Genomic DNA, 46,776 nt, shown 5'->3' with positions numbered 1-46,776 from the left:
CTAGGCAAATTAGGGGCGTCCATGTACTGACGAAGGGAAGGCGGGGGCTTTCGGCGGGCGCTGTTTGAGTGGCGACCCGCAACGCGGGGCGACGCGAGTTGGCCCGACGCCCGCCTGGACGAGGCAGACCCGGGCAGTCGGATAGCGCAGCTAGCCGACCGCTGGACGTGCCGGACTGCACAGCACCGCCCGCCCTGCGGCGTCTTTATAGAATTAACCGCCGCCCACACAGCAACGCACCGTCCAACCTCATCATTCAAGCCTGTACAAGCAGCTCAAATTCACAGATCAAATCTAAAAACGGCTCAAAAAAATCGACTGAAACGCGTCCAGTGTCCTAAACACTTGAACCAAGAATACTCTAGTCGCCGGCCTTGATTTCATAGGGCAGAGCTTGCAGCTCGATGGCTGGGCCATCGGCCTGGCCTAGCCTGAATGCCGCCGAGCCCAGGTCGGAAAGCTGGATTTCAAGCAGTAAATGCATTTTGCCGTTCGCCGCCGCGTTATCGTCGCCGGCTGCATTGATTACCCTGCCACATGGATTGTCAGGGTGAAGAGAGTCGTAGATATCCAAACCAGGCAGTCCGGACGCTGCTGTAGTGGAGGGAGTCGACGCCAGTCCGTATGCCATGCGACGCTTGACCGTGCCGCGATAGTGGCTACGGGCAACCACTTCCTGGCCTGGATAGCAGCCTTTGCTGAAGCTGACCCCATCTATAAGATCAAGATTCAGTGTTTGTGGGATAAATACATCCTGTGTGGCCGCCACTACCCAGGGCAGGCCCGCAGCGATATCGCCCGCCTGCCAGAAGGCATTGCCCGGCCCTTGGGCGGATTCCTCCAGCCCCATTGCACTGCCATCGGCTGCCTGTTGAGTTGCGGCGCCTGCCGCCGGCAAGCCTGAAGAAGTGTCGTGTGCGACGTACCACCAGCGGTCAATACCCGAATCGGCGCAGGGAGCCGCTATCCATGCTCCTGTTGCCGCATGCACCACCGACCAGGCGGCGGGATGGGCGGGCAGGCTATCCAGATCACTTGCAAACGCCTGGGGCCGGCTGGCCGCCGCTTCATCGGTATTCGATGAAACGGCCGCGACACCGCGGGATATGGCTATCCCACAGGCTCTCAGCGTTGTCCGGCGCAGCTTGGCTTTGGCGCGTAACACATACATGGACAGGCGTTTAATGAGTGCGTCGGCAATATCTGCCTTGACCAGGGCATGCACGATGGGACTTTCCGCCGTGCCGGCATGCCAAAGCACCAGTGTGCCCAACAAACGCCCTTTGGGCGTGCAATAACCGGCCAGGCGGGCTGTATTTTCGGGAAGGTTGGCCACATCCTGTGTAAGTTGGCTGTGGAGAAAACTGAGCGCATCGGCTCCGGCGATTTCGATGAGGGCCAGATCATCCAAAGCTGTGGCGAAAAGTAAAGAATCTTTCATGGGTGCAACAGTACTCGCAACAAGAGACACAAATTAGCGTAGCGATTATCATAGCGGGCTTATTGAAACGCCGCTCGGATAACATTCAAATGTTTAGGGCTTAATGGCGGGTCGCCAAGCGATGAAGCATGCACTTACCAGGCTCCCGCAGCGACTCGGCTACACTCCGAATAATGAAAAAATTTCGCTCGCTTCTCGTGTACCTGCTCGTGCTGTGCCTGCTGTTTGCCGCGGCGGCTGCAGCGGCGGCGTGGTTCTGGGCCAACAGCCCGGTCACCCTCAAGGCCGATCGCATCGATTATCTGGTCGAGGTTGGCAGCCGCCCCAGGGCGGTTGCCAAATCCATGTTGAAATCCGGAATAAACATCAATGAAAATGCTTTTGTGGCGCTGGCCCGTTTAAGCGGCCAGGACAAATTGATCAAAGCGGGGGCCTATGAAGCCATGCAGGGCGATACTCCCTGGACTTTGCTGGACCGCATGGCGAACGGCGAAATGACTCAAACCCACATCACGCTGGTAGAGGGCTGGACCTACCGGCGTATACGTCAGGCGCTGCATGACAACCCCCAAATCAAGCAGACGCTGGATGGCGTTTCGGATGCCGAGATCTTGAAACGCCTGGGCGCAAGCGAAAGCAGCCCCGAAGGCCTGTTTTACCCCGACACGTATGTTTTTGTGCCTGATTCCAGCGATTTTGATATTTTGCGCCGCGCCTATCATGCGGGCCAGCAGCAACTCGCGTCCATATGGGACGAGCGTGACGCCGGCTTACCGATAAAGACGCCTTACGAGGCCTTGATACTGGCGTCGATCATCGAAAAAGAAACCGGTCATGGCGCCGATCGCAACCGTATTGCAGGAGTGTTCGTCAACCGCCTGCGGCTCAATATGCCTTTGCAGACCGATCCTGCCGTTATTTATGGCATGGGGACGTCTTACCAGGGGAAAATTCGCAAAAGCGACCTGACGGCCGATACGCCCTGGAATACGTATACGCGTACAGGCTTGCCCCCCACGCCCATAGCAAGCCCGGGGCGGGCGTCGCTATTGGCGGCAGTCCACCCCGAGGCTAATAAATTCTTGTATTTTGTCTCGCGCGGCGACGGCACCAGCGAATTTTCCGAGGATTTGTCGGCGCATAATCGCGCTGTGTCCAAGTACATTCTGGGAACCAATCACTGATGCAGATTCAGCGCGGTTGTTTTATTACTCTCGAAGGCCTTGATGGCGCAGGCAAAAGCACCCACGTGCAATGGCTGGCCGAGGAACTCAGGCGCCGCGGCTTGCCGGTCATTTCGACCCGTGAACCCGGCGGAACCGAACTGGGCGAGCAATTGCGGCAAATGGTACTGGGCCAGGCCATGCACCTCAAGACGGAGACCTTGCTGATGTTCGCAGCTCGCTGCGAGCATCTGCAAACTGTCATCAAACCCGCACTGGCAGGCGGGCAATGGGTGGTATGCGATCGATTTACCGATGCCAGTTATGCCTACCAGGGTGGCGGACGCGAGCTTGGAGGGGCCATGATCGAGTCGCTCGAACAGTGGGTGCATCCTGATTTGCAGCCGGACCGCACCTGGCTGTTCGACGTTCCTTTGGCGGTTGCCCGCGAACGCCTGGCGCATACGCGCGAACTGGATCGATTCGAACAGGAAGGCGCCGCCTTTTTTGAACGTACCCGACACGCCTACCACGAGCGTGCAAGACAGTACCCGGAACGCTTTCGGGTGGTCGATTCGACCCGCCCCATCGATGTCGTCCGGCACGACCTGTCGCAGCAGCTCGAAGCTCTGATCCAAATACATCAGGCCTCTTGCGAGCCGGAGCAGGGGGTTTGAGGCCATGAGCGAAATCCCGCGATTTTTGCCCTGGCAGGAAAAAGTGGCCCAATCATGGCTGAGCCAGCGCGAGCGTTTCGCGCACGCCTGGCTTCTGCATGGCCTGGCGGGAATCGGCAAGCAGCAATTTGCTCTGGCTGCGGCGGCAAGCCTGCTGTGCGAAGCACCGGTTCAGGGCCTGGCGTGCGGGCATTGCGCTGCGTGCCAGTGGCTGGCCAGCGGCAATCATCCCGATTTGCGTCGTATCCGGCCCGACGCCGTTGCACTCGAAGAAGGCGCGGAAGCTGTCGACGAAGAAGATACCGGCACAGCGTCAGCCAAGAAAGCGCCGTCCAAAGAAATACGGGTCGATCAATTGCGGGCGCTGAACCACTGGTTCAATACCGCCACGCATCGCGGCGGATGGCGTGTCGCGGTAGTGTATCCAGCCCAGGCGCTCAACGGCATCTCGGCAAACGCCTTGTTGAAGGTACTGGAAGAACCCCCCGACTATACGGTATTTTTGCTGGTGGCCGATGCACCGGACCGCTTGCTGCCTACGCTTGTGTCCCGGTGCCGGCGTCTGCCCTTGGCCATTCCTTCCGCGGCCGATAGCCAGGAGTGGCTGCTGGCGCAGGGCCTTGCCAGTCCGGATTCATGGCTGGCCGCGGCCGGAGGCGCTCCTTTGTCGGCCCTGAAGCTGGCGCGCAGCGGATCGGCCGCCTGTCCCGAATGGCTGGCGGAACTGCTGGGCTCTCTTGCCCAGGCCCAGGTGCCTGACATAGGGCGTTTTGCAGACATGCTCGAAAAAGAGCCGCCCGGCGTATGGATTGATGCGTTGCAGCGCCTGTTCCTGGATTTGTCGCTGGCCGCATCGGGCGTGCCGGTTCGTTATTTTCCGGGGCTCCAGAAAAAGATACAAATTACCGCTGAGCGCGCGTCCATAGCGAATCTGAGCGATACTGGCAAATGGCTGGTTCAGCAGCGCGCGGTGGCCAGCCATCCCTTGAACGCCAAATTGCTGGTCCACAGTATGCTGCAACGCGTTGCGCTGGCTTGTCGTCCGGTTTCGTAGCTGGCGCCGGCCGGGGTCATTTCTTCATCATTCAGTAAAATGCCCGTGGTGCCGCCACGCTGGCGGCAAGCCGCAGCAATGCAAAGATTTATTACCGAAACCTGCCATGTACGTTGATTCTCATTGTCATCTGAATTTTCCCGATCTCGCCAAAAATCTGCCCGATATATTAGGCCGCATGGCGCATAATCGCGTCAGCCACGCATTGGTGGTCAGCGTGAATCTTTCTGATTGGCCTGGGATCATGGATTTGGTGGCGCCATACCCGTATTTGTATGCTTCGGTCGGGGTGCATCCCGACTATGAAGACACGCCCGAACCCACGGTCGATGAACTGGTGCGCCTGGCTCAAGCGCCCAAAGTGGTGGCGATCGGTGAAACCGGGCTGGATTATTTTCGCCTGACCGAGCCCCTGGAATGGCAACGCGATCGTTTCAGGACACATATCCGGGCCAGCAGGCAAAGCGGTCTGCCCTTGATCATTCATACCCGATCGGCAAGCGCCGATACTTTGCGTATCATGAAGGAAGAGGGTGCGGACGAATATGGCGGTGTAATGCACTGTTTTACCGAGTCCTGGGAGGTGGCCCAGGCCGCCATGGACATGAATTTTTATATTTCCCTGTCGGGCATCGTGACATTCAAAAATGCGGGCGACCTGCACGATTTGGCCAGGAAATTGCCTTTGGATCGTTTGCTGATTGAAACCGATTCGCCGTATCTTGCACCGGTTCCCCATCGCGGCAAGCTCAACGACCCGTCCAAGGTGGTTCATGTCGCTGAAAAAATAGCTGATTTGCGGGGCATCCCGGTTTCAGCTATTGCAGAACATTCAACTTCTAATTTTTTTAATCTTTTCAATAAGATAAAAAATTAATTTAAAGTAATTTATTTAAAATAAATTATTAGATGAATTACATCATATATTATTCGTAATAAGCTGATATGAAACAAAAAATTACTTTCCAATCAAAGCAAATCGTAGGCTCAGGCCTGGCCCTGGCTTGCCTGGTCTTCTGCGTGGCTGCTTACGCCGCGAACCCTGCTGTCTGGTGGAACGACATCAGCAATGACCGTGCGGCCGATGTTCAAACCCTGCTGGCTCAGGGAGCCGATCCCAATGAGGCCAACACCCAAGGACAGCCGGCGATCATGCAGGCAATTCGCGACGGCGCCTGGCATGTGTACGATATATTGGCTGGCGATAGAAAAACGGCAATCGACGCGGTCAACTCCAATAATGAAACCCCGCTGATGTATCTGGCCATAGCGGGGCAGACAAAAAGGGCTGAAGCGTTGATCAATCGTGGCGCGAAAGTGAATCGCCTGGGCTGGACCCCTTTGCAGTACGCCGCCTCCAAGGGGCACCTGGACACCGTCAAGATGCTGATCGCGCACAAAGCCATTGTCGACGCGCCCGCTCCCGACGGCACCACCGCCCTGATGATGGCCGCCTTCTCGGGCAGCCAGCCGGTAGTGCAGGCTTTGCTTGATGCGGGAGCCGAGGTCACTACCCAAAACCTCGACCACCATGATGCGGCGGATTGGGCTCATTTGAGAAAACACGATGACCTGGCCAAGCAGCTTGCCGCCCTGATCAAAAAGACACAAGATCAGCGGGCCATCCAGCACGCCAAAAATCAGGCGCAGGAAGCGGCTTCAGAAGCATCCGGCGCCGGCACGAATGCAACGGTTCCTGCCGCGGGAGGCATGCCAGAAGCGGAAACCGCTCAACCCGGCGCCGCCGTACCGGCTGCTTCAAATGGAGCGGCGACGGGCAAGCCAGCGGACAATTCGTCGTCGCGGTATTTCAATCCGGCCGATATCGATCCCAACGCGTCACATTGATCGAAGGCAAGTGGGTGAAAAGCGGACGGTGTCGATGCACTTCTGACCGGCGCATCGACACCATGAAGCAAAATTTCCCGTGCCTTGCACGGGCTCGGCCTGCATTTAGTTCTGGGCAGGCATATATTCCGGCTTCAAAATGCCTTGCAGGGCCGCGTACGGTATCAGCAGTTCCGGCTGTCCTGCGGAATATGGAGCGATTTGGTATGAATCGTATTTCACGACCAGGCCCTGGTCGGTAAAGGCAAAATTCTCGCTCGGCTGAAATGGCCAGATCCGCGCGTAGGTAGCGGGATCGCGCCGGGCATCGGGATTGTCAGCCAGCCACCGGCTGTGCGCTTCTTTCAAGGCCGAAACATAGGCAGCCTGCTGGCCGGCTTGCAGAATTTCATCCAGCCCCAGTACCAGATGCCTGCTGTTATCCCAGTTCAGAAATTGCGTGGCTGAGATTCCATGCGCCGCGCCGGTGAGATACTGCCATGTATTCAATTCTATGACCGTCAGGTATTTGTTTCGATACCTGGCCTTGGCCGCCAACAGCGTCGAATCGCGTGGGGCCGCCGTTTTCCAGAAATAATCCTGATAGCCGGCAACGGTATCGTAAGGATGAATGCGGGTGGTGCTGACCCCGGTCATTACCGCCAGGGCATGGTCGACAAGTTCGGTCAGCTTGGGAACCCCCGGGAATACCAGGGAATCCAGTTTGAGCGTTGGGCATTCTCCTTTGCACCCAGGCTTTGTGTGCTCCCATTTGATGGGCTGCGTAAAAAGCCCGTCCTTGCTGGTCTGGGCGGCGATCTGATCGGCGGGTATCAGCGAGATATTGCCGCTTGGCCCGCTGGCGCAAGCGGCCAGCAGAGTAAGAACGGCAAAGGCCGGGCCCAGCCGCATGGTGCGTGTGACGAGTTTCATTGTTTAACGGTTTGAGTGTCCTGGCCAAGCGGCACTTTACGTGCCGGCTCATCAAAAGCCGCGGCGGGTGCAGGATTGACGAGGGCGATGTTGCCCATTTTGTGGTCGTTGGGGCTTGTCCGGCAGAAAAGATCAATCATGTTCATCCTTTAATTGGGTGCTGTGTCAATCGGGCTGTCCCGGTGCACTTATGTGTAATGCACATCCGGTGCGGCCAGCGCCTGTTCGACGGAGGGCCGCAACTCTTGCGGCGTAGTGCTTGAGCCGAAGCGCCGCAGTACTTGCCCGTCGCGGCCGAGCAGAAACTTGGTGAAATTCCATTTGATGCCGCGGGTTCCCAGGACTCCCGCTTTCTCGTTTTTGAGCCAGATGAAAAAGGGATGGGCTTGAGGGCCGTTGACGTCAATTTTTTGAAATAGGGGAAAGCTTACCCCATAGGTGCTCGAGCAAAAGGATTGAATCTGGTCGGCATTGCCCGGTTCTTGATGGCCGAACTGGTTGCAGGGAAATCCCAGCACCACAAAACCGCGGTCCTTGTAATCGCGGTACAAGGCTTCAAGCCCTTCGTATTGAGGCGTAAAGCCGCATTCCGATGCCACGTTCACGGCCAGTACAATTTGATTCCGGAAGCGGGAGAAATCGATGATTTCGCCCGTCAGGGAAGGTGCCGAAAACACATGAATCGATGTCATAAGTGAACGTCGAACGAACCAGTGGTTGACTGGCTTACACTTTAACAGGGAGCGGGCATGCGCCGCAAACTTGCCGATCAGGCACCTGCGGTCAGCGGAGCGGGCAAGCGGCCATGGCGCGCCGTACCCCAAATTACCAGCACCAGCGCGCTGGCGGAAATCAGCGCCGACAGCAAGGGCAAGTGTCCGATAGCCATATGATGGCGTATGGCGAGGCTGCCCAGCCAGGCGCCGACGGCATTTCCAAGATTGAATGCACCCTGATTCAGGGTTGAAGCCAGATTGGGCGCTTCGGCCGCCTGGTCGACCACCAGAGTTTGCAACATGGGGACCAGCGAAAACCCCAGCACTCCCCAGACAAACAGGACAGGCAGGGCCGGTATCCAATAAGGCAGTACCAATGTCAGAATAATAAAAATCAGCGCCAGGCTTGCGAAAATCCAGCGCAGGCCGGCTTCCAGATGGCGGCCTCCCAATCTGCCGCCCAGAGTGCTGCCGACCGTAAGCGCCACCCCATATAACAACAGCACTCCGGTGACGCCGCGCTCGGAAATTCCACTGACCTCTTGCAACAGGGGAGCAATGTATGTGAACACGCAAAAAAGCGCGGCCGAAGCAAGCACGCTGGCCAGCAAGGGCCAAAGCACTTTCAGGTTCTTCAATACTCTGAATTCGCTCACAATATTGGTTTGCTGCATAGGCAGCCTGCCGGGTAGCCAGCATCCTAAAGCCAGCACGGCGCATAGGCCAATTCCCGAGACAGCCCAGAAGGCAGAACGCCATCCGGCCATTTGGCCGAGCCAGGTTCCCAGCGGCACGCCCAGCACATTGGCCAGGGTCAGGCCGGTGAACATCAGTGCAATGGCTTGCGAGCGCTGTGCTCGGGGCACCAGGTCGGCAGCAACGACGGCGCCGATTCCGAAAAAGGCCCCATGACAGAACGCCGTCAGGACGCGCGCCGTCATCAGCCAGTGATAAGAGGGCGACAAGGCGCAGCATAAGTTTCCCAGCACAAAGGTGCTGGCCAAACCTATCAGGGTGGCTTTACGCGGCCACTTTGAGGTGGCTACGGCAACAATTGGCGCGCCGACAACGACACCCAGGGCATATGCCGTTATCAACAAGCCGGCAATGCCGATGGAAACGCCCAGATCGGCGGCTACATTGGGCAGCAGGCCCATGATTACAAATTCACTGGTTCCGATACCGAACGCTGCGGCAGCCAGGGCGATAAGAGGCAGGGACATAAAACAGGAAAAGGGCTCTTGATGGAGGTTGGCGATTCTGTCTCAGCAACCTAGGGAAAACCCGTATTCTACGCTGAATCACGCCAGCCCTTCATGCTTTTCCGGCACATGTGGCCTGGCATCCACGTCTGCCTCCCGGAGGCGCGCATGAGCATGGCCCCGAATCGTTTACTATCATGCTTGGCTTTCCCTCCTGAAACACCACATTCGATGCCATGACAAAAATCTATCATAATCCGCGCTGCGGAACCTCGCGCACTGTGCTGCAAATGCTTCAAGAGCATGGCGAACAGCCTGAAATAATCGAATACCTCAATCATCCTCCAAGTCGTGCCGAACTCGTGGCGCTTATTAAAAATGCGGGGCTTTCCGTGCGTGAAGCCATGCGCAGCAAAGAAACGGTCTACCAGGATCTGCAGCTCGATAATCCTGCACTGAGCGACGAGCAGCTTATTGATGCCGTGATGGCTCATCCCATACTCATGAACCGGCCGTTTGTGGTTACTGTCAAGGGAACGCGGCTATGCCGGCCTGCTGACGTGGTCAACGACATACTTTAAGTACGGGTCCCGCGCTCCCGGATGACTTCCCAGATCTTTGCGCTGGTTTTTTTGGCCGCTGTCTTTCATGCCTCATGGAACCTGATTGCGAAACGGGCTGCTTCGGCCGGAGCGGCCTTTGTGCTGGCGTACCGATTTTCGTCGACTGTACTGCTTGCGCCTTGGGTGATTTATGTCCTGGTGGTCAATGGCATGGCGTGGAGCGGCACTGTGGTGGGGTTTATATTGCTCTCCAGTGTCATACATCTTGCCTATGGCCTGTCCTTGCAGCGCGGCTATCAAGTCGCCGATCTCTCTGTCGTATATCCCATAGGACGCGGTACCGGGCCTGTGCTGGCTAGCGCGGGCGCTTACCTATGGCTGGGTGAAGACCCTTCTTTTTCCAAGATCGGCGGCATGCTGTGTGTCGTGGCTGGCGTTTTGCTGATTGCGACACAAGGCAATTGGCGTATTTTTTCGCAGGCTCGCGCATGGACGGGTGTGCGGTGGGGCTTGCTGGTGGGCTTGCTGATTGCCTGCTATACCGTCGCTGACGCCTACAGTGTCAAGTGGCTGTATATAGCACCGGTAGTGCTTGACTGGTTTTGCGGCTTGACGATTACCCTGATCATGGCCCCAACGGCATGGGTACGGCGCCAGGCCGTGATTCAACAAATGCAGGGAAAGTGGCGCCTGGCGGTGGCAGTAGGGCTGCTGTCGCCGTTGGGCTATATCCTGGTGCTGTATGCTTTGCAGCAGGGCGCACAGGTCAGCATGATTGCGCCTTTGCGTGAAATGTCCTTGATGATAGGCACTGTGGCCAGCTTTTTCATACTCAAGGAGAAAGTAAACGCGGCCCGCCTGGCGGGTTGCCTGGCGATTATCGCAGGTGTGATTGCTCTGGCGCAGCCGTAGACCTTGCGACGGTCGATGGGTTTGTGACCGGGTATTTCACAATGTGCGCCGAGCGCCGAGTGTGATTAAATCGGCAAAAATCAGGAAGCGCCAATGAACCCATACGATTATTTGCTTGAATTGCCGGACTATATACTTTTTGTGATTTGCATCTTGGCCATGGGACTGCTGACGGTCGTTGCCACGCTGGTCATGAAGTTCGTGGGCAGGTTTTTCCCCAATAAAAAAGGCACCACTCTAATCAACACCATGCTTTCCGGGATCCTCCTGCCCACCGGGATGGTACTTGCCTTTGTGGCCAATGATGTCTGGCAGGCAGATGAAAAAGGGCGGGTGGCTGTCGAACAGGAAGCCACTGCGATCGCAGATAGTCTGCGGGTGGCGAAGTATCTGTCAGCGACCGATGGACAGCCTGTCGCGGCCCTGATCCGGAATTATGGGCGTGCGGTGATTCATACCGAGTGGCCCATGATGGGACGGCACGGCGGAGCCAGCCAAGAGGCGGAAGATTACCTTGAGAACCTGGCGCTCAAGGCGGTGGAGCTCCAGACCGGGGTGCCCAATTCAGTGCGCAGCATCGGCGGCAAAGAGTTGCGCCGATACATACTGCGCATTGAAGCGGCCCGCGGCACCCGGCTGGCTATTGCACAGTCCAGCGTCCGAATGCCGAAGTGGGTCGCGGTTTTCGTCATGTTGTTCGTATCGGCGTGTGTCATGGCCGAACTCCACCTGGGCTTTCGGCGGTCGCTGGCCATTTCCATGACTCTGTTTTCGTTGGGCTTCGGGGTAACCATCTTTTTGATTGCGGCTTACGATGAGCCGTTTACCGGGGTCACGACCATTTCATCGGCACCGATCGAGCGTGCCCTGGCGCGTACCTATCACTGAATTTGCGGGCTGATGCGTCTGCGTGGTTTCGCCTCGGCTCGATGTGACTCAAAACCTGTCGTCCGAGGTCGGAATATTTCCCATGGAAACAACAGTTTGCCGAAATCCCAGAGGGTTTTGATACTGAATTTGCACGGATAGGAATAGAATCGCATTTTCTCGACGTTGACGAGCACCACTTGCACTGCAATGGTGCGTTCCGTGGTCCCTGGCATGCCGTTGCCGGCTTTCCCCGACACTTAATAGAGTAACGTTTTCATAGGCTTGAATGAAAGGACCGTTGTGAGCGCCATACGATGGCTTGCTGCGTTGAGCGTGCTCGTTTGGGCAGGCTGCATTGCGCCGGCGTGGGCCGCCCCTGGGCTGGCTGAATGCCATGGCATGAAAGACCTGGTTTTTGTCGCCCACCAGGACGATGATCTGCTCTTCATGAACCCCGATATCCACGCAACGATCGGCGCGGGCGGTTGTGTGCAGACAGTCTACCTGACTGCCGCCGAGCGGGGCGAAGGCATGGGTTACATGCTTGGCCGCGCCCGAGGCGTCCGGGCCGCTTACTCGTATATTGCGCAAACGACCAACAGTTGGCTGGAAGACGTCGGCGACTTCGACGGACGGCATCTGGCCCGTTTTTTCCTGATGGGCGACAAACGCGTATCCCTGATACACATGCGCTTGAAGGATCCGTGGCTGGGAAAGGGGTGGGGTAGCCTGACGCCACTCAGCCGGGCCGAATCGGTTCCCGGAGCGACTGTGGAGTCGCTGGGACCCTATCCGGAAACGTACGACCGTGCGCAGCTGGTTGCCACCCTGGCGGCCATTATCAAGGATTACCAGCCTACGGTCATTCGTCACATGGACGATACCATCAGCATTCCGTACAACAAGCTGTGTTGGCGCTGCATCGGTAACGATCACCCGGATCACATAGCCAGCGCGCGCCTGGTGCGCGACGCAATCAGGCAGGAGCCAGGCAATTATGCAGAGGTGGCCTATGTCGACTACCCCACGCAGGAACGCGCTTCGAACCTGACTGCAGCCGAAACTTCCGCAAAAACCGTCGCATTCAAGCACTATGCCTGGGAAGATTACCGCTATTGTCCGAAAGATCCTGCCAGTTGCAAGGAACCGGCCGGTACGGCGGCGTCCTGGGTAAGCCGCACCTATTACGTTATACGCCATACCCTGGCGCCGGCTATTGCCGCGGACTCAAACGGCGGCTATCTGCTGTTTGCCGTCGGCGAAGCCAATTCCGCCGCGAATGTTCATGGCAGCCATGATCAATCCTGGCTGTCGCTCGGAGGCCGCATTCCCGGGCGCGTGGCGGCCTACAATTTGATCGATGGTCGTACTGGCATACTCGCTCGCGACGCAACGGGCCGTTTATGGGCCAATGTCCGGAATCCGGATCGGCATTGGCGTGGCTGGCGTGAATTGGTAGCTATACGTACAGTCGATTTGCCTCTTATGTCCCGCAGCGCACAGGGGCAGCCAGCGGCGCTGGCGATGGGCAACGACGGGATATACCACTACGCGGTTGAGATGGATTCGGAACGGGGCGAGTCGTGGCATTGGACCAGCCTGCCCAGGCTTGCAGACGCTCTGCCCAATGCTGCCGCGGCGCTTGATGCCAATGGCAACCCGGCGGTTTTCGCCTCGGATCGCAACGGCGGCCTTTGGGTGAGCTCTCAACGGCTGCCCGGAGTCGACAGTTGGACAGACTGGCACCGCTTGGGCGATGTCTCTACGTCTGGGGGCCTGGCGGCGCAGCGTGATGTCAGGGGCCTGATCGAGCTTTATGTCAGGGACCGGATAACAGGCCATATGCTGCAGTTGATTCAATCGCAGCGTGGCGCTCCTGGCGAGGGCTGGGACGCGCCCCGGGATCTGGGTTTTTCCTATATCGGACAACCGGCCATAGGACTGAACGAAAAAGGCAAGGTGGCCATTGCCGCCCTGGGACACGACGGCGGACGGCTTTGGCTGTTCGAAGGAGGGGCTCGTGCCGTTGTGCTGGGAACGCATGTGGAGTCGTCTCCGGCGCTGCGTACGATCAACGGCACATTGTATGTGCTGGGCCGCAGCAATCAGGTCAGGCAAACATACTGGCTATGGACTCGCGGCAATGGCAATTGGCGTGCGCCTCAACTGCTTGCGGCGCCTCCCGCCAACGGCGGCGCATCGTTCACAGGAAACCCCGATCGACTCCCGGATCATCCGTTCGCATCGCCCATTCTATCGGCTCAAGCCGGCATGAAATAACAATATCAGGCAAAATACGCTACGCGATTCTTGTAGACCGGGAGTCATTTCATGGTCGATTTCGATCAAGTGTTTTCGATTGCTTTGGCGTGTATTGTCCTGATTGTGGTTCCGGGGCCCAGCGTCATGTTCATTGTGGGGCGTGCGCTGAGCCATGGCCGGCGCAATGCACTTGCAACAGTGGCCGGCAATTCCCTAGGAACGTATGGCGTGGCCATTCTGGTGTCTTGTGGAATCGGTGTTATTTTGCAAGAGTCGTATCTGTTGTTTGTCGCGATCAAGATTCTGGGGGCATTGGTCCTGATTTATCTGGGTGTGCAGGCCATCAGGAATCGCAAAGCCATCAATCCATCGCTGATGAGTCAGAAACATTCGCAAAACGCCCTGGTTTCCATGCGGCAGGGCTTTTGGGTGGGCCTGACGAACCCCAAGGCGGTTATCGTTTTCGCGGTGATTCTGCCTCAATTCGTGCACCGCGAAATCGGCCACTCGACATTGCAGATGCTGATGCTGGCCACAATACCGGTTATGGTTGGATTTTGTTCCGACACAGTCTGGGCACTGACAGCCGCCCGGGCGCGGGCCTGGTTTGCCCGTTCGCCGGCGGGTGGCCGGGCAGTTGGCGCTTTGGGCGGCTTGCTGGTCATGGGCTTGGGCATTATCATGCTTTTCAGCGCGCGCAAGGCGTGAATCGAAAAGGCCCTGAGTGAAGAGAACCGTCAGGCCTGATCGTTTTCGGGCTCTTGCAGCATGGTTTGTATATCGGCTGCCAGCAGTTCGTTCATGCGCTCGCTGGTTTCCTTGGTGGCGACCATGAAACGCTCGTCGTCCCCCCATACTTGCTTGAGGGCCTCGAACATATTTTCATCATGCCTACGAAACAGGCGTGCCGCGCGTGCCGCCTGAAACTCCTTGAACCCCAATGTTTTAAGGGCTTCCGCACCCAAAACCAGGCCGGCCTCAAAGGTTTCCCGTTCAACGACATGAGCCCCCTTATCCAGTAAACGGTACGCGTGGCGCCGGTCGTAGGCACGCGCCAGAATCGTAAGGTTCGGAAAATGGCGGGTCGCTATTTCAACCAATCTTTCGGCCTGATCGCGGTCGTCGATTGCCACGATCAACAGTTTCGCCTCGGCTGCGCCCGAAGCGCGCAACAGATCCAGACGCGTTGCGTCGCCATAATATACCCGGCGGCCGAATCGTCGCACCAGCTCGACCTGTTCGGCACTGGCGTCCAGTGTCGACGTTTTAAAACCGTTCACAATCAGCAGGCGGGCGGCGATCTGGCCAAAGCGTCCGAAGCCGGCAACGATTGCATCCGGGCGATCATCGAAGGCTTCGTTTTCGGGCTCGGGTATTGAAGACAGGCCATGAGCGCACCAGCGCTTGTAGCCCATCAGGGTCAAAGGAGTAAGGGCCATGGATGTTGCCACCGCGGCGGTCGCCAGCCCCGATATGCCAGCTGTGATTATGCCCGAGGCCGAGGCTATTCCAAGCAGCACAAAAGCAAACTCCCCACCTTGCGCAAGCGCGGCGGCAGTCAGGGCGGCAGCCCGGCCGTCCACGCCAAAGAGCCGGGCGACGAGGTAAATAACGATCATTTTGATGGCCATCAGGCCGATGACGAAGCCGGCCAGCAAAACAGGCTGGGTGGCGATCAGCCCCAGATCCATGCCGGCGCCTATTGAAATAAAAAACAAACCCAGCAGCAGGCCCCGGAACGGTTCGATATCGCCCTCGAGCTCACGCCTGAATTCGCTGTCGGCCAGAACTACGCCAGCCAGGAATGCGCCCAGAGCGGCGGAAAGTCCAACCGCTTCCATGAGCAGCGCCACCGCGATCACCAGTAACAATGCCGAGGCGGTAAAGATTTCGCGCGAGCGGGTATCGGCAATAAACCGAAAGGCGGGGCGGGTCAGATAACGGCCCGCGCCGATGACCAGCATGACGGCGGCCAGCACGGCAAGCGCATGGACCCATGCGGGGAATCCCGCCAGCATCCCTTGTTCGGACGAGTTCAATGCGCCGGCTCCGCCCGCAACCAGCAAGGGCAGGGCGGCAAACATGGGAATGGTTGATACGTCCTGGAATAGCAAAATACCGAATGCCGCGCTCCCGGCAGGCGTATGCCTGAGTCCTTTTTCTTCGAAAGTCTGCAACACGATGGCGGTCGAAGACAGGGATAGGATGAATCCCAGGGCCACCGCCTGTCGCCAATCCAGCCCTAAAGCCAGGCCCGCTGCCGTCAAGGCCAGGCCCGTAGCAAGGACCTGGGCGCCGCCGAGGCCGAAAAATACGCCGCGCATGCTCCATAGAACAGTAGGACGGACCTCAAGGCCGATGAGGAACAGCATGATGACGACGCCGAATTCGGCAAAATGCATGACTCCGGTCTGATCGCCCACCAGATGCAGGGCGAAAGGGCCTATTGCCGCACCGGCAATAAGGTAGCCGAGCACCGATCCGAGCCCGAGCCTTTGTGCGATGGGAACGGAGATCACGCCAGCCGCAAGATAAACCAGTGCCAGCCATAACAAGCCCATGCCTTCCATGAATGTATTTCCTTATTGGGGCTGCGGGCGCTCAATGCAAGGCGCGCAAGACTTGACCCCGAGTGTGTTGTCGTTTCCAGGATAGTAGTGCACCTCGCGCTGATTCAGGGCCGATATTTTGTGGCGGAACACGCCATCGGATTGATTTTAGTGTTTAGCCTAATGCCAATTAAATAGTTAATATGTTAATTTTAATAATTGATATGTTAAGTTATTGCTTAAAGTCAAGGCATGATCACAATTAGTACAAAATGGAGAGGAAGAAAATGAAAGGCTCGGCTATTTATCGCAAATTATTTGTTGAGTGGCGCAGGCGGCTGTCGGCATTGGCTTGCCTCGGTTTTCTGGCGGCTCCCGCGCTGGCTGCCTCATATCCGGACCACCCGATACGCTGGCTGGTGCCGTATTCGGCGGGCGGCGGCAGCGACATATCGACTCGTCTGGTGGCGCAATTGGTGTCCAAGGAACTGGGTACCAGCATCGTTGTGGAAAACAAGCCCGGCGCTGCCACAATCGTGGCCGCGCAAGAGCTCAGGCGCGCAGCGCCCGACGGGTATACCGTCATGACCGCGGGACAGGGTACGCTGGTACTCAACCCCAGTTTGTATGCCAATCTGGCGTACGATGCCAACAAGGATTTCGAGCCGGTAAGCACTTTGGTCAGGCTGCCTGTGGTGCTGGTGGTACGCCCCAATCTGCCGACCGCGAATCTGCAGGATTTTGTCGCCTACGTGCAAAAAAATCCTGGCAAGCTTTCCTTCGCCTCGGTGGGAAATGGCAGCCCTCATCATTTGGCCGCCGAACTGTTGCTGGAAAAAATCAAAGGCACTGCCACCCATGTGCCTTATAAAGGAACTCCCCCTGCCTTGCAGGACATTGTGGGCGGCCAGGTCGACTTCATGATGGCCGACCTGTCGGCGGCCGCACCGCTGGTCCGTTCCGGGAAGCTGCGCGCCTTGGGAATTCCTTTACCTGAGCGCAGCTCGACTTTGCCCGACGTGCCGACTTTTGCCCAGGCCGGTTTGCCGGGCTTCGAGGCCTACACATGGCAGGGTGTTGTGGTGCCCGCCAAGACGCCCAAGGACATCGTAAGCAGGCTTAACCTGGCCATCGCCAAAGCCCTGGCCGATCCGACCGTCGTCAAGAAGCTTAATGACCTGGGTATTCAGGCCATGGGCGATACGCCGGCCGAGTTCAAGAGTTTTATCGCTTCGGAACAGCAGAAGTGGGGCGGAGTCATACGCGAGCGCCACATTTCCCTGCATTGATCTCTACGGCCCTGGCCACTGGTCCGGGCCTGCTCAAGGCTTCAGGTTCTTGTTCAGAAAGGCAATGGTGCGCGACCAGGCGAGCTTGGCCGCCGCCTCGTCGTAACGCGGAGTCGTGTCGTTATGAAAACCGTGGTTGACACCCGCATACATGTACTCCTGGTACTTGATGCCATTGGCTTTGAGCGCTGCTTCAAAAGCCGGCCAGCCGGCATCGATGCGCTCATCCAGGCCGGCATAGTGAATCAGAAGAGGGGCCTTGATCTTGGCGGTGTCTGCCGCGCTGGGCTGGCTGCCGTAAAAGGGCACGGCTGCCGCAAGATCCGGCAGGCGTACCGCCAGGGTATTGACGACTCCGCCGCCGAAACAGAATCCCACGGCTCCGATTTTGCCGGTGCATTCGGGGCGCGATTTTAGAAATTCAGCCCCGGCAACGAAATCTTCAATACGCTTTTTCGGATCGAGCTGGGCAAACAGCTTGGTTGCTTTTTCTTCGTCGCCAGGATAACCGCCCAGAGGTGTCAGGGCATCGGGGGCAAAAGCCACGAAGTTTTCCAGTGCCAGGCGACGCGCCACATCTTCGATATAGGGATTGAGCCCGCGGTTTTCGTGAACCACCAGAACGCCTGGCAGTTTGCCGGCGGGCTTGGCCGGCAGCGCAAAATATCCGCGCATGGTGCCGGACCCGTGCGGCGAGGGGTAGTTCAGGTATTGAGTTTTGATCCGGCTGTCGTCTTTGGCGACCTGTTGGGCGTACGCGTAATTGGGTTTAAGGCTTTCGAGCATGGCTGCCGCGGTAAAGCCGCCTACCGCAAACTTGGCGGCTCGATCCAGGAATTCCCGGCGTCCGATCATGCCATGCACATATGAATCAAACAGCTTGAGAACACCGGCAGGAAAATCGCTGGCTTTTTTGCGTTCCATGATGAGGTCTCCTTGAGGCAGGGCAGGCTTGCCGTGATGCCAGGCACACTGGATGGCCAGTCCACGGCAAAGAGTAGGGCTGCAATCGATAAAGGCTGCAGGCGAAGTTTGCACCCGAATCGGCCAAAAGTCATCACTGTGGCACGCCTCCTGTGTACAATAATTTACTCAATCAGCATGGCAAACTATGGTTTCCGCCCGTCATTTTTTTGATAATCATCTGCGGCTGGCCATCACTGTCGTGGTGGGCGTGGCTGTTGCCCTGGCTCTTCCCGCATCCTGGAAACCGGATAGCCGGATATTGGCGGGGTGGAATATTACGGTATGGCTTTATCTGTGTCTGATGGGATGGCTGATGATGCGTTCCGATCCTGTTCGGGTGCGCAAACTTGCCGAGCAGGAAGACGAAAGCGCAGGAGCGGTTCTGGTGATCATGTCGATTGCATCGGTGGCCAGCCTCGCGGCCATCATTCTCGAACTTTCGACCGTAAAAGACTTGCCGGCCAATCTGCGCCTGTCCCATTATGCTTTTACCATCGCTACGGTTTTCGGTTCGTGGTGCCTGCTTGGGACATTGTTCACTCACCATTATGCGCGCCTGTTCTATCGGTCCAAGGCAAATCAGCGGCCTTTGCATTTTCCGGAAGGTGAACAGAACCCCGACTATTGGGATTTCCTTTACTTTTCTTTCACGATAGCCGTCGCCGCCCAGACTGCGGACGTATCCGTAATGAACAGGGCGGCGCGCAAGGCGGTGCTGGCCCAGGCTGTGCTCAGTTTCCTATTCAATGTCGCCATCGTAGGCCTGTCGATCAATATCGCCGCCAGCCTGATTGGCTCATGATGGCGCCGGCGTGGCCGGCAGGGCCAGTATGGTCTGCCGCTTGAGTATATTTTCGGAAGCCGGGCGCAGCAAGATCTTGAGATCCGCGGGCAATAGCCGCATCAGCGCCGGCACGTCGGTAAAGTTGCCTGTAATGCCCAGAGTGAACAGATGTCCGGGCTGCTTGAAGTCCTCTTGGTAGAAAGCCCCGTACCAGATTGGCACTGGGGGTTCCCGGTCGGACTTTTCCAGCAGATAGTCAGATCGCCAGAGCCTGAGTACGGTCCGCGATAGAGGTTTGCCGGGATCCAGGAGCACGAATGCCAGCCCCGAGCCCTTGCCCAGATTGTATCTGGGCAGCACCGGCAGTTCCTTGGCCGCGGTGCTCGGAATCAGCCATAACAGTGTCGTGCGGGTCGACCATGCCGGCGGCGCCAGCCATCCGGCTCGCTCCAATCGGCTTTGTATGTGGTCGGCGCTATCGGCCCATTGCAGCACAAACAGCTCTTTGTCGTGGCTTCGCAGTTCCACCCGGTATTTCGGCAGTTTTTGCCAGGTGCTGTCTGTCCATTGCGTCAATGTAATGGTTTGGGTCCGCGATTCCGGTGTGTAAAGCGACAAGTCGGAGTCCGATCGATAAATGAATGTCCAGGCCCCGCTTGCCAGCAGCACCGCCAGAGCCAAGCCTCCCAGAGCTCGGGGGTGCAAGCGTTCAGATACCTGGCGCTGGGTATAAATAATGACAGCCAGCGTCAGCCATGCGACACCCAGGCTCCAGCCTGCCAGGACATCCGACAACCAGTGCGCGCCAAGGTACAGGCGGGAAATTCCGATCAGTACAATCCCTACGGTGGTAATGACGGTGATGGCCGCCCGGTTGATCGGAGTCTGGCGGCGGGCGACGAGATAGGCCAGAAAACCATAAATAATCATGCTGGATGTAGCATGCCCGCTCGGGAAAGAAAAATGTTCGATGCCGCTGTACAGGTTCAAGGGGCGAGGCCGATTTGTAATCAAGGCCAGCAATCTGACCAGGCCTTCGGCGATGATTGTCATTGCCAGCCAATAACCCGCCGTGCGCCAGCATCGCCGCAGGACGAGCCAGCACATCACTGCCAGTGCCACGAACAGGCGGACACGAACGCCGCCCAATTCGGTGATTCCGACCATGAGGTGATCCGCGGGCCAGGTGCGCAGTCCCTGCAGCATATTGAACAGGGCCATATCAAGATGCACTAGCGAATCATGCGTAAATACATCTTGCGCGATAATCAGGAACAGCACGCTGCTGCCGACGAACAGCAGCGTGCATAGCAGCAGGGCATGTGAACCGGGTTTATGCGGATCAAGCAGCATGGACACCCAGAGCCGGGTTCGGGAAGGCGGTGTCGGGGCGGTCTGATTGGCCCATAGCAACGCGCGATCCCGCCATTTCCGGAGTATCGGTATGCCGTTCCTGATGGCCATGCGCGTTACCCATGCGACAAGCCATATCAGCGCGACGAGCAGGATCAGGATCAAGGCAATCCGCCCGCTCACCGCTCGGGCCAGCTGGATTGACGCCCCGAATACCAGGCCGGGCAGAATATGGGCGGGCGACCAGACCAGCGCAGACCCGATATTCGCGAAATAGAATTCCGTGCGTCGCATATGCGCAATACCGGCAATAAAGGGCACGATTGCGCGTACCGGAGCGATGAAGCGTGCGAACAGGATGCTCTTGCCGCCATGTTCGCGGATAAATTGCTGGCCGCGTTCGACCAGGGCTGTACGCCGCTGGAACAGGCCCCAGGTTTTGATCTGTTCGTAGTATTTCCGGCCCACTTCGTAGCTCAGGCCGTCGCCGCACACAGCGCCGATGGCAGCGATGCCGAGAGTGGCCCATACATTAACCGCTCCCGTACCGATCAGGGCTCCGGCGGTGAACAGGACAACCCCTGCCGGAACCAGGGTGCCAACGAGGACGATCGATTCGGAAAACGCCACAAGAAACACAACCAGCAGGACCCAATTCGGGTGCAGAGCGATGTCGTTGAGCAGCGCATGCATTCAGTAAGCTCCTTGCCTGGCGGGGTCAAGCCTTTCCAACAAAAAAATAGAAGGCAATATTGAATTCAGTTTGCCCCAGAACCTTGAAAATGTCATTAATATGCGCCTAGACTATTGCACTGGATGCAGCTGTGCGTCGGGTGTGGCTCTGTCTATATAAAAACCGGAAAGCATCAATGACCAACTCCGATCGGCGGTCTTTTTTAAGAAAGGCCGCGATTTCCGCCGCATCGATGGCATTATTGAATGCCGTGCCTGAGTCAATACGCAAAGCGCTGGCCATTCCGGCGCATTCGGCTACGGGCACGCTCAAGGACGTGGAACACATCGTTGTCCTGATGCAGGAAAACCGGTCGTTCGACCATTATCTGGGGCATCTGAGCGGGGTTCGAGGCTACAACGACCGCTTCCCCATTCGCTTGCCCGATAAGCGGCCGGTGTGGTTCCAGCCAAGAAGCAACTCGTTCCAGGGCACGATTGCTCCTTTCCATCTTGATACGCAGACCACCAGCGCTCAGTGTATCGGCGATCTGGATCACTCGTGGCGCAAAACGCATGCGGCGTTCAACAGCGGCCGCTACGACGCCTGGCCGCAATATAAAACAGACATGACCATGGGATACCACCTGCGCCAGGATATTCCGTTTCACTACGCCCTGGCCGATGCGTTCACGGTTTGCGATCACTATTTTTGTTCCATGCCCGGGCCCACCCACCCGAACCGAATGTTTCTGATGACGGGCACGGTCGATCCCTCCGGCAAGCGTGGCGGCCCGCTGATCGATAATCGCGACCCGGTGTCACATCCTGAATTGCCCGGATTCACCTGGAGGACCTATCCGGAACGCCTGGAGCGAGCTGGGTTTTCGTGGCAGATATATCAGGAAGGCACCGATCCTCACGATATTTATCAAGGGAATTTTGGCTTGAATGTGCTGGCCAATTTTAAAAATTTCATCGACGCGCCCACTGGCTCCTCCTTGCGTCGCAGAGCCATGACGGCCTGTCCCGTGACGCAATTGGCTGATGACGTCAAGCAGAACAAACTGCCGCAGGTTTCATGGGTATTGCCGCCGGCGGCTTTTTCCGAACATCCTAAATGGACCCCTGCCTATGGGGCGAACTATATTGCGAGAGTGCTGGATGCCTTGACGGCTAATCCCTCGGTGTGGAGCAAGACGGTATTGTTTGTCCTGTATGACGAGAATGACGGATTTTTTGATCACCTGGTACCGCCTCAGCCGCCGTCCGATGCCAGTCAGGGGAAAAGTACGGTAAGCATTCAGGACGAATTGCACACGGTCGTCAATCCTGCGCACAGGCCCGTGTACGAAGCCGATAACTTGCCTTACGGATTGGGTCCACGAGTGCCGATGATTGTAATTTCCCCCTGGTCCAAGGGCGGTTTTGTATGCTCCCAGGTATTCGACCACACATCGGTGATCCGATTTATCGAGCAGCGGTTCGGGATATTCGAGCCGAATATCAGCGCCTGGCGGCGCGCGGTATGCGGCGACCTGACAGCCGCGTTTGACTTCTCGCGCAGCGACGAACTCATGCCGGCCTTGCCCGACACCGCAGGCTATCGAGCCTTGGCCGATCGGCAATGCAGTACATTGCTGAAACCGGCTCCGCCTGCCGGCGATGCCTATGCCATTCATGCGCAGGAGCCCGGCACCCGTCCTGCCCGGCCCCTGCCTTATGACCTGCATGTGGCGAATCAGGTGGATATCCGTAAAAGACAAATACAATTGACTTTCACCAATAGTGGCAGGCAGGGCGCTCATTTCTGGGTGTATGCCGATGACTCCGGGAACAGCCCACGGCGATATACGGTCGAGGCAGGCAAGTCGTTATCCGACAATTTCGCCACCAATGGGCAATCGGCAAGCTATGCCTGGACGGTATACGGCCCCAATGGCTTCCTGCGCAGTGTCAAAGGCTCCATACCCACGACGGACGAGCCTGACACGACATTGTTCACGATACAGGACGGCTACGATACGATGAACGCCGAGTTCCTGTTGGAACTGAGCAATCAAGGTACGGAGCCGCTGTCCATCGTTCTGACGGATATGGCCTATGGAAACCCCGAGCAGGGAATCACCTTGATGCCAAAAGCCAGGCATGTCTCGGCGTGGAGTGTAGCGGGTAGCCACCACTGGTATGACGTGACGGTAGCCTTGATGGGCTACCCTGACTACATCCGGCGCTATGCGGGCCATTTGGAAACGGGCCGGGCCAGCAGCACCGATCCGGCGGCGGCCAATCCGGTCCTGCTTTGACTCCTCCCAGGGACCAGGCAGGCCGGTAACGTATGGAAAGATATCTCCGGGAAGTCCGTGTTTTAATAAATAAAGATTTAAAGGGCCGCGCTCAGGCCTGCAAGAGGCTTTTGCACGCAGGCTTTGCTCAGGCACCGGAGGCTTTTCATCTATGCCAGCTGTATCCTCGTTCGCTGCTGAACCCCTACGCACGATAGTCCCGCGTGCGGCGCTGCAGCAACATTATGACGAAGTTCGGGCACATACCCTGGCTTTGGCGGCTCCGCTGTCGGCCGAGGATCAGTGCATTCAGTCCATGCCCGACGCCAGCCCCACAAAGTGGCATCTGGCGCATACCACCTGGTTTTTCGAGACCATGGTCTTATGCGCGCACGGGCTTGACTACCAGCCCTTCGACGAACGTTATTTCTATCTTTTCAATTCATATTACGAGACACTTGGCCCGCGCCATCCGCGCCCGCAGCGAGGGCTCCTGACGCGCCCCGCGCTTGACGAAATCCACGCCTATCGCCATCACGTCGACCGGGCCCTGGCGCATCTTCTGCAGTATTGCAGCGACACGCAGTGGCCGCGAATTGGGCAATTGGTAACCTTGGGCCTGCATCACGAACAGCAGCACCAGGAGTTGCTGTTGACCGACATTCTCCATGCCTTTTCGTGCAATCCCCTGCAGCCCGCCTACCAAAAGGCCGGTGCATCGGAATCGATGGGGCAGGAGGCCATGCGTCCGGCAGCGGACTCGGCATGGACGGATTTGGCCGGCGGCATCGTTTCCATTGGGTGCGATACCGGCATGTCGCATGAATTCGCCTTCGATAACGAGACTCCGCGCCACGAGGTATTGCTGCAACCCTGCCAGGTGGCACGACGACTGGTGACCTGCGGTGAATATGCGGATTTTCTGGCCGATGGCGGTTACCGGACACCTGCCCTGTGGTTGTCCGACGGGTGGGCGGCGCTTCAGGCCAATGGCTGGCGGGCGCCCATATACTGGACAGCCTCGGACGATTCCGATACTTCCGCACAAAATTGGCAGGTATTTGGCCTTCAGGGGCTGCGTCCGCTCGACCGCGCCGTGCCGGTCACTCATCTGAGCTTTTATGAAGCAGCCGCCTATGCGGAATGGGCCGGCGCACGGCTGCCGACCGAATTTGAATGGGAAGCGGCGGCAGGTGCTCCGGGCATGACTCAAATCATGGGTCACGCCTGGCAATGGACACGCTCTTCGTATGATCCGTATCCCGGTTTTCGTCCCATAGGCGGCGCGGTAGGCGAATACAACGGCAAATTCATGGTGGGGCAAATGGTGTTGCGCGGCGGCAGTTGTGCAACGCCGGCTGGCCACTCCCGCGCAACGTATCGAAACTTCTTTCCGCCCGGCGCTCGATGGCAATTCTCGGGTTTGCGTTTGGCCAAGGACATGAAATGCTGATTAGTCCACAACGTCATTACGACACAGCTTTGCAGGATACCGGTGGCAGGGCGCCGGCGGCAGACGGTTTTGCCCACGATATGCTGGCCGCCCTTGCGGCGCGGCAGCGTCGTTTGTCGCCCAAGTATTTTTACGATGAAGCGGGTTCCGCGCTGTTCGATCTTATTTGCGATCTGCCCGAATATTACCCAACGCGCACCGAATTGGCACTGCTCTCGAATCATGCCGGCGAAATAGCCAGACATATGGGGCCGAATGCCGAGATCGTGGAGTTCGGTGCCGGCTCCTTGCACAAGATCCGTTTATTGCTCGATGCCATGGATCAGCCCTTGCGCTACTTGCCGATTGATATTTCCGGCGCGCACCTGGCGACTTCGGCGGCCCGCTTGCAAGCAGATTACCCTGGCCTTGGCGTGGTTCCGGTCGTGGCCGATTACACCCGTGCCTTTCAACTGCCCTCAAAGGTTCCGGGAGGCGGGCGGCGCATCGGTTTTTTCCCTGGATCTACGCTGGGCAATCTGAGCCAGGCAGGCGCTTTAAGGTTTTTAAAACAGGCGGCACGACTGTTGCGCGGCGGAGCACTGCTCGTAGGTGTGGATCTGGTCAAAGCTCCATCGACCTTGCATGCCGCCTATAACGATTCCAGAGGAGTCACCGCCGCCTTTAACCTGAATGTGCTGGAACGCGCGAATCGTGAGCTCGATGCGGACTTCAATGTATCGCAATTTGCCCACAGCGCTTTTTATAATGCACCTTTGCAGCGCATTGAAATGCATTTGATGAGCCGCCGCGCACAACAGGTTCATGTCTGCGGGGAAAGTTTCAGCTTTGCGGAAGGCGAAACCCTGCACACCGAAAACTCGCATAAATTTACAGTCGAAGGATTGCGTGCGCTTGCTGTGCAAGCCGGGTTCAGGCCCGGTCCCGCCTGGACCGACCCCCAGAAATTGTTTAGCCTGCATTGGCTGCGTGCGCCGTTTTAGACGCCACGATGCCTTGTGCACCCAATTGGAATGCTTGCCGCGCCTTGGGCCGGAACTCCACGCAAAGTTATACTGCCTGTCATGAAAAATCTTTCTTCAAACAGCTCACTGGAAACCGTAACAGTGCAGATTACCGGCCGCGTGCAAGGGGTGGGTTTTCGAGCCGCCGCGGTGCGCCAAGCCCACATGCTGGGGATTACCGGCTGGATTCGCAACGCCGCCGACAAGTCGGTGGAAGCCCTGCTTCAGGGTTCGCATGATCAGGTCGATCTTATGCTCTCCTGGTTACTTACCGGGCCGCCCGGAGCCCGCGTCAATGAAGTGATCAATCAACAGCAAGTCATCGATCGGCGCTTTGACCGCTTCGAGCAGCTGTAGTGGTGCCAGAGGGGCTCAACGGAACACAGACACAGGGGGAAGCTTGGATGAAAGCAGAAATTCTGGTGGTTGGCGGCGGCGTCATTGGCTCCAGCATCGCGCTTTACCTCAGACGGCACCCGCGCGCCGGACGGGTAGTTGTGGTGGAGCCCGATCCGGCTTACGCATTGGCTTCGACTCCGCGCGCCTCCGGCGGCTTCAGAAGGCTTTTCTCGACGCCCGAGAACATCCAGATGTCCCAATACAGTATTGGGTTTTTCGATAATTTCGAAAAAGAAGTGCCTGTCAATGGGCAGGCGCCCGGCCTGCAGATCAAACGGCAAGGCTATCTGTTCATTGTCCAGCCCGAATTTCTGCCGACTCTGGAAGCGAGCCATCGAACCCAAAGTGCACTTGGCGTGAATGTCCAGTTACTGGACAGGGCAGCGCTCAAGAGCCTGTTTCCATCTTTGGAGACCGATGACATCGGGGCCGCCCTGTACTCGCCCGACGATGGCTGGCTCGACCCGAATTCCCTGCTTCAGGGAATCAAGAAAAAAGCGCAAGACCTCGGTGCCGCCTATGTGCAGGACCGCGTCGTGGCCATCGGCTCAAGCCAAGGCCTGGCCCGCAGCGCAAGCCTCGAATCGGGCCAGTGCATTCAGGCGGATATTATCGTCAACGCGGCTGGAGCTTGGGCGCAGCAGGTATCGGCCATGGCAGGCATGCCGCTGCCGGTCTTTCCCATGCGCCGGTTCGATCATTATTTTGAATGCAAGGCGTCCATCGAGCCCTTGCCTTATATCAAGGATCCAGCGCGGTTGGCGATGCGGCCCGAAGGGAGAGGCTTCACCGCAGGGATCCCCAACTGGAACGAGCCCCGCGGCTTTAATTTCGATGTGGATCACGATTATTTTGAAAACGTGGTCTGGCCGGCCATCGCGCATCGCGTGCCCAGTTTTGAGGCCGTCAAGCTGAAAAGCTCGTGGAGCGGCTTGTACGACCAGAATGCGCTCGACACCAACATGATTCTGGGCCCCTGGCTCGGCGGCCTGAGCAATTTTTATGTGGCCGCCGGCTTTTCCGGCCACGGCTTGATGCATGCCCCCGCCGTGGGCCGTGCCATGGCCGAACTCATCCTTGATGGGGACTATCAAACGCTGGACCTGTCCAATATGAGCTATAAACGCATCATTGAACAGACGCCTTACGCCGAAAAAGGGATAATATAAAGTTTTAAATAATATTTAATTTTAATTGGTTATATTCAATATTTAAAGTTAATTATTTAAAGTTAATTCTAGAATCAAATAGAAACTTGATGCTCGCCTCCACGCACTGCTTGGGGCCTGAGCGAATCTAGGAAAGAATGTTTTTCATCCCTTGGCGCCTGTATCCGGCGCCGGGCCCATCACAACATGAACCCGATGAGTCTTGCCGTCGTCGGCCAGCGGCACCGCCTGCGAGTCTGCCGGCAAGGGGGCGCCGTCAAGCTCGACATTCAACACTCCCTTGGCCACGCCGCCGGGATTGTCGACCGTAATCAGATAGCGCGCGGTGCCATGCCGGTAGCTGAACCGGAAATTGCGCCAATCGGGGGGAATGCAAGGGTCGATCGTCAGACAATCCCCGTGCTTTTGAAAACCCAGAACCGATTCCAAGCCGCCGCGATATAGCCATCCGGCCGACCCGGTGTACCAGGTCCAGCCGCCGCGCCTGACGTGTCCGGAAGCGGAGTAAATATCGCCGGCCACGACATACGGTTCGACTTTATAGGCGTGAACGCCGGCGCGTGTAGAAGCGTGATTGATGGGATTGAGGATTTTGAATAAATCGGCCGCCCGGTTTCCATCTCCCAGTATGGTGTAGGCAATCATGCACCAGGTAGCGGCATGAGTGTATTGACCGCCATTCTCGCGCACTCCCGGCAGATAGCCTTTGATATATCCAGGATCCAGTGGTGTCTTGTCGAAGGGAGGGGTGAGCAACAGCACCAGATCGTCGCCTGGCCGGATCAGATATTGCTCGACCGACTGCATGGCCCGCTGCTGTCGCGTCGCCGTGCCCGCGCCGGAAATCACGCTCCAGCTTTGTGCCAATGAGTCAATGCGGCATTCGCTGTCGGAGGAGCTTCCCAGCGGTGTGCCGTCATCGAAATAAGCACGCCGATACCAGGCGCCATCCCATGCTTTCTTTTCAAGCGCTGTCTGCAGTGCAGCGGCGTGTTTTTGCCACCGCTCAATGCATGTCTGGTCTGCGCGCGAAGACGCTATGGCGGAAAACCTGGATATGGTCGAACAAAGAAACCAGCCCAGCCACACACTTTCTCCTTTGCCCTCGTGGCCGACGCGGTTCATGCCATCGTTCCAGTCGCCGCCGCCCATTAATGGCAGGCCGTGGATGCCCGTGGCCAGGCTGCAATCGATGGCACGCACACAGTGTTCGAACAGGCTGCCCGACTGGGCCGATACGGTAGGCTCGTAGTACGCGTTTTCCTGGTCCGCAGCCACGGCGGCGCCTTCCAGGAACGGCACGGTTTCGTCGAGCACCGCCAGGTCTCCGGTGACCGTAACATAGTGCGCCACCACATAGGGCAGCCAGAGGCGGTCGTCGGAAATATGTGTGCGCACGCCGCGCCCCTTGGGCGGATGCCACCAATGTTGCACGTCGCCCTCGACAAACTGCCGGGCTGCCGACCGTAAGATATGTTCACGGGCGAGATCCGGACGAGTCACGTTCAACGCCATGCTGTCCTGCAACTGATCGCGGAAGCCATAAGCGCCGCTGGCCTGGTAAAACGCCGTGCGCGCCCACATCCGGCAGGCCAGCACCTGATAGAGCAACCAGCCATTGAGTATCAGATCGGTGGCGCGATCAGGGGTTTCGACCTGGACTGTAGTTAGAATCCGGTCCCAGTTGCCTGTAACTTCAGATAGGACTTTCGATGTATCGAGAGTGCGGTACCGTGCTGTCAGATTTCGTGCCGCCTGCCGGTCTTCGGCCTGCCCCAATATGAATGTCAGTTGTATTGACTCGCCCGGCGCGATTTCAACACTGGTCTGCAACGCGCTGCATGGATCCATGCCGGCGCCGGTCTTGTTGCTTAGAACGGTATCGGTGGCCAAGGCTGCGGGTTGCTCAAGATTGCCGTTGCGGCCAATAAACTCTGTACGGTCTCCTGTCCATGATGTCTGGCGACCGACCCAGTCGACAAAGGCGATCCGTTGCCCGAATTCGGCATTCCAGGGATTATGGGCAAACATCGCACCGGACGAAGAGTCCATTTCGGTTATGACAAACGGCGCGCTGTTTGCTCTGGCAGTACCCAGAACCCATTCAACATAGCCTGTCACACTTAGCTTGCGCAGACGAGACGAGCGATTCTCCAGGGTCAGCGTGGAAATTTTGACAGGATCGCTCCAGCTTACAAATTGCAGCAGCTCGCTCATGATGCCGTGCGAACCGTGCTGAAACCGGCTATAGCCATGGCCATGGCGGGCAATGTAGCGGGTGTTTTCCAGGCGGATCGGCAGGGCAGTGGGTGTCCAGAGCTCACCGGTTTCGTTGTCTCGCAGATAAAACACTTCGCTCGGTGTGTCGCTGACTGGATCATTCGACCAGGACGTAAGCTGGTTTTCCTGACTGTTGGATGACCATGTATAGCCCGCTCCCGACTCCGAGACCTGGAAGCCGAAATCGGGATTCGCAATGATATTGACCCAGGGCGCCGGCGTCCGTTGATCTTTCCCCAGAACGGTAACGTATTCTCGGCCTTGCTCGGCGAAGCCGCCAAGGCCATTGAAAAACTCCAGCGTCGGCATTGATTGCGCTATTTCGGCATGAGTGCGTGGCGAGGGCGTGCGTGGCGCAGTGGCGGCAGGTCTGGATTCTGCACGCCGCATGCGCACTATCTGCTCTTCCAGACTGCCTTGTTTGTTTCCGGCCAGCACTACCCGGGCCGCACACTGCAGTAGTTCCAGTTCCGGCTCTTCAAGCAAATCGGCGCGCAGCACAAAAATGCCGCCTTGCTTGGAAGGCGGCGCGGTCTGGCTGCCGCTGACCAGGTTTTCGAGCGATGTTTGCAGATCCTGCGCATAAGAGGCTTTTTTTTCATTCAGGATGACAAGATCGACAGCCAGACCTTTACCGTGCCAGTATTCATGAGCACGCAAAAGCTGCCGCACAATTTCGCGGTCTTCCTGTTCGTCGATGCGAAGCAATACGATGGGCAGGTCGCCCGATATGCTGTATTGCCACAAGGAGGTGGCGTTCAGGGTATTGCGTTTGAGCATATCCCCGCTTGGGCGCATGGCTGGGTCGGAGTAGAGCACCCGGTTGGCAAGAAACTGAAACAAGTGTGCCTCGTCCGCGGTGATGCCCAGATGATGCAGGCGCACCTGGCCCTCGGTCCAGGCAAGTGTCGAGATCCGTTCGAAGCTGGCGGGGTCGCGATACTTGTCGGCCAGGTTGATAATTTCTTCGCGCGTGGATGCAACCATGGTGGCAAACACAATATGTGTTGTCGCGCCGGCGGCAACCTGCACCCGGGTGCGCAAACTCAGAATCGGGTCAAGCACTGCCCCGACAGTATTGGACAGCGGGCGGCCGTCCATTATGGCGACGGGATTGCGTATGGGATGGCCGCGGCCGAGGAAACGCGCGCGGTCTGTTTCGTATCCGGCATTTTCGCCGTGTGTGCTCCCGGCAAAAATATGCGCGGCCCATACCGGGGCATCGGCGGCGCTGCGTGGCCGCCGCATGGCCATCAGGCCTTGCACTTCCGGCAAGTATTCGGTCTGTATAAAAAGATTGGAAAAGGCCGGATGCGCCGTATCGGCGGCCATAGGCGCAAGCACTACCTCCGCGTAGGAGGTCAGTTCGATTTCCCGGTCCTTGGTGCCGGAATTGGTAATGGAAAGGCGGCGAATCTCGGCATTGTCTTCCGGCGAGACGAGAATCTCCAGACTGGTGGCAAGGGTTCCATCGTGACGAACGATGCGTGCCCGGTCCTCGGAAAAAATCACTTCGTAGCGGTCTGGTTCCACGCCTGAAGGCTGGTAGCTTGCCGACCATACTTCGCCGCTTGCGGTATCGCGCAGAAAAAGATAGCTGCCCCACGCATCGCTGGTCGGATCTTCGCGCCAGCGTGTCACAGCCAGCCCGTCCCAGGTGCTATATCCCGATCCGGCCGTGGTCACCATGACGGTATACCGGCCGTTCGAAAGAAGATGGCTGGAAGGGATTCCTTGCCTTGCTGAATGGAAGCGACGGGAAGCGGGCATGATGATTTCCTTGGCGCGCGTTGCGCCGATAGTATCCTGGCGCGGGTAGGTAATGCCGATCTCGCGCGGTATGGGTTCTTGAAGCAGCAGATCGGCGGCACGCACGATCGATTGCCGATGAAACCGATGGCGCATGATGCCATCGAACAAGGTATTGCCAAGGGCTACCAGCGACATCCCCTGGTGGTGCGCCATATATGTGCGAACCGGCGCAGCGAGTTGGCTCTCGGGGATGCGTGCCGGAGTAAAGTCGATGGCGTCGTAGTAGCCGTAGATGCCACACCCGCCGCTGGCTTCGATGTGCCTGAAGTTGGCGATGGCGGCGGGGGCCTCGTACATGGCAGCGAGCGCCGTGGCGTAAGGAGCTATAACCAGGTTTTGTGCCAGGCCGCGTTTCAGACCCAGCGCGGGCACTCCGAAGTCGGCATACTGGTAGGTCAGGGCACGGTCGCGTACGTTATACGCCGATTCGGAAACTCCCCACGGTATGTGGCGTTTCCGGCCATAGGCAATCTGCCGCACGATAACCAGGCGGCAGGTCTCGTCGAGCAGGCTGTGGCGCGGCGTGTACATCACCAGCGACGGCATCAGGTACTCGAACATCGAACCGGACCATGACATGAGGACAGCACTGTTGCCTTGGGGCGTCATGGGGCGGCCCAGGCGAAACCAGTGAGTCGCAGCCACATCGCCTTTGGCGATGGCAATGAAGCTGGCAAGGCGAGCCTCGGAGGCCAGCAAATCATAATAGCTGTCGTCCAGGGACGCATCCCCGACTCTGTAACCGATTGCGAACAGGCGGCGATCGGCATCGAAAAGAAAGCCAAACTTCATGTCAGTGAACAGGCGTTTTGCGGTGGCTGCCAAGGCGTTCAGCCGGTCGGCCAGCGTGGCGGCGCACGTCTTGGTTGAGGGCGCAGCTGCGCCGCCCGTGAGGGCAGACATGTCATTTCGCGAAGCCGCCGCCAACGTCGGCGTATAAAGCGGCAGGTCGCGCAGATGACTGGCCACATCGGACTGAATGGTTCGCGCCCAAGCCAGCACTTCGCTATGTTCCGCATCGCCGCGTTCCTCGGCAAATGTTTCGGCCAGATCCAGCAGCGTGCCGGCTCGTGTCCCCAGTTCGTGCCAGCGTGTCGGCCAGTCTGCGGCATTTGCAGGTTCTTCAATCAGCCATCGATCGAAATCGTCCAGGCCTTCACGCAGCTGGCTTGGGTTTACGGTCAATGTACGGCGATCATCGCGTTCCGCCCGAATGGCTTCACGCAATAGCCACACCGAATCCCTGATGCCGGACAGGTGCATGGCAGTGAATACGGGTTTTCGCGTCATTTCCTCGCAAGCGCTTGCCAGCGCAAGCAGATGGCCCGCGAGGTTGCCGCTGTCGACGGACGATATGTATTGTGGATTGAGCGGGTTCAGGGAATGAGTATCGTACCAGTTGAAAAAATGGCCCCGGAAGCGCGGCAATGTTTGCATGGTACCCAAGGTGGCTTCCAGCCGCTCCACCATTTCCGTGATGCCGATCCAGCCGAAATCGCGCGCCGAGATCGTGGACAAGAGATAGAGTCCGAAATTGGTTGGGGAACTTCGATGAGCCACGACGGGGTAGGGGTCTTCCTGAAAATTGTCCGGGGGCAATGAGTGATTCTGCTCGTCGACGAAAGTAGTGAAAAAACGCCAGATCCGGCGCCCCGACAGACGAAGCGACAGGGTGTCGGCGACGCTGGCCGGCTCGGGCCCGGCGGCCGGCGGAGGCAGGCTGATAAGTTGCGCAAAGAACGGGGAAACACACCATAGCGCCAGGAATGGCGCCGCAGCGCCCAGGTTGGCGGGGTTGATGTACGTCACGATGATTCCGAAAGCGGCCACAATAAAGACCGCGCCACGCAGCGCCCAAGTGAAATGCATCAGCGACAAGCTGGCCCGCAGCTTCGCCTGAGCGGAAGTGACCCATTCAAGCAGCAGGCGATGGCTGACCAATAAGCGAAACAAGGTGCGGCCGATGGCATCGAGGGCCAGCCAGCTGCGGTGGGCCAGGAGCGCGAGCGCAATAATCATATAGGCACAACCATGCAGCACATCCTTGCCCACGGCACGCATATGGCTATCGCGTGAAATGCCGAAGCGAGGAGGCACCAGTCCGTGGCAGATCGAGACGATAGCGGGCGCGGCCAGGGCCAGCAGGACATAGGCGGACCAGAGGCCGGCAGGCACGTGCGGCAATGTCCAACTGGCCAGCAAAATGAAAATCATGGCGGGCGCGGACAAGGAACGGCGCAAGTTATCGATCATCTTCCATCGACTCAGGATGGGAATGGCGGTAAAGCCCGCTATCCAGGGCAACAACTGCCAATCGCCGCGTATCCATCGATGCGATCTGGATGCCGCAACCTGATAATGCGAGGGAAAGTCTTCGAATAATTCAAGATCCGTGACCAGGCCGCAGCGGGCAAAAATCCCTTCGAACAGATCATGGCTGAGAATGGTGTTTTCCGGGATCCGGCCAGCGAGAGATGCTTCGAACCCATCCACATCGTAAATGCCCTTGCCCGTATAACTGCCTTCACCGAACAAGTCCTGATAAACATTCGATACCGCTCCGGCGTACGGATCGATGCCGCAGGGTCCCGAAAAAACATGCTGAAAAATCGAGCTTTCGCTGGCCGTCGGCAGTGTTGGCGTAATGCGCGGTTGCAGAATGCCGTAACCTTCGACAACGCGGCGCGATACTGGGTCGATGCGAGGGCGGTTAAGGGGGTGGGCCGCCGTTCCTACCAATTGGCGCACCGCGTCTATAGGCAGGCGTGTATCGCTATCCAGGGTAATGACGTAGCGTATCCCCGCCGGAGTATGGGGCGGCTTGCCATCGATGGACAAGAAAGACGTGTCTGTCGCGCCACGCAAAAGCCGGTTGAATTCGTGCAGCTTGCCGCGTTTTCTCTCCCACGCCAGCCACTTGTGCTGTGCTTCGTTCCATAAACGTTTGCGATGAAACAGGAAAAAACGCTCCTCGCCATCAAGCATGGCACCGTGCCGCGCATTCAGGGATGCGATTCTCCGTACCGCCGCATCCAGCAATAGCCCGTCGTCTTCCCGGTGCTCTGTGTCGGCATCGGTCCAGTCCGAGAGCAGCGCAAAATGGACATCGCCTTTCGGGTTCGCGAGGTAGTGCACTTCGAGTTGATCGATCTGCGCGATGATCCCCGCTTCGGTCGTCAGCAATGTGGGCACGACAACGAAAGTTCGCAAGGCCGGCGGAATTCCTTTTGCCAATTCAAGCCGTACCAGATGGCGCGGAGGCACAAGCCTGGTAATTGCCTTGTCGATCAGCAGTATCGCGACGTCCGAGGCCTGGAAGAATCCCAGCAGTCCCAGCACGCACAATGCAGCCACGTCGACCCCGGCCTTTGCGCTGATCCAGAGCGGCAGCGCCAGCAACAAGGCGCTGGCCAGCAGAATCGTGCCAATATAGGCTGTCGCGGCATGGGATGTATAGGCCCGCAGGCAGCGCTGCCCAAAAGAAATACGAAAGCCGATTTCCCGTTCGAAATTCCGGCGCCCGGTCGATATCAGGTAATAGCCCGGGTCCGATAGGCGGTCTTGCGGATCTCCTGTCTGCAGGGCTGCGCGAGCGGCTTTGTCCATCACCGCGTTGGCTATTTCGAGTTCCGTATGCCGCGATCCGCCCGCCAAGGTTTCGATGGCGTGCCTGTAATGATCGCGGCTTTTAAAATCCATGCCTGAATAAATGGGGTTGCGGCGAAGGCACGCATCCACCAGGCTGATATCCTCAAAAAAAGGCTGCCAGTCAAATGCCTTCATGTCGCGCATGCTGGTGATCAGATTTCGCACCGTCATATTGGCGGCGGCTTGGCTGGCATGTTCGCTTTGCACGATGTCGTCGGAAGACAATCCCTGGCGCGCGAGTTCTTCGTCAAGCCAGTGCAGAGAAATATCCTGGTAACGCAAGCGCTGTATCAACTGCACGGCAAAAGCGGCCGCCAAGCGCCTCGCAACAAGATCGTGCAATACGCCCTCGACCTCTTGCGGCGCTCGGTGATCGAGCGCGAGCAGGTCGTCGGCGAACTTGTCGGCCTGGTGCCTACTTTCCTGCGAGCCAGCGACAAGTACACAAAGGCGGCGCAGATTCTCGATCATCACACACCGCAACGTAACCGGAATAGCCCACAGTTCGGCAATGGTCAATGGCTGGGTTCGTTGATAGGCGCGCAGGAAGCAGCGCAGCAGGGACGCATCGAAACGGCTATCGGTGTGAGCCACGAATGCCCAGATCACTCCATAAATTCGGGGGTGGTCGCGAAGTGGGCCATCCGATAATTGAGGCAGGGCTCGGTATGACGGCGCTTCAAGCTCGAGACGGGTTGTCTTGAGCTGATCTTCAATTGCACGGAAATTATCCAGCAGCCATTCGGCAGCTGGGGTGATGGATCGCCGCTCGAGAGCCGCTTGCGCGATGGCATCGTAGCATTTGAGCAGCGTGCGTGCATTGTTGGCCGTTCGCCCCGAGAGGGCATGGCCGTTTTTGATTTTAGGGGAAATTGTTTGTGCGGCAGCGAGGCTGGAGGCATGTTGCTCCAGCCGTTCCACACTGAAAAGTTCGGCGCGTATTGGCGGTTCGAATGGATCCGGATCGCTGTCTGCGCGCCCCGATTCCAGGAAATTCAGAATACGCGGCATATGCCCCATACAGGTACCTCCTTGGTACTATGGTGCCCCCTTTTCCCTTTTCTTAGCTCCAGAAAACAGAGTAACACCGATAGCGCCCTTATTGCCAGCAATCCCGGGTCCATACTCGGCACGGTTATGAAAATAGGCATGAACTGCGCTGCTCGATTACTATGTAATGCGAATTCCATTTGTCTGAAAGTACGGGAGCAAGCTATATGAAACTGTCTACCGACGCTGAATTGCGCCTGCTGCAGCACGAAACTTTCGCTTATTTTTTGCACGAGACCAATCCGGAAAACGGTTTGGTGATCGATAAAACAGCACCTGGCTGGCCTGCCAGCATAGCGGCCACGGGCCTCGCATTGGCGGCCTACCCGGTGGGCGTGGAGTGCGGATTCATGTCACGCGAAGCGGCGATCGAGCGTACGCTCGCAACACTGCGTTTTTTTTGGAACAGCCCACAAGGCCCCGAACCCGATGCGACAGGCTACCAGGGGTTTTATTATCATTTCCTGGATATGCAAACCGGACGGCGTGCGTGGCAGTGTGAGCTTTCGACGGTGGATACTGCCTTTCTGTTGGCCGGTGCCTTGACCGCTGGCGTTTATTTCCGCGGCGATGCTGTCGATGAACAGGAAATCAGAAGGCTTGCCGATGAGCTTTACCGGCGGGCCGACTGGCACTGGGCGCAAAACGGCGGCGATACGGTCACTCACGGCTGGAAGCCGGAGAGCGGTTTTATTAAATACCGCTGGGAAGGTTACGACGAAGCGCTGCTGCTTTACATACTCGGCTTGGGTTCACCGACATATCCCTTATCCGAAGGCAGCTATGCGGCGTGGGCCTCTACTTATGAGTGGAAACATAGCTACGACATCGACTACCTTTATGCCGGGCCATTATTCACGCATCAGCTTTCGCATATCTGGGTCGATTTTCGCGGCATCCAGGACGAATTCATGCGTGCCAAGGGCATCGATTATTTCGAGAATAGCCGACGCGCGACATATGTCCAGCAGCGTTACGCTATCGACAACCCGCTCAAATTCAACGGTTATGGCGAATGTTGCTGGGGTATCACCGCCAGTGACGGCCCGGGGCCTGATTCGCTGAAGATCAATGGGATTGTGCGCCAGTTCTATGACTACATCGGGCGCGGTGTTCCCTTTGGCCCCGATGACGGCACAGTAGCCCCATGGGCGGTGGTTGCGTCATTGCCTTTTGCGCCCGAAATTGTATTGCCGGCGATCGATCACTTTATTCATGAAGTGAAGTTGAAAAATGCCAACCCCTACGGTTTCAAGGCCACATTCAATCTGACTCATCCCGAAAAAACCAGCAATCCGTACAGTTGGGTGTCGCCGTGGCATTATGGGCTGAATCAGGGGCCCATCGTCCTGATGATCGAAAACTATCGAACCGGCCTGCTGTGGCAGTGGATGAAGCAATGCCCCTACCTCAGCGGCGGCCTGCGGCGTGCGGGATTCAGCGGAGGATGGCTTTCATCCTAGGGCCTGATCCACGATAGTCTGTGCTTCCGCCAGAATGCTGCGCAAATGATCCTTCCCGCGAAAGCTTTCGGCATATATTTTGTAGATGTCTTCGGTCCCTGAAGGCCGAGCGGCAAACCATCCGTGCTCGCTGACCACCTTCAGGCCGCCGATCGCGGCGCCATTGCCGGGCGCCTGGGTGAGGATGGCCTGAACAGGCTCTCCCGCCAGTGTCGTGGATTTCACTTGCTGCGGAGAGAGTTTCGATAATTTATCTTTCTGTGCCGGAGTTGCGGCTGCCTGAATCCGGTCGGTGGCGGGGTCGCCGAGTTCGCGCGTCAGATTGTGATAGATTTCACCAGGATCATGGCCTGTCTGGGCCGTTATTTCGGCCGACAGAAGGGCCGGGACAAGGCCATCCTTGTCTGTGGTCCAGACCTCGCCATTACGCCGCAGGAAAGATGCGCCGGCGCTTTCTTCGCCGCCAAAGCCCAGCGATCCGTCCAGCAGGCCCGCGGCAAACCATTTAAACCCCACAGGCACCTCGATCAGTTTTCGCCCCAGTTTGGCGCTTACCCTATCGATCATCTGGCTGCTTACCACCGTTTTCCCGATGGCGGCTTGTTTGCTCCATTCGGGCCGATTCTGGAACAGGTAATGTATCGCCACCGACAAATAGTGATTGGGCGGCAGCAGGCCGCTGCTGTGCGTGACGATTCCGTGCCGGTCATGGTCGGTATCGCATGCGAAGGATATGTCGAAACGATCCTTCATGCCGATCAGGCTTTGCATCGCGTAGGAGGAAGAGGGGTCCATGCGAATCTGGCCATCCCAATCAACCGTCATGAAGCGGAATGTGGAGTCCACGGCCTCGTTGACTACGGTCAGGTCCAGCTTGTAGCGCGCTGCAATGGCCGCCCAGTAGTGGACGCCGGCGCCGCCTAGCGGGTCCACGCCCATGCGTACGCGGGCGCCGCGAATCGCGCCCATATCGATCACATTGTCGAGATCGTTGACGTAGGTGTTCAGAAAATCGTATTGATGGGTGGTCGGCGCGCGCAACGCCTTCTCGAAAGAAATGCGCTGTATGTTCCGCAAGCCGCCCTTAAGGATTTCATTGGCCTTTTTTTCGATCCACCCCGTTACATCGGTATCCGCCGGCCCACCGTTGGGCGGGTTGTACTTGAATCCCCCATTGTCGGGTGGGTTATGCGACGGCGTAATGACGATGCCATCGGCCAGGCCTGTTTTGCGCTTCTTGTTGTAGGTCAGAATCGCATGGGAAACGGCAGGAGTCGGTGTGTATTCGCCGTGGGCAGCCATCATCACTTCGACGCCATTGGCGGCCAGCACTTCCAGCGCGCTGGCAAAGGCCGGCTCGGACAGTGCATGGGTGTCGATACCTACGAATAGGGGGCCATCGATGCCCTGTTTCTTGCGATACAGGCAGATAGCCTGGCTGATTGCCAGAACGTGCATTTCATTGAATGTTCTGTCGAAAGCCGAACCTCGATGGCCGGAGGTGCCAAATGCCACCTGTTGCAGAGGGTTGGCGGGGTCGGGCGCATCACTGTAATAGGCTGTGACGAGCTTGGCGACATTGACCAGCAAGGCCGCGGGCGCCGGCTTTCCTGCCAAGGGGCTTATTTGGGTGGCTGTACTGTTTGCCTGTTTCATTTTTCACCTTGCTTGCGGATTGCCGATCTATGATGAGTGGCGCGCTATCTGTGCCTTGGCTGCGGCAACGACATGTGCCGGCTCGAATCCGAAATGCTGCGTCACAGCTTTCATGGGTGCGGACATGCCGAACGTATGCATGCCGAGAATGGCACCATCGAAGCCTGTGTAGCGCTCCCAGCCAAAAACAGAAGCTTCTTCGACAGCCACGCGAGCGCGGATCCCAGGTGGCAATATCTTGTCTCGATATTCCTGTGGCTGCTTTTCGAATAGCTGCCACGACGGCATGCTGACGACACGCGCCTTGATGCCCTCGGCAGTCAATTGCTCGTATGCGCTGACGCAAAGGGCCACCTCACTGCCGGTGCCCAGCAGCAGGACATCCGGCTTGCCATCGGGCGTGTCGGCAACGGTATAGGCGCCCAGTGCCACGCCGCTTGCGCTTGCGTATTTCGAACGGTCCAGGGTGGGAACCGATTGCCGCGTCAGTACCAGGCAAACCGGAGTGTCTTTGAGCTGCATGATGATTCGCCATGCTTGCACGACTTCGTTGGCATCGGCGGGTCGCAGCAGCAACATGCCCGGCATGGCGCGCAGCGACGCAAGCTGCTCGATGGGTTGATGAGTGGGTCCGTCTTCGCCCAGACTGATGGAATCGTGCGTCCAGATGGAAATAAGCGGGAGCTCCATCATTGCGCTAAGCCTGAGGGCCGCACGGCAGTAGTCGGTGAAAATGAGAAAGCTGGAAACATAAGGCCTTACTTTCGACAGGCTCATGCCGTTGCCTATGGCGCACATCGCATGCTCGCGAAGGCCGAAATGAAAGTTTCGGCCCCGATAGCTGGCATTCTGTTCATGCCCTGGCTCCTGGAAATCGCCCGCGAACTCAAACTTCAGATTGGTTTTTGTCGACGGCGACAGATCCGCCGAACCGCCAAGCAGCCAAGGCATTCTGGCTGCAATGGCGTTCAGTACCTGCCCGGACGAATCGCGTGTTGCGACACCCTTTTCATCTGCCGCGAATGTGGGTAGGGCGGCATCCCAGCCGGCTGGCAGGTCGCGCTGTTGCATCTGCTGGATTTGGTCGGCAAGATCCGGGTATTGAGTCCGATAGGCGGAAAACAATGCTTCCCAGGCCGTGCGTTCTCCAAGACCGCGCCGGCCCAAATGCGCGTTGAAATGTGCAACCACGCCTTCCGGAATGTCGAACTGGGCATCGGGATTGCAGCCGTAGAATTCCTTGGCCAGCCGCACCTCCTCGGCGCCGAGCGGTTCGCCGTGCGCCTCGCGTGTGTCTTGCTTATGTGGCGCTCCGTAGCCGATGTGGCTTTGAACCACGATAAGAGTAGGGCGGTCGTGCGTATCCAGAAAAGCCTGGTAGCCCGCAGACAGCGCGGCCAGGTCGTTTGCATCGCTCACCCTTGCCACGTTCCATCCATAGGCGATAAACCTGGCCGCCACATCTTCGGTAAAAGTAAGGCTGGTCGAGCCTTCAATGGAAATGTGATTATCGTCGTAAATCCAGCATAGATTGGATAGTTTCAGATGCGCCGCCAGCGAGGCAGCTTCGCTGCAGACACCTTCCATGATGTCGCCGTCGCTGCACAAGGCGTAGACATTATGGTTGAACAGATCGTAGCCGGGGCGGTTATAGGTAGCTGCCAGCCAGCGTTCCGCAATAGCCATGCCGACACTGGTGGCGGCTCCCTGGCCGAGCGGGCCGGTGGTGGTTTCCACGCCCGAGGTCCAACCGTGTTCCGGATGGCCCGTGCATCGGCTGCCGGCCTGGCGAAAAGTCATCAGATCATCGAGCGTGACCGCAAGACGGTCGCCGGGCGGATAACTGGGGCTGCCGGCTTTGACGCCGGACAGATGCAACAGGCTGTAGAGCAAAGCGCAGGCATGGCCGGCCGACAGTACGAAGCGGTCGCGGTTTGGCCAGCCCGGGTCCTGCGGATCATATTTCAGAAAGCGCTGCCATAAGCAATAGGCGGTCGGCGCGGCATCCATCGGCGTGCCTGGATGGCCTGATTGTGCCTTCTGTACCGCATCGATAGATAGCGTACGCAGGGTATTGATGCAAAGCTGATCGAGGTGTGCCTGTTCCATTATGGTTTGCTCCAATCGGATACCGTTGCATCCGGTTATTCTGATTTCAACTAGGCTGGCCGCTGCGCGCCTGCTCGAATATATGTACCCACTCGCTATAGCGGGAGGCAATTCGCGCACGGGCGTCGTGCCGATTTGACTTGCCGGCCCGGTAATCGGCGACGGCATCCCAAAAACTGGTGCGTCCCACGGCAAAGCCGGTGAAACCGGGTACCGTGGCCGCGGTCTTTAGCCAGGCCGCCACTTTCGATTCATCCGCGCCACGCCCCAGCACGATGCAGCACACATCGTCACGCCCGTTTCTGCGCACGCTTTGTACGATCCGCTCACAATCCTGGCGGCGATCGAGCCCTTCAATTTTCCAGACATCGGGTTCGATGCCGGCGTCCTGTAAAGCTTCGATGGACTGTCGCATCAGTTCGGGGCGAAGCTGTACGTCATAGGCATTCTTGTCTTTTCCTGTGCGATCGATCTGCGCAGGGGTCGCCGGCACCAATAATTCGAACATGAACAATTGTTGCGCGCTCTGACAGTATTCGGAAAGTTGTCGGATCCGGGCGGTCTGGCGCCGGTTGAGCGCCTCGTCTCCTTCCGGGTTGTAGCGCACCAGGATTTTCGCGAAAACAGGCTTGAAGGTTTCGATGTGGCTCGCGTAATCGTTGCCGTATTCAAATTCAAATTCATCGACACCGCTTTTTTCGACAGATAAGGCGGTGGCGTAACCGTGCTTCAAGGCATCGCGCAACACGGCTGAACCAAATTCTTCGTCGACCAGAAGCGCCGCATAGTTGGACGGCACGCCCTGCGTCAGCGCTTGCCGGAAGCCTTCATAAATCAGTTGCTTGCTGTCGGCTACGGCATCGTGTTCTTGCTGTCCAAGCGGCGGTTCAAACTTGAACATGCCGGTTACGTAGGATTGGCGGTGATCGAAGGGCAGCAGATATAGCGGCTTGTTGTAACCTCTGTTCATGATGGATCCTTTCATAAACTCTAAAAAGTCGGCATCACAGGGTAATGCCGGATGGCGGAAACCGCCGCTCTGTCTTCTAGCGTTTCTTAAGCCTGCGATAGCGCCGAATCAGGGCGTTGCTTGAACTGTCATGCGAAAGCTTCGGTTCCTGTGGACTTTCCAGTTCGGGGATGGTTCGCTCGGCCAATGCCTTGCCCAATTCCACACCCCATTGGTCGAACGAATCTATATTCCAGATAGCGCCTTGCGTGAAGACGCTATGCTCGTACAGAGCCACCAGGCATCCCAGTGTTTCGGGAGTCAGCCGTTCGGCAAGCAGGGTGTTGGTGGGGCGGTTGCCTTCGAAAACACGATGGGGCACCAGCCAATCGGGTGTCCCTTCGGCTTTGACTTCTTCTTCCGTTTTACCGAATGCCAAGGCCTCGGTCTGCGCGAACAGATTGGCCATCAGCAGGTCGTGGTGATGCTCCAGAGGATTCAAAGCCTGGCAAAAACCGATAAAATCGCAGGGAACCAACCTGGTGCCCTGATGGATAAGCTGGTAGAAGGAATGCTGGCCGTTGGTGCCGGGCTCGCCCCAATATACCGGCCCTGTTTGATAATCGACTTTAGTGCCATCGAGCGTAACGTGCTTGCCGTTGCTTTCCATTGTCAATTGTTGAAGGTACGCCGGAAAGCGTTTCAGGTATTGTTCATAGGGCAGCACCGCTACTGTCTGCGCGTCAAGGAAATTGTTGTGCCAGACGGCAAACAGACCCATCAGGACCGGCAGGTTCCGGCTGAATGGAGTGCTGCGGAAATGCTGATCCATGGCACGGTAGCCAGAAAGCATGGCCTGAAAATTCTCTGGCCCAATGGCAAGCATGGTGGACAGGCCAATGGCCGAATCCATGGAGTAACGCCCGCCGTCCCAGTCCCACAAGCCAAACATATGCCTGGCGTCAATTCCAAATTTGGCAACACCTTCGGCATTGGTCGAAACGGCAACAAAATGCTGCGCTATTGCACGCTCATCGCCCATCTTGCTCAAAACCCATTCGCGAGCCGTATGCGCATTGGTCAGCGTCTCGAGTGTCTTGAATGTTTTCGAGCAGATAATAAACAGGGTTTCTTCGGGGTTCAGGTCGCGCGTGGCTTCTATGAAATCGGTGCCGTCTATATTCGACACGAAATGGAAGGTCATTTCACGCCGGCTATAGTAGCGTAGCGCTTCGTAAGCCATGACCGGTCCGAGATCGGATCCGCCGATACCAATATTGATGACATTGCGAATCGGCAAGCCGGTGTAGCCCAGCCATTCTTTGTTATGAATCTTGTGCGTGAAATCGGCCATTTTTTCGAGGACCGCGTGCACTTCCGCTACAACGTCGATGCCATCGAGCATGATCCGTTCTTCTTTGGGAGCGCGCAGCGCCGTGTGCAGCACCGCGCGCCGCTCGGTCACGTTGATTTTCTGGCCGGTGAACATGGCTTCGATGCGTTCGCCAAGCTTGCATTCTTCGGCCAACTGCAGGAGAAGTCCGATCGTCTCAGCGGTGATTCGATTTTTGGAATAGTCGAGGTAAATCCCGCAGGCTTCGACGGCAAAGCGCTCGCCACGCTGCGGGTCGTCGTTGAACAATTGCCGCAGATGCAGCGTGCGCGTTTTTTGATAATGCGCATGCAGTGCCTGCCATGCCGGACCTTGGGTCAGCGGTGGCCGTGACTGAGTAACAGGCTGGCTCATGAATTGCCCCCCGATTTCGGGTTGGCAGGCTTATCCAAACCCTTGCTTTTGGATGCAAGGACCGCCATCAGGTCGCTCCAGGATTTGTTGAAAGACTGTGCGCCTTCGATCTGAAGCTGGGCGGCAAGCGCCGTCACATCCACACCTGCTTGCGAAAACTTGGCCAGCACCGACTCGGCATCGCCGCCGTCTTCCTGCATGGCGCCCGCCAACTCACCATGTTCGGCAAAGGCATGCAATGTATTTTCCGGCATGGTATTGATGGTGTTCGGCGCAGCCAATGCCTCGATGTAAAACGTATCCGGGAATTGCGGGTCTTTCGTGCCGGTGCTGGCCCATAGTAGACGCTGGGGCAGGGCGCCTGTTTTGGCAAGTTTGCGCCATTCTTCAGATGCAAACCGTTCACAATAAGTTTTGTAGCTGCGCCGGGCAATGGCTACACCCAATCGGTTGCGAAGCTCCGGTGGAACCTTGTCGATTACCGCCTTATCCCAGCGGCTTACAAAGATCGACGCTACGGAATTGACCTTGGGATCAAGGCCCGTATCGATCCTGCGTTGAATACCGCGCCAGTATGCATCGGCCGCCGCAATATATTGCTCGCGCGAAAACAGCAAAGTGACATTGATCGGAATGCCCGCAAAGATCGACTCTTCAATGGCATGGATGCCTGCCGCAGTACCGGGAATCTTTATGAACAGATTGGGACAATGCGCCTGGGTATGCAAGCGCCTGGCTTCTTCGATCGTTCCGGCTGCGTCGTCGGCCAGCAATGGAGAAACCTCAAGGGAAACCCAGCCGTCGATGCCGTTGCTCGCGTCATAAGCAGGGCGAAACAGTGCGGCAGCACGTGTCAGGTCTTCCAGCGCCAGTTCAAAAAACAGGGCTTCGCCTGATTTTCCTTCCTTCACTTTTTGCTGAATGGCTTCGTCGTAAGCTGCGGTATTTCGAATGGCCTGGTCGAAAATAGTGGGGTTCGACGTAAGCCCGGTTATCGAAAATTCGGAGCAGTAGCGTTGCAGCGTACCGCTATTGAGCAATTCCCGGGTAATGTTGTCGAGCCACAGGCTTTGGCCGAGCTCATGCAGTTGAGTTGTCGCTTTCATGGAGTACCTCGTTGGCGTGCACGAGCGGGTTCAGGTGCATCGCACAGTGCAGAAAAATCGTGATTGATCAGGTCGCCGATATGTTCGACGGCAAGATCGGCCGGGGGATATTCAGCAATATTATTGGGGTCGAGCGCGTAATGGCCCTGGCGTGGAAAGACTGTTGTAAGGCGCTCTTTCCAGATCTGTTTCATGGCTGCAAGAATGCGCAATTTGTCATCCACCATGACGTAGCGCCTGGCAGGATAGCGTTGTGCGACAGCATTGAGCATTTGTTCTTTGTGCACATAAATCAGTACTCGGCCTTCCACCGCCTTCCAGAGTCCGGAACGCTGGATCTTCCGCGGCTGGAAAATGACATCACCATCCGACAGAATGACCGTCTTGCCCCAGTTGGCCAGGTGTGCAACAGCGTCAAGCGCACCGGGGTATACCAGATCGGCAAAAGGGTAGTCCATGAGAAACTCGGACATCAGCAATAACCGCGGATCATTCATGTCTGCAAGCCGGTAGCGTTGCATGGCGCCCAGGTAATCCACATAGCCGAGTTCCGATCGCAGGTCTTCCAGAATCTCGCTGTATCGGTCCCGGTTCTGTGCTCCGAATTCATGAGCAAGATGATGCATGAGATCGTCTCGCAGGCGGTCGTTGTCCAGCAACGTGTTGTCGACGTCAAGCAGGAAAATCAGTTCATCCGGCCTTACCATCATTTTCCTCCGTCGATGCGGGGTTATGCCAGCCTTCGTCATCCCGGATCATCTGCCGTGCCAGGGGCGGGCCCCAGGTCTGCGGTTCGTATTCCTCGAGCGGCACCGTGTTTCCGAGAAGGGGCGCGACAGTTCGCCAAGCCGCTTCTATGCTGTCGTAGCGGGCGAACAGCGATGCATCACCTTGGAGGGCGTCGCCAAGCAACCTTTCATACGGTGACATTTCGTCGCAAGGATGGCGGTGTGCAACGAGCTCCACAACCTGGCCCGTCATGGCTTCGCCGGGCTTCTTCACGCGGGCGCCCACCGAGATGAGAACGTCGGGGCTGATCCGAAAACGAAAATAATTCGCCTGCCCGGGCACCGTGGCGTCGAAAATACCGTGCGAAGGACGCTTGAGCTTCACCATGACCTCAGTTCCCGTCACCGGCAACTGTTTGCCGGCGCGGATATAAAATGGCACACCTGACCAGCGCTCGTTGTCTATATGCAGACACAAAGCAACGAACGTTTCTGTCTGCGAATCGGGTGCTACGCCGGGCTCTTTGAGATAGCCTTTGAACTGGCCGCGAACCGTCTCGTCAGGCGCGATAGGCCTCATTGCCAGAAAGGCCTGCAATTTGGCATCGCGCATGGCATCGGGGTGATTGTCGGCAGGCGCATCGGTTGCAAGCAGGGAAACCACTTGCAGTAAATGATTTTGCAC

General features: G+C 57.5%; 34 protein-coding genes (1 of these 34 cut by a window edge). 18 read left to right on the top strand and 16 right to left on the bottom strand.

All coding sequences use genetic code 11. The features are described 5' to 3' along the window. Nucleotides 1-361 precede the first annotated feature (361 nt). A complete protein-coding gene (gene ygfZ, locus ACYVIS_RS15890) occupies nucleotides 362-1,441 on the bottom strand; it encodes a CAF17-like 4Fe-4S cluster assembly/insertion protein YgfZ (protein ID WP_232743218.1) in 1,080 nt (359 codons plus the stop codon). Nucleotides 1,442-1,614: 173 nt separating this feature from the next. Between ygfZ and mltG the strand changes: the two genes are divergently transcribed. From mltG to ACYVIS_RS15865, 5 genes are all read left to right on the top strand, one after another. Next, the gene (mltG, locus tag ACYVIS_RS15885; protein ID WP_232743217.1) at nucleotides 1,615-2,625 is read left to right on the top strand and encodes an endolytic transglycosylase MltG; all 1,011 of its coding nucleotides are present in this window, start codon (nucleotides 1,615-1,617) and stop codon (nucleotides 2,623-2,625) included. Next, nucleotides 2,625-3,281 carry a dTMP kinase gene (tmk, locus tag ACYVIS_RS15880; RefSeq protein ID WP_232743216.1) on the top strand — a complete coding sequence of 219 codons (657 nt, stop codon included), beginning with the start codon at nucleotides 2,625-2,627 and terminating at the stop codon, nucleotides 3,279-3,281. The genes mltG and tmk overlap by 1 nt, the downstream gene beginning before the upstream one ends. A 4-nt stretch (nucleotides 3,282-3,285) precedes the next feature. Next, nucleotides 3,286-4,335 (top strand): DNA polymerase III subunit delta', encoded by a 1,050-nt coding sequence (gene holB / locus ACYVIS_RS15875; RefSeq protein WP_460874395.1) that lies wholly within the window; start codon nucleotides 3,286-3,288, stop codon nucleotides 4,333-4,335. A 106-nt stretch (nucleotides 4,336-4,441) separates the two neighbouring features. Next, nucleotides 4,442-5,212: a TatD family hydrolase gene (locus ACYVIS_RS15870; protein ID WP_232743214.1), complete on the top strand. Its 771-nt coding sequence runs from the start codon at nucleotides 4,442-4,444 to the stop codon at nucleotides 5,210-5,212. A 68-nt stretch (nucleotides 5,213-5,280) separates the two neighbouring features. After that, the gene (locus tag ACYVIS_RS15865; protein WP_232743213.1) at nucleotides 5,281-6,183 is read left to right on the top strand and encodes an ankyrin repeat domain-containing protein; all 903 of its coding nucleotides are present in this window, start codon (nucleotides 5,281-5,283) and stop codon (nucleotides 6,181-6,183) included. Nucleotides 6,184-6,288: 105 nt separating this feature from the next. On the opposite strand, the gene ACYVIS_RS15860 is transcribed toward ACYVIS_RS15865, so the two are convergent. From ACYVIS_RS15860 to ACYVIS_RS15845, 4 genes are all read right to left on the bottom strand, one after another. Next, nucleotides 6,289-7,095 carry an RsiV family protein gene (locus ACYVIS_RS15860; protein ID WP_232743212.1) on the bottom strand — a complete coding sequence of 269 codons (807 nt, stop codon included), beginning with the start codon at nucleotides 7,093-7,095 and terminating at the stop codon, nucleotides 6,289-6,291. Next, on the bottom strand, nucleotides 7,092-7,235 hold the full coding sequence (locus ACYVIS_RS15855) for a hypothetical protein (RefSeq protein ID WP_232743211.1): 144 nt from the start codon (nucleotides 7,233-7,235) through the stop codon (nucleotides 7,092-7,094). The genes ACYVIS_RS15860 and ACYVIS_RS15855 overlap by 4 nt, the downstream gene beginning before the upstream one ends. Before the next feature lie 48 nt (nucleotides 7,236-7,283). Continuing rightward, nucleotides 7,284-7,787 carry a glutathione peroxidase gene (locus ACYVIS_RS15850; protein WP_460874394.1) on the bottom strand — a complete coding sequence of 168 codons (504 nt, stop codon included), beginning with the start codon at nucleotides 7,785-7,787 and terminating at the stop codon, nucleotides 7,284-7,286. A gap of 77 nt (nucleotides 7,788-7,864) precedes the next feature. After that, nucleotides 7,865-9,034, bottom strand: coding sequence for an MFS transporter (locus tag ACYVIS_RS15845; RefSeq protein WP_460874393.1), 1,170 nt, complete (start codon nucleotides 9,032-9,034; stop codon nucleotides 7,865-7,867). A 215-nt stretch (nucleotides 9,035-9,249) separates the two neighbouring features. Between ACYVIS_RS15845 and arsC the strand changes: the two genes are divergently transcribed. From arsC to ACYVIS_RS15820, 5 genes are all read left to right on the top strand, one after another. After that, nucleotides 9,250-9,594, top strand: a complete 345-nt coding sequence (gene arsC, locus ACYVIS_RS15840; RefSeq protein ID WP_232743208.1) for an arsenate reductase (glutaredoxin) — start codon at nucleotides 9,250-9,252, stop codon at nucleotides 9,592-9,594. Nucleotides 9,595-9,615: 21 nt separating this feature from the next. Then, a complete protein-coding gene (locus ACYVIS_RS15835) occupies nucleotides 9,616-10,488 on the top strand; it encodes an EamA family transporter (RefSeq protein ID WP_460874392.1) in 873 nt (290 codons plus the stop codon). Nucleotides 10,489-10,581: 93 nt separating this feature from the next. Further along, nucleotides 10,582-11,376 (top strand): bestrophin-like domain, encoded by a 795-nt coding sequence (locus ACYVIS_RS15830; protein ID WP_460874391.1) that lies wholly within the window; start codon nucleotides 10,582-10,584, stop codon nucleotides 11,374-11,376. A 282-nt stretch (nucleotides 11,377-11,658) separates the two neighbouring features. Next, a complete protein-coding gene (locus tag ACYVIS_RS15825; protein WP_460874390.1) occupies nucleotides 11,659-13,638 on the top strand; it encodes a PIG-L family deacetylase in 1,980 nt (659 codons plus the stop codon). A gap of 51 nt (nucleotides 13,639-13,689) precedes the next feature. After that, a complete protein-coding gene (locus ACYVIS_RS15820) occupies nucleotides 13,690-14,328 on the top strand; it encodes a LysE family translocator (RefSeq protein WP_460874389.1) in 639 nt (212 codons plus the stop codon). Nucleotides 14,329-14,357: 29 nt separating this feature from the next. On the opposite strand, the gene ACYVIS_RS15815 is transcribed toward ACYVIS_RS15820, so the two are convergent. Next, nucleotides 14,358-16,190 carry a monovalent cation:proton antiporter-2 (CPA2) family protein gene (locus tag ACYVIS_RS15815; protein WP_232743203.1) on the bottom strand — a complete coding sequence of 611 codons (1,833 nt, stop codon included), beginning with the start codon at nucleotides 16,188-16,190 and terminating at the stop codon, nucleotides 14,358-14,360. A 266-nt stretch (nucleotides 16,191-16,456) separates the two neighbouring features. Here ACYVIS_RS15815 and ACYVIS_RS15810 point away from each other — a divergent pair, with 266 nt between their 5' ends. Beyond that, entirely contained in the window at nucleotides 16,457-17,458 is a 1,002-nt protein-coding gene (locus ACYVIS_RS15810) for a Bug family tripartite tricarboxylate transporter substrate binding protein (protein WP_460874388.1), read from the top strand. Nucleotides 17,459-17,491: 33 nt separating this feature from the next. Here the strand turns inward: ACYVIS_RS15810 and ACYVIS_RS15805 are convergent, their stop codons facing one another. Next, complete coding sequence (locus ACYVIS_RS15805) at nucleotides 17,492-18,382, bottom strand: dienelactone hydrolase family protein (RefSeq protein ID WP_232743201.1); 891 nt, start codon at nucleotides 18,380-18,382, stop codon at nucleotides 17,492-17,494. 187 nt (nucleotides 18,383-18,569) lie between these two features. Here ACYVIS_RS15805 and ACYVIS_RS15800 point away from each other — a divergent pair, with 187 nt between their 5' ends. Beyond that, the gene (locus tag ACYVIS_RS15800; RefSeq protein WP_232743200.1) at nucleotides 18,570-19,226 is read left to right on the top strand and encodes a DUF1345 domain-containing protein; all 657 of its coding nucleotides are present in this window, start codon (nucleotides 18,570-18,572) and stop codon (nucleotides 19,224-19,226) included. Here ACYVIS_RS15800 and ACYVIS_RS15795 read toward each other — a convergent pair. Continuing rightward, nucleotides 19,221-21,254, bottom strand: a complete 2,034-nt coding sequence (locus tag ACYVIS_RS15795) for a bifunctional DedA family/phosphatase PAP2 family protein (protein WP_460874387.1) — start codon at nucleotides 21,252-21,254, stop codon at nucleotides 19,221-19,223. The two genes, ACYVIS_RS15800 and ACYVIS_RS15795, sit on opposite strands and share 6 nt — an antisense overlap. A 176-nt stretch (nucleotides 21,255-21,430) precedes the next feature. Here ACYVIS_RS15795 and ACYVIS_RS15790 point away from each other — a divergent pair, with 176 nt between their 5' ends. From ACYVIS_RS15790 to ACYVIS_RS15770, 5 genes are all read left to right on the top strand, one after another. Further along, the gene (locus ACYVIS_RS15790; protein ID WP_460874385.1) at nucleotides 21,431-23,539 is read left to right on the top strand and encodes a phosphocholine-specific phospholipase C; all 2,109 of its coding nucleotides are present in this window, start codon (nucleotides 21,431-21,433) and stop codon (nucleotides 23,537-23,539) included. A gap of 151 nt (nucleotides 23,540-23,690) precedes the next feature. Next, nucleotides 23,691-24,971, top strand: coding sequence for an ergothioneine biosynthesis protein EgtB (gene egtB, locus ACYVIS_RS15785; protein WP_232743197.1), 1,281 nt, complete (start codon nucleotides 23,691-23,693; stop codon nucleotides 24,969-24,971). An 80-nt stretch (nucleotides 24,972-25,051) separates the two neighbouring features. Continuing rightward, nucleotides 25,052-25,954 carry an L-histidine N(alpha)-methyltransferase gene (egtD, locus tag ACYVIS_RS15780; protein ID WP_460874407.1) on the top strand — a complete coding sequence of 301 codons (903 nt, stop codon included), beginning with the start codon at nucleotides 25,052-25,054 and terminating at the stop codon, nucleotides 25,952-25,954. A gap of 81 nt (nucleotides 25,955-26,035) precedes the next feature. Further along, on the top strand, nucleotides 26,036-26,332 hold the full coding sequence (locus ACYVIS_RS15775; RefSeq protein ID WP_460874384.1) for an acylphosphatase: 297 nt from the start codon (nucleotides 26,036-26,038) through the stop codon (nucleotides 26,330-26,332). 47 nt (nucleotides 26,333-26,379) lie between these two features. Beyond that, the gene (locus ACYVIS_RS15770; RefSeq protein WP_460874383.1) at nucleotides 26,380-27,543 is read left to right on the top strand and encodes an NAD(P)/FAD-dependent oxidoreductase; all 1,164 of its coding nucleotides are present in this window, start codon (nucleotides 26,380-26,382) and stop codon (nucleotides 27,541-27,543) included. A 144-nt stretch (nucleotides 27,544-27,687) separates the two neighbouring features. Here the strand turns inward: ACYVIS_RS15770 and ACYVIS_RS15765 are convergent, their stop codons facing one another. Then, nucleotides 27,688-36,303 (bottom strand): GH36-type glycosyl hydrolase domain-containing protein, encoded by an 8,616-nt coding sequence (locus ACYVIS_RS15765; protein WP_460874382.1) that lies wholly within the window; start codon nucleotides 36,301-36,303, stop codon nucleotides 27,688-27,690. A gap of 197 nt (nucleotides 36,304-36,500) precedes the next feature. Between ACYVIS_RS15765 and ACYVIS_RS15760 the strand changes: the two genes are divergently transcribed. After that, nucleotides 36,501-37,796, top strand: coding sequence for a glucoamylase family protein (locus ACYVIS_RS15760; protein WP_460874381.1), 1,296 nt, complete (start codon nucleotides 36,501-36,503; stop codon nucleotides 37,794-37,796). Here the strand turns inward: ACYVIS_RS15760 and pgm are convergent. From pgm to zwf, 7 genes are all read right to left on the bottom strand, one after another. Further along, nucleotides 37,788-39,452: a phosphoglucomutase (alpha-D-glucose-1,6-bisphosphate-dependent) gene (gene pgm / locus ACYVIS_RS15755; RefSeq protein ID WP_460874380.1), complete on the bottom strand. Its 1,665-nt coding sequence runs from the start codon at nucleotides 39,450-39,452 to the stop codon at nucleotides 37,788-37,790. The two genes, ACYVIS_RS15760 and pgm, sit on opposite strands and share 9 nt — an antisense overlap. A gap of 27 nt (nucleotides 39,453-39,479) precedes the next feature. After that, a complete protein-coding gene (gene tkt / locus ACYVIS_RS15750) occupies nucleotides 39,480-41,564 on the bottom strand; it encodes a transketolase (RefSeq protein WP_460874406.1) in 2,085 nt (694 codons plus the stop codon). Nucleotides 41,565-41,607: 43 nt separating this feature from the next. After that, complete coding sequence (locus tag ACYVIS_RS15745) at nucleotides 41,608-42,546, bottom strand: 2-deoxy-5-keto-D-gluconate 6-phosphate aldolase domain-containing protein (RefSeq protein WP_460874379.1); 939 nt, start codon at nucleotides 42,544-42,546, stop codon at nucleotides 41,608-41,610. Between the two features lie 61 nt (nucleotides 42,547-42,607). Next, on the bottom strand, nucleotides 42,608-44,257 hold the full coding sequence (pgi, locus tag ACYVIS_RS15740) for a glucose-6-phosphate isomerase (RefSeq protein ID WP_460874378.1): 1,650 nt from the start codon (nucleotides 44,255-44,257) through the stop codon (nucleotides 42,608-42,610). Then, nucleotides 44,254-45,363: a transaldolase gene (tal, locus tag ACYVIS_RS15735; protein WP_460874376.1), complete on the bottom strand. Its 1,110-nt coding sequence runs from the start codon at nucleotides 45,361-45,363 to the stop codon at nucleotides 44,254-44,256. The genes pgi and tal overlap by 4 nt, the downstream gene beginning before the upstream one ends. Beyond that, on the bottom strand, nucleotides 45,360-46,070 hold the full coding sequence (locus tag ACYVIS_RS15730; RefSeq protein WP_460874405.1) for an HAD family hydrolase: 711 nt from the start codon (nucleotides 46,068-46,070) through the stop codon (nucleotides 45,360-45,362). Before ACYVIS_RS15730 ends, tal begins: the two co-directional genes overlap by 4 nt. Beyond that, nucleotides 46,054-46,776 carry the 3' portion of a glucose-6-phosphate dehydrogenase gene (gene zwf, locus ACYVIS_RS15725; RefSeq protein WP_460874375.1) on the bottom strand. The gene runs 678 nt beyond the window's last position, so 723 of the gene's 1,401 nt are visible here — the last part of the coding sequence; its start codon lies off the right edge, out of view; its stop codon occupies nucleotides 46,054-46,056. The genes ACYVIS_RS15730 and zwf overlap by 17 nt, the downstream gene beginning before the upstream one ends.

Source organism: Paralcaligenes ginsengisoli (assembly GCF_054781135.1).
This window is presented reverse-complemented; position numbering and strand designations above follow the sequence as displayed.

What these genes read in the sequence shown, in the direction of transcription:
- ACYVIS_RS15790 (WP_460874385.1), top strand. Translation starts at nt 21,431, where the DNA reads ATGACCAACTCCGATCGGCGGTCTTTTTTAAGAAAGGCCGCGATTTCC.
- arsC (WP_232743208.1), top strand. Translation starts at nt 9,250, where the DNA reads ATGACAAAAATCTATCATAATCCGCGCTGCGGAACCTCGCGCACTGTG.
- ACYVIS_RS15775 (WP_460874384.1), top strand. Translation starts at nt 26,036, where the DNA reads ATGAAAAATCTTTCTTCAAACAGCTCACTGGAAACCGTAACAGTGCAG.
- ygfZ (WP_232743218.1), bottom strand. Translation starts at nt 1,441, where the DNA reads ATGAAAGATTCTTTACTTTTCGCCACAGCTTTGGATGATCTGGCCCTC.
- ACYVIS_RS15860 (WP_232743212.1), bottom strand. Translation starts at nt 7,095, where the DNA reads ATGAAACTCGTCACACGCACCATGCGGCTGGGCCCGGCCTTTGCCGTT.
- ACYVIS_RS15850 (WP_460874394.1), bottom strand. Translation starts at nt 7,787, where the DNA reads ATGACATCGATTCATGTGTTTTCGGCACCTTCCCTGACGGGCGAAATC.
- pgi (WP_460874378.1), bottom strand. Translation starts at nt 44,257, where the DNA reads ATGAGCCAGCCTGTTACTCAGTCACGGCCACCGCTGACCCAAGGTCCG.
- ACYVIS_RS15745 (WP_460874379.1), bottom strand. Translation starts at nt 42,546, where the DNA reads ATGAAAGGATCCATCATGAACAGAGGTTACAACAAGCCGCTATATCTG.
- ACYVIS_RS15820 (WP_460874389.1), top strand. Translation starts at nt 13,690, where the DNA reads ATGGTCGATTTCGATCAAGTGTTTTCGATTGCTTTGGCGTGTATTGTC.
- tal (WP_460874376.1), bottom strand. Translation starts at nt 45,363, where the DNA reads ATGAAAGCGACAACTCAACTGCATGAGCTCGGCCAAAGCCTGTGGCTC.
- ACYVIS_RS15765 (WP_460874382.1), bottom strand. Translation starts at nt 36,303, where the DNA reads ATGGGGCATATGCCGCGTATTCTGAATTTCCTGGAATCGGGGCGCGCA.
- ACYVIS_RS15810 (WP_460874388.1), top strand. Translation starts at nt 16,457, where the DNA reads ATGAAAGGCTCGGCTATTTATCGCAAATTATTTGTTGAGTGGCGCAGG.
- tmk (WP_232743216.1), top strand. Translation starts at nt 2,625, where the DNA reads ATGCAGATTCAGCGCGGTTGTTTTATTACTCTCGAAGGCCTTGATGGC.
- ACYVIS_RS15805 (WP_232743201.1), bottom strand. Translation starts at nt 18,382, where the DNA reads ATGGAACGCAAAAAAGCCAGCGATTTTCCTGCCGGTGTTCTCAAGCTG.
- ACYVIS_RS15830 (WP_460874391.1), top strand. Translation starts at nt 10,582, where the DNA reads ATGAACCCATACGATTATTTGCTTGAATTGCCGGACTATATACTTTTT.
- ACYVIS_RS15865 (WP_232743213.1), top strand. Translation starts at nt 5,281, where the DNA reads ATGAAACAAAAAATTACTTTCCAATCAAAGCAAATCGTAGGCTCAGGC.
- holB (WP_460874395.1), top strand. Translation starts at nt 3,286, where the DNA reads ATGAGCGAAATCCCGCGATTTTTGCCCTGGCAGGAAAAAGTGGCCCAA.
- egtB (WP_232743197.1), top strand. Translation starts at nt 23,691, where the DNA reads ATGCCAGCTGTATCCTCGTTCGCTGCTGAACCCCTACGCACGATAGTC.
- ACYVIS_RS15770 (WP_460874383.1), top strand. Translation starts at nt 26,380, where the DNA reads ATGAAAGCAGAAATTCTGGTGGTTGGCGGCGGCGTCATTGGCTCCAGC.
- mltG (WP_232743217.1), top strand. Translation starts at nt 1,615, where the DNA reads ATGAAAAAATTTCGCTCGCTTCTCGTGTACCTGCTCGTGCTGTGCCTG.
- ACYVIS_RS15835 (WP_460874392.1), top strand. Translation starts at nt 9,616, where the DNA reads ATGACTTCCCAGATCTTTGCGCTGGTTTTTTTGGCCGCTGTCTTTCAT.
- ACYVIS_RS15730 (WP_460874405.1), bottom strand. Translation starts at nt 46,070, where the DNA reads ATGGTAAGGCCGGATGAACTGATTTTCCTGCTTGACGTCGACAACACG.
- ACYVIS_RS15845 (WP_460874393.1), bottom strand. Translation starts at nt 9,034, where the DNA reads ATGTCCCTGCCTCTTATCGCCCTGGCTGCCGCAGCGTTCGGTATCGGA.
- ACYVIS_RS15760 (WP_460874381.1), top strand. Translation starts at nt 36,501, where the DNA reads ATGAAACTGTCTACCGACGCTGAATTGCGCCTGCTGCAGCACGAAACT.
- ACYVIS_RS15815 (WP_232743203.1), bottom strand. Translation starts at nt 16,190, where the DNA reads ATGGAAGGCATGGGCTTGTTATGGCTGGCACTGGTTTATCTTGCGGCT.
- ACYVIS_RS15795 (WP_460874387.1), bottom strand. Translation starts at nt 21,254, where the DNA reads ATGCATGCGCTGCTCAACGACATCGCTCTGCACCCGAATTGGGTCCTG.
- ACYVIS_RS15855 (WP_232743211.1), bottom strand. Translation starts at nt 7,235, where the DNA reads ATGATTGATCTTTTCTGCCGGACAAGCCCCAACGACCACAAAATGGGC.
- ACYVIS_RS15800 (WP_232743200.1), top strand. Translation starts at nt 18,570, where the DNA reads ATGGTTTCCGCCCGTCATTTTTTTGATAATCATCTGCGGCTGGCCATC.
- egtD (WP_460874407.1), top strand. Translation starts at nt 25,052, where the DNA reads ATGCTGGCCGCCCTTGCGGCGCGGCAGCGTCGTTTGTCGCCCAAGTAT.
- ACYVIS_RS15870 (WP_232743214.1), top strand. Translation starts at nt 4,442, where the DNA reads ATGTACGTTGATTCTCATTGTCATCTGAATTTTCCCGATCTCGCCAAA.
- pgm (WP_460874380.1), bottom strand. Translation starts at nt 39,452, where the DNA reads ATGAAACAGGCAAACAGTACAGCCACCCAAATAAGCCCCTTGGCAGGA.